55 protein-coding genes and 1 tRNA gene (1 of these 56 cut by a window edge) are annotated in these 56,365 nt (G+C 61.2%); 40 read left to right on the forward strand and 16 right to left on the reverse strand.

Annotated elements, in window-relative coordinates; all coding sequences use genetic code 11:
- The 6 genes from K0F86_RS27330 to K0F86_RS03590 all read left to right on the forward strand — a co-directional run.
- Window positions 1-468: amidohydrolase family protein (locus K0F86_RS27330; protein ID WP_257571969.1), on the forward strand; the 468-nt coding region annotated here is incomplete at its 5' end.
- Window positions 469-483: 15 nt separating this feature from the next.
- On the forward strand, window positions 484-1,719 hold the full coding sequence (locus K0F86_RS03570) for a Zn-dependent hydrolase (protein ID WP_219132997.1): 1,236 nt from the start codon (window positions 484-486) through the stop codon (window positions 1,717-1,719).
- A gap of 435 nt (window positions 1,720-2,154) precedes the next feature.
- Window positions 2,155-2,451, forward strand: coding sequence for a hypothetical protein (locus K0F86_RS03575; protein ID WP_219132998.1), 297 nt, complete (start codon window positions 2,155-2,157; stop codon window positions 2,449-2,451).
- 280 nt (window positions 2,452-2,731) lie between these two features.
- Window positions 2,732-2,935 (forward strand): hypothetical protein, encoded by a 204-nt coding sequence (locus tag K0F86_RS03580; RefSeq protein ID WP_219132999.1) that lies wholly within the window; start codon window positions 2,732-2,734, stop codon window positions 2,933-2,935.
- Window positions 2,935-4,482, forward strand: coding sequence for a sulfatase-like hydrolase/transferase (locus tag K0F86_RS03585; protein ID WP_219133000.1), 1,548 nt, complete (start codon window positions 2,935-2,937; stop codon window positions 4,480-4,482). The genes K0F86_RS03580 and K0F86_RS03585 overlap by 1 nt, the downstream gene beginning before the upstream one ends.
- Entirely contained in the window at window positions 4,466-5,890 is a 1,425-nt protein-coding gene (locus K0F86_RS03590) for a class I SAM-dependent methyltransferase (RefSeq protein ID WP_219133001.1), read from the forward strand. Before K0F86_RS03585 ends, K0F86_RS03590 begins: the two co-directional genes overlap by 17 nt.
- 68 nt (window positions 5,891-5,958) lie before the next feature.
- Here the strand turns inward: K0F86_RS03590 and K0F86_RS03595 are convergent, their stop codons facing one another.
- On the reverse strand, window positions 5,959-7,713 hold the full coding sequence (locus K0F86_RS03595; protein ID WP_219133003.1) for an allantoate amidohydrolase: 1,755 nt from the start codon (window positions 7,711-7,713) through the stop codon (window positions 5,959-5,961).
- A gap of 73 nt (window positions 7,714-7,786) precedes the next feature.
- The gene (locus K0F86_RS03600) at window positions 7,787-8,725 is read right to left on the reverse strand and encodes a LysR substrate-binding domain-containing protein (RefSeq protein WP_100875714.1); all 939 of its coding nucleotides are present in this window, start codon (window positions 8,723-8,725) and stop codon (window positions 7,787-7,789) included.
- Window positions 8,726-8,856: 131 nt separating this feature from the next.
- On the opposite strand from K0F86_RS03600, the gene K0F86_RS03605 reads away from it, so the two are divergent.
- From K0F86_RS03605 to K0F86_RS03650, 10 genes are all read left to right on the forward strand, one after another.
- Window positions 8,857-10,083, forward strand: coding sequence for a urate hydroxylase PuuD (locus K0F86_RS03605; RefSeq protein WP_219133004.1), 1,227 nt, complete (start codon window positions 8,857-8,859; stop codon window positions 10,081-10,083).
- Window positions 10,080-11,312, forward strand: a complete 1,233-nt coding sequence (locus tag K0F86_RS03610; RefSeq protein ID WP_219133006.1) for a M20/M25/M40 family metallo-hydrolase — start codon at window positions 10,080-10,082, stop codon at window positions 11,310-11,312. The genes K0F86_RS03605 and K0F86_RS03610 overlap by 4 nt, the downstream gene beginning before the upstream one ends.
- Before the next feature lie 63 nt (window positions 11,313-11,375).
- Complete coding sequence (locus K0F86_RS03615) at window positions 11,376-12,737, forward strand: amidase (protein WP_219133007.1); 1,362 nt, start codon at window positions 11,376-11,378, stop codon at window positions 12,735-12,737.
- 129 nt (window positions 12,738-12,866) lie between these two features.
- Complete coding sequence (locus K0F86_RS03620; RefSeq protein WP_374197262.1) at window positions 12,867-14,159, forward strand: paraquat-inducible protein A; 1,293 nt, start codon at window positions 12,867-12,869, stop codon at window positions 14,157-14,159.
- Window positions 14,152-15,792 (forward strand): intermembrane transport protein PqiB, encoded by a 1,641-nt coding sequence (locus tag K0F86_RS03625; protein WP_219133009.1) that lies wholly within the window; start codon window positions 14,152-14,154, stop codon window positions 15,790-15,792. Before K0F86_RS03620 ends, K0F86_RS03625 begins: the two co-directional genes overlap by 8 nt.
- On the forward strand, window positions 15,789-16,385 hold the full coding sequence (locus K0F86_RS03630) for a membrane integrity-associated transporter subunit PqiC (RefSeq protein WP_257571971.1): 597 nt from the start codon (window positions 15,789-15,791) through the stop codon (window positions 16,383-16,385). Before K0F86_RS03625 ends, K0F86_RS03630 begins: the two co-directional genes overlap by 4 nt.
- 47 nt (window positions 16,386-16,432) lie before the next feature.
- Complete coding sequence (locus tag K0F86_RS03635; protein ID WP_257571972.1) at window positions 16,433-16,831, forward strand: DUF2946 domain-containing protein; 399 nt, start codon at window positions 16,433-16,435, stop codon at window positions 16,829-16,831.
- Between the two features lie 77 nt (window positions 16,832-16,908).
- Window positions 16,909-19,032, forward strand: a complete 2,124-nt coding sequence (locus K0F86_RS03640; RefSeq protein WP_257571973.1) for a TonB-dependent receptor — start codon at window positions 16,909-16,911, stop codon at window positions 19,030-19,032.
- A gap of 8 nt (window positions 19,033-19,040) precedes the next feature.
- On the forward strand, window positions 19,041-20,390 hold the full coding sequence (locus K0F86_RS03645; protein WP_219133010.1) for a PepSY domain-containing protein: 1,350 nt from the start codon (window positions 19,041-19,043) through the stop codon (window positions 20,388-20,390).
- Window positions 20,391-20,447: 57 nt separating this feature from the next.
- A complete protein-coding gene (locus K0F86_RS03650) occupies window positions 20,448-20,831 on the forward strand; it encodes a hypothetical protein (protein WP_219133011.1) in 384 nt (127 codons plus the stop codon).
- Between the two features lie 6 nt (window positions 20,832-20,837).
- Here the strand turns inward: K0F86_RS03650 and K0F86_RS03655 are convergent, their stop codons facing one another.
- Window positions 20,838-21,752, reverse strand: a complete 915-nt coding sequence (locus tag K0F86_RS03655) for a LysR family transcriptional regulator (protein WP_219133013.1) — start codon at window positions 21,750-21,752, stop codon at window positions 20,838-20,840.
- Window positions 21,753-21,854: 102 nt separating this feature from the next.
- On the opposite strand from K0F86_RS03655, the gene K0F86_RS03660 reads away from it, so the two are divergent.
- From K0F86_RS03660 to K0F86_RS03675, 4 genes are all read left to right on the forward strand, one after another.
- On the forward strand, window positions 21,855-22,964 hold the full coding sequence (locus tag K0F86_RS03660) for a muconate/chloromuconate family cycloisomerase (protein ID WP_219133014.1): 1,110 nt from the start codon (window positions 21,855-21,857) through the stop codon (window positions 22,962-22,964).
- A 9-nt stretch (window positions 22,965-22,973) separates the two neighbouring features.
- On the forward strand, window positions 22,974-23,264 hold the full coding sequence (gene catC, locus K0F86_RS03665; protein WP_219133015.1) for a muconolactone Delta-isomerase: 291 nt from the start codon (window positions 22,974-22,976) through the stop codon (window positions 23,262-23,264).
- A gap of 11 nt (window positions 23,265-23,275) precedes the next feature.
- A complete protein-coding gene (gene pcaD, locus K0F86_RS03670) occupies window positions 23,276-24,082 on the forward strand; it encodes a 3-oxoadipate enol-lactonase (RefSeq protein WP_219133017.1) in 807 nt (268 codons plus the stop codon).
- Between the two features lie 113 nt (window positions 24,083-24,195).
- Complete coding sequence (locus K0F86_RS03675) at window positions 24,196-25,599, forward strand: sodium:solute symporter family protein (RefSeq protein ID WP_219133018.1); 1,404 nt, start codon at window positions 24,196-24,198, stop codon at window positions 25,597-25,599.
- 1 nt (window position 25,600) lies between these two features.
- Here the strand turns inward: K0F86_RS03675 and K0F86_RS03680 are convergent, their stop codons facing one another.
- Window positions 25,601-26,995 (reverse strand): GntP family permease, encoded by a 1,395-nt coding sequence (locus tag K0F86_RS03680; protein ID WP_219133019.1) that lies wholly within the window; start codon window positions 26,993-26,995, stop codon window positions 25,601-25,603.
- Between the two features lie 373 nt (window positions 26,996-27,368).
- Here K0F86_RS03680 and K0F86_RS03685 point away from each other — a divergent pair, with 373 nt between their 5' ends.
- Together K0F86_RS03685 and K0F86_RS03690 are read left to right on the forward strand one after the other, a co-directional pair.
- Complete coding sequence (locus K0F86_RS03685; protein WP_219133020.1) at window positions 27,369-28,640, forward strand: hypothetical protein; 1,272 nt, start codon at window positions 27,369-27,371, stop codon at window positions 28,638-28,640.
- Between the two features lie 284 nt (window positions 28,641-28,924).
- Window positions 28,925-29,761, forward strand: coding sequence for a hypothetical protein (locus K0F86_RS03690; protein WP_219133021.1), 837 nt, complete (start codon window positions 28,925-28,927; stop codon window positions 29,759-29,761).
- A 349-nt stretch (window positions 29,762-30,110) separates the two neighbouring features.
- Here K0F86_RS03690 and K0F86_RS03695 read toward each other — a convergent pair.
- Window positions 30,111-30,187, reverse strand: a tRNA-Pro gene (locus K0F86_RS03695).
- Between the two features lie 54 nt (window positions 30,188-30,241).
- On the reverse strand, window positions 30,242-32,335 hold the full coding sequence (locus K0F86_RS03700) for an AsmA family protein (RefSeq protein ID WP_219133022.1): 2,094 nt from the start codon (window positions 32,333-32,335) through the stop codon (window positions 30,242-30,244).
- Between the two features lie 140 nt (window positions 32,336-32,475).
- On the opposite strand from K0F86_RS03700, the gene K0F86_RS03705 reads away from it, so the two are divergent.
- Genes K0F86_RS03705 through arsH form a run of 3 tightly spaced genes read left to right on the forward strand, consistent with a single transcriptional unit; the run spans window position 32,476 to window position 33,986 of the window.
- Window positions 32,476-32,832: a helix-turn-helix transcriptional regulator gene (locus tag K0F86_RS03705; RefSeq protein WP_257571974.1), complete on the forward strand. Its 357-nt coding sequence runs from the start codon at window positions 32,476-32,478 to the stop codon at window positions 32,830-32,832.
- On the forward strand, window positions 32,829-33,251 hold the full coding sequence (gene arsC, locus K0F86_RS03710) for an arsenate reductase (glutaredoxin) (protein WP_219133024.1): 423 nt from the start codon (window positions 32,829-32,831) through the stop codon (window positions 33,249-33,251). Before K0F86_RS03705 ends, arsC begins: the two co-directional genes overlap by 4 nt.
- Window positions 33,252-33,986 (forward strand): arsenical resistance protein ArsH, encoded by a 735-nt coding sequence (gene arsH / locus K0F86_RS03715; protein WP_219133025.1) that lies wholly within the window; start codon window positions 33,252-33,254, stop codon window positions 33,984-33,986.
- 48 nt (window positions 33,987-34,034) lie between these two features.
- Here the strand turns inward: arsH and ispB are convergent, their stop codons facing one another.
- On the reverse strand, window positions 34,035-35,024 hold the full coding sequence (gene ispB, locus K0F86_RS03720; protein WP_096234007.1) for an octaprenyl diphosphate synthase: 990 nt from the start codon (window positions 35,022-35,024) through the stop codon (window positions 34,035-34,037).
- Window positions 35,025-35,328: 304 nt separating this feature from the next.
- Between ispB and rplU the strand changes: the two genes are divergently transcribed.
- The 5 genes from rplU to proB all read left to right on the forward strand — a co-directional run bounded on the left by rplU (window position 35,329) and on the right by proB (window position 38,745).
- Window positions 35,329-35,640: a 50S ribosomal protein L21 gene (gene rplU / locus K0F86_RS03725; protein ID WP_038500602.1), complete on the forward strand. Its 312-nt coding sequence runs from the start codon at window positions 35,329-35,331 to the stop codon at window positions 35,638-35,640.
- A 40-nt stretch (window positions 35,641-35,680) separates the two neighbouring features.
- Complete coding sequence (gene rpmA, locus K0F86_RS03730) at window positions 35,681-35,953, forward strand: 50S ribosomal protein L27 (protein WP_010395157.1); 273 nt, start codon at window positions 35,681-35,683, stop codon at window positions 35,951-35,953.
- 113 nt (window positions 35,954-36,066) lie between these two features.
- Complete coding sequence (obgE, locus tag K0F86_RS03735; protein ID WP_096234008.1) at window positions 36,067-37,176, forward strand: GTPase ObgE; 1,110 nt, start codon at window positions 36,067-36,069, stop codon at window positions 37,174-37,176.
- A gap of 12 nt (window positions 37,177-37,188) precedes the next feature.
- Window positions 37,189-37,599: a hypothetical protein gene (locus K0F86_RS03740; protein WP_219133026.1), complete on the forward strand. Its 411-nt coding sequence runs from the start codon at window positions 37,189-37,191 to the stop codon at window positions 37,597-37,599.
- A 27-nt stretch (window positions 37,600-37,626) separates the two neighbouring features.
- Window positions 37,627-38,745, forward strand: a complete 1,119-nt coding sequence (gene proB / locus K0F86_RS03745; protein ID WP_219133027.1) for a glutamate 5-kinase — start codon at window positions 37,627-37,629, stop codon at window positions 38,743-38,745.
- 136 nt (window positions 38,746-38,881) lie between these two features.
- Here proB and nth read toward each other — a convergent pair whose 3' ends face one another.
- Genes nth through K0F86_RS03760 form a run of 3 tightly spaced genes read right to left on the reverse strand, consistent with a single transcriptional unit; the run spans window position 38,882 to window position 40,580 of the window.
- Window positions 38,882-39,529, reverse strand: coding sequence for an endonuclease III (gene nth / locus K0F86_RS03750; RefSeq protein ID WP_219133028.1), 648 nt, complete (start codon window positions 39,527-39,529; stop codon window positions 38,882-38,884).
- Window positions 39,526-40,260: an electron transport complex subunit RsxB gene (gene rsxB, locus K0F86_RS03755; RefSeq protein WP_219133029.1), complete on the reverse strand. Its 735-nt coding sequence runs from the start codon at window positions 40,258-40,260 to the stop codon at window positions 39,526-39,528. The genes nth and rsxB overlap by 4 nt, the downstream gene beginning before the upstream one ends.
- The gene (locus tag K0F86_RS03760) at window positions 40,257-40,580 is read right to left on the reverse strand and encodes a hypothetical protein (RefSeq protein WP_219133030.1); all 324 of its coding nucleotides are present in this window, start codon (window positions 40,578-40,580) and stop codon (window positions 40,257-40,259) included. Before K0F86_RS03760 ends, rsxB begins: the two co-directional genes overlap by 4 nt.
- A 43-nt stretch (window positions 40,581-40,623) precedes the next feature.
- Between K0F86_RS03760 and K0F86_RS03765 the strand changes: the two genes are divergently transcribed.
- The 3 genes from K0F86_RS03765 (at window position 40,624) to K0F86_RS03775 (ending at window position 44,778) form a co-directional block, all read left to right on the forward strand.
- Window positions 40,624-41,364 carry an ABC transporter substrate-binding protein gene (locus K0F86_RS03765; protein WP_219133031.1) on the forward strand — a complete coding sequence of 247 codons (741 nt, stop codon included), beginning with the start codon at window positions 40,624-40,626 and terminating at the stop codon, window positions 41,362-41,364.
- Between the two features lie 126 nt (window positions 41,365-41,490).
- Window positions 41,491-44,040 carry a TonB-dependent siderophore receptor gene (locus K0F86_RS03770; protein WP_219133032.1) on the forward strand — a complete coding sequence of 850 codons (2,550 nt, stop codon included), beginning with the start codon at window positions 41,491-41,493 and terminating at the stop codon, window positions 44,038-44,040.
- 42 nt (window positions 44,041-44,082) lie between these two features.
- Window positions 44,083-44,778: a DOPA 4,5-dioxygenase family protein gene (locus K0F86_RS03775; protein ID WP_219133033.1), complete on the forward strand. Its 696-nt coding sequence runs from the start codon at window positions 44,083-44,085 to the stop codon at window positions 44,776-44,778.
- 65 nt (window positions 44,779-44,843) lie between these two features.
- Here the strand turns inward: K0F86_RS03775 and K0F86_RS03780 are convergent, their stop codons facing one another.
- The 4 genes from K0F86_RS03780 to K0F86_RS03795 all read right to left on the reverse strand — a co-directional run bounded on the left by K0F86_RS03780 (window position 44,844) and on the right by K0F86_RS03795 (window position 48,770).
- Window positions 44,844-46,064, reverse strand: a complete 1,221-nt coding sequence (locus K0F86_RS03780) for a polyhydroxyalkanoate depolymerase (RefSeq protein ID WP_035825103.1) — start codon at window positions 46,062-46,064, stop codon at window positions 44,844-44,846.
- 275 nt (window positions 46,065-46,339) lie between these two features.
- On the reverse strand, window positions 46,340-46,663 hold the full coding sequence (gene fdxA / locus K0F86_RS03785) for a ferredoxin FdxA (RefSeq protein WP_010395176.1): 324 nt from the start codon (window positions 46,661-46,663) through the stop codon (window positions 46,340-46,342).
- Window positions 46,664-46,995: 332 nt separating this feature from the next.
- Window positions 46,996-47,283 carry a protealysin inhibitor emfourin gene (locus K0F86_RS03790; RefSeq protein ID WP_219133034.1) on the reverse strand — a complete coding sequence of 96 codons (288 nt, stop codon included), beginning with the start codon at window positions 47,281-47,283 and terminating at the stop codon, window positions 46,996-46,998.
- Window positions 47,284-47,372: 89 nt separating this feature from the next.
- Entirely contained in the window at window positions 47,373-48,770 is a 1,398-nt protein-coding gene (locus tag K0F86_RS03795; protein WP_219133035.1) for a hypothetical protein, read from the reverse strand.
- 201 nt (window positions 48,771-48,971) lie between these two features.
- Between K0F86_RS03795 and K0F86_RS03800 the strand changes: the two genes are divergently transcribed.
- The 4 genes from K0F86_RS03800 (at window position 48,972) to proX (ending at window position 53,238) form a co-directional block, all read left to right on the forward strand.
- Window positions 48,972-49,256, forward strand: coding sequence for a polyhydroxyalkanoic acid system family protein (locus tag K0F86_RS03800; protein ID WP_070219270.1), 285 nt, complete (start codon window positions 48,972-48,974; stop codon window positions 49,254-49,256).
- 581 nt (window positions 49,257-49,837) lie between these two features.
- Entirely contained in the window at window positions 49,838-51,070 is a 1,233-nt protein-coding gene (proV, locus tag K0F86_RS03805; protein WP_219133036.1) for a glycine betaine/L-proline ABC transporter ATP-binding protein ProV, read from the forward strand.
- On the forward strand, window positions 51,067-52,170 hold the full coding sequence (gene proW, locus K0F86_RS03810; RefSeq protein ID WP_219133037.1) for a glycine betaine/L-proline ABC transporter permease ProW: 1,104 nt from the start codon (window positions 51,067-51,069) through the stop codon (window positions 52,168-52,170). Before proV ends, proW begins: the two co-directional genes overlap by 4 nt.
- 9 nt (window positions 52,171-52,179) lie before the next feature.
- Window positions 52,180-53,238 carry a glycine betaine/L-proline ABC transporter substrate-binding protein ProX gene (gene proX / locus K0F86_RS03815; protein WP_219133038.1) on the forward strand — a complete coding sequence of 353 codons (1,059 nt, stop codon included), beginning with the start codon at window positions 52,180-52,182 and terminating at the stop codon, window positions 53,236-53,238.
- 138 nt (window positions 53,239-53,376) lie between these two features.
- Here proX and K0F86_RS03820 read toward each other — a convergent pair whose 3' ends face one another.
- Both K0F86_RS03820 and K0F86_RS03825 read right to left on the reverse strand, forming a co-directional pair.
- Window positions 53,377-53,631 (reverse strand): acyl-CoA-binding protein, encoded by a 255-nt coding sequence (locus tag K0F86_RS03820; RefSeq protein WP_034782468.1) that lies wholly within the window; start codon window positions 53,629-53,631, stop codon window positions 53,377-53,379.
- A gap of 200 nt (window positions 53,632-53,831) precedes the next feature.
- The gene (locus K0F86_RS03825; RefSeq protein ID WP_010395194.1) at window positions 53,832-54,188 is read right to left on the reverse strand and encodes an FKBP-type peptidyl-prolyl cis-trans isomerase; all 357 of its coding nucleotides are present in this window, start codon (window positions 54,186-54,188) and stop codon (window positions 53,832-53,834) included.
- A 196-nt stretch (window positions 54,189-54,384) separates the two neighbouring features.
- On the opposite strand from K0F86_RS03825, the gene K0F86_RS03830 reads away from it, so the two are divergent.
- The 3 genes in view from K0F86_RS03830 to K0F86_RS03840 are tightly spaced (each overlapping or abutting the next) and all read left to right on the forward strand, a layout consistent with a single transcriptional unit that may run on beyond the window.
- The gene (locus K0F86_RS03830; protein WP_219133039.1) at window positions 54,385-55,356 is read left to right on the forward strand and encodes a cytochrome D1 domain-containing protein; all 972 of its coding nucleotides are present in this window, start codon (window positions 54,385-54,387) and stop codon (window positions 55,354-55,356) included.
- A complete protein-coding gene (locus K0F86_RS03835) occupies window positions 55,356-56,192 on the forward strand; it encodes a polysaccharide deacetylase family protein (RefSeq protein ID WP_257571975.1) in 837 nt (278 codons plus the stop codon). Before K0F86_RS03830 ends, K0F86_RS03835 begins: the two co-directional genes overlap by 1 nt.
- A protein-coding gene (locus K0F86_RS03840) for a sterol desaturase family protein (RefSeq protein WP_219133040.1) crosses the window boundary here: on the forward strand, window positions 56,189-56,365 show its beginning. 864 nt of this gene lie beyond the right edge of the window; the window shows 177 of its 1,041 coding nt (coding positions 1-177); its start codon is at window positions 56,189-56,191; its stop codon lies beyond the right edge, outside the window. Before K0F86_RS03835 ends, K0F86_RS03840 begins: the two co-directional genes overlap by 4 nt.

Consider the following 56,365-nt stretch of genomic DNA (forward strand, 5'->3'; position numbering starts at 1 on the left):
AACCTGCACACGACGGCCACCGACCATTGCACTTTCTGCGCCGAGCAGAAGGCGGCCGGCAAGGACGACTTCACGCGCATCCCGAACGGCTGCGGCGGCGTCGAGGAACGCATGGCCGTGGTGTGGGATGCGGGCGTCAATTCCGGCATGCTGACACCGTCCGAATTCGTCAAGGTGTCGTCGACCAATGCGGCGCAGATCTTCAATATGTATCCACGCAAGGGCGTCATCGCCGCGGGCAGCGATGCCGACATCGTGCTGTGGGACCCGCAGGGCACGCGCACCATTTCCGCCGCCACGCAGTTTGCCAAAGGAGGCTTCAACGTCTTCGAAGGGCGCACCGTGCGCGGCATCCCCAGCACCACGATTGCCGCCGGCAAGGTGGTGTTCCACCAGGGCGAGCTGACGGCCGTCGAAGGGGCAGGGCGCTATATCGAGCGCCCGGCGTTTGCCGCCACCACCGCATGAAGTCAGGAGACAATAATGAATGATCTACGCATCAATGGCGAACGGCTGTGGGCAGCCCTGATGGAACTGGCGCAGATCGGCGCGACAGTGAAGGGCGGCGTCAAGCGCCTGGCCCTGACGGACCTCGACAAGCAGGGGCGCGACCTGGTGGTGCGCTGGGGCCGTGAAGCCGGCATGAGCATTACCATCGACCAGATCGGCAATGTCTTCATGCGCCGCGACGGCACCGATAATACCTTGCCGCCCGTGATGACGGGCAGCCACATCGACACCCAGCCCACGGGCGGCAAGTTTGATGGCAATTACGGCGTGCTGGCGGGCCTGGAAGTGGTGCGCACCCTGAACGATTTACAGATCAAGACGCGGGCGCCCATCGAGGTGGCGTTCTGGACCAACGAGGAAGGCTCGCGCTTTGTGCCCGTGATGATGGGTTCCGGCGTATTTTGCGGCGCTTTTTCGCTCGAAACCGCGTATGCGGCGAAAGACACGGAAGGCAAAACGGTGGGCGAGGAGCTGGCGCGCATCGGCTATCGTGGAGACCAGGTGCCGGGCGACCATCCCATCGGCGCCTATTTCGAAACGCATATCGAGCAGGGCCCTGTGCTGGAAGACGCCGATAAAGTCATCGGCGTGGTGCCTGCCGTGATGGGGCTGTCCTGGTACGACTGCGTGGTGACGGGCATGGAGGCGCACGCCGGTCCTACGCCCATGGGCTTGCGCAAGGATGCGCTGCAGGTGGCCACGACCATCATGCAGGAAGTTGTCGCCATCGCCAACCGCTACCCGCCTTACGGGCGTGGCACGGTGGGCATGGTGCAGGTGTTCCCGAACAGCCGCAACGTGATTCCCGGCGAAGTCACATTCAGCATCGACCTGCGCAATGTGAACGACGAACTGCTCAACACCATGCACGGCGAAATCACGGCCTTCATCGACGCCACGCGCGAGACGACGGGCCTGGGCATTTCACTGGAGCGTGTTTCCTATTACCCGCCATGCCCGTTCCACCCAGACTGCGTGGGCGCCGTGCGCAATGCGACTGAAAAACTGGGTTATTCCGTGATGGACGTGGTCTCCGGCGCCGGCCACGACGCCATCTACGCTGCCCGACTGGCGCCGGCCGGCATGATCTTCGTGCCTTGCAAGGATGGCATCAGCCACAATGAAATCGAAGACGCCAAGCCCGAGCACCTGGAAGCGGGCTGCAACGTGCTGCTGCATGCGATGCTGGAGCGGGCTATCGCGGCGTAGCCCGGAGGTGGGTGTTTTTTCCGGATCGCCGATGCCGCACCGTTCCTGTCATGCCGAACTGCTGTTCACCAAAGGCAGCCGCCATCTGCAAGATGGCGACCATGGCGCTGCCGAAGTGTGCTTCATCGAGGCGCGCGCTGGCGCCGGATAGTGCCGAAATCTGGGCCAATATCGCTTTTTTGAAGGAACGCAGCGGCTTGCTGGCCGAAGCCGAAGCTTGTTACCGTCACGCTTTGCTACTGCTGCCCGACAACTAGAAAATCCTGCAAAACCTCGGCGCGCTGTTCGCTGGCACCAAGCGCGAAACGGAGGCCGAGCGCTGCTACCTCGACGCCATCTCTGTTGCCCCCGCCTATGCGAAGGCGCATTTCAACTTGTCTTATTTGCTGTTGCGCCAGGGGCGGATGGAAGAGGGCTGGGCGATGCTCGAATACCGTGATCGACTTTGCCGACATGGCGGCGCTGATCGTGAATCTAGACCTGCTCATCAGCGTCGATATGGCTGCGGCCCATCTGGGTGGCGCACTGGGCAAGCCATGGTGGGTATTGCTGCCCGATTACGGCTGCAACTGGCGCTGGCTGGCCGGGCGCGTCGATACGCCGTGGTATCCGGGAGCCATGCGGCTATTTCGTCAGCATGATGCAACAGAATGGGGGCCTTTGATCGGTGCGGTTGCGGCCTCGCTGCAGAGGAAAAACGGGAATCATATGTCTGGCGATTCCAAATGTTAAATGGCGCGCATACTTGCGAGGCCATGGTCAGGAGACGGCAGCTGATGTCGCGGCAGCATAACCGGAAAATCGCGGTGTTGCATTAACGCCATCCCTTGTGATGCCGAAGGGCATTCAGGGGGAGGCGGAATCAGCTCTGTTGCGTATATAATAGTCAAATCCGCAGGAAGAAGTCGCAGTCTCGCTTGAATCAATCGCCACTCCACATTATTCATATTTGAATTTAATTTCATTGATTGAAATTTTTATTTAATGGGATAACCTCCGACAAGGTAATACCATGTTTGAAAAAAAATCCATTTTCATGGCTACTTTTATTCTCCTGTTCCCTGGCACCGCATTCGCCTATGTCGATCCGGGAACTGGGGCCTATCTGCTGCAGCTGTTGATCACCGTCTTCGGCGCGGTGATGTTTTATATTTCACGGCCTGGCCAATTATTCAAGTTGATCCGGGATTTCTTTTCAAGAAAAAATAAAAAATAATGAAGCGTCTGAATACGGCAACAGGCTTATCCCTGCTTTATGCATCGGCTTATTTTCTGAATTTCTTAAATCCGTTGACGCTTTATTTCGTGCCATCGTTTTTTGATTATATTGTTTATCCGTCGCTGGTCACCGTTTTTTGTCTGGTGCCGGTTATTTTGCTGGCGACCAGTTCCCTGCCAAGTGCCGGTATCAAGCGCAAGTTGATGTTTTTTGGTACTGCGGCGTTGACACTGATGGCGATAAAAAGCGCTTTTAATGCGGCGGATTATCCATGGGGTAATCTCGTACAATTCGTCATGCCATCGTTTTTTGAATCGACGAATCGATTTGGCATCGGAAAAATCATGCTGGTAGGCGCTACGCTGGCGACTATCTTCGGATGTTTATATCTGACCCGAAACAACTTGTCAAAGTGGATACGCGCGCTGTCGACGATGGGGTATGCCTTTGTCTTTCTTGCGCTGTATCGTTGTATCGCTCTTGACTTCTTTTTTCAACCCGCGGCATCTGCGGCGGTCACGCCGGATCACGCGGCGGCCACCGTCGAACGACGCGTGGTATGGGTTATTTTTGATGAAATGGACTATGCACTGAGCTTGAAGCCGGGTTCCGGCATGGCCGCTGCCATGCCGAACTTTTCGGCGTTGACGGCGCGTGCGATCAGTGCAAACCAGGCGTTTTCACCTGGCCAGGACACGTCATATTCCATCCCTGCGTTATTGACGGGCACAGCGCTATCGGGGGTTACGATCAGATCCCAAAACAGACTCGATTTGGTGGATCAGCAGCACAAAATAGTACGTTTTGGCCCGGATAGCGCCATATTTTCGCAATTGCCCGGCGGGCCACAGGCCGCAACGGTGCTGGGTTTTTATCACCCCTATTGCAAGATGTTCCCGTCATTACAATCTTGTAATAGCACCTATGCAGTCAATGCGGGCAGATGGTTTGATAGCCTGACATTTTTCAGCACAGCACTGATTTCAGCGATCAAGAATGTCAAGGGGGCGATCCAAATTTTGCCGGAATTCGTGTTATATCATTTTGATCATATGTACCGTGCGTCCGATAACGTGCTGTCTCACCTCGACGCAACACTTGCCAACCAGCGCAGTGCATTCGATTTCATCCATATGAATTTGCCGCATTTGCCCAATATCTATGTGCAGCGCCTGTTGAAGCAGCCGGTAGAAAATGATACCGATGCCTACAGACAAAATTTGATCGGTGCCGACATGGTACTTGGACGTATCGTCAAAGATCTGCAAGCGCTTGCCGATAAACAAAATATTCTCCTTATCGTTTCTTCCGATCATTGGTTGAGGACACATTCCAAGCAGCCGGCCGCGATTCCCTTTGTCGTCTGGAAGGTGGGCGCCAGTGAGCCCATTGTCTTGCCAGATCGCATCAGCACCGTCCATAGCAAGCAATTGGCGCTGGATTTTTTGTCCGGAAAACTCGATACCCAGCCTGAATTGGCCGATGCGTTGCGGCGTACACCTTATTATGAAACCTGGAGCGCGCCGGATGGCTACAAATTTTGAAATTCTGAAAAAAGTTTCTTGGCGCGACCCGTCCGGTTTTGTCGCAAAAAAAAATGGCCGGATTTTTCGCGCCGTCAGTACGCAAAAAGTCGATGATGTAGAAACGTTGATCAACGCGCCCTGGTATCGGCAAGGAGTCGCCGATGGTTGGTTCCCGCAGTCCGAGTGGGTCGCCGGCCGCGTCGAATCTGTCACTGATACGGCGCATTTACGCTGGCTGGAACACCGCGCTGTCGACTTCCCATGCTATCCGCATGAAATTACCGCTTTGCAGTTGTATGACGCGGCAAAAATGACACTGCAAATCGCCAAGACAGCTTTGGCACACGGCTGGATCATCAAGGATGCATCGGCGTGGAATATCCTGTTCGAACATGGCAAGCCGAGGTTTTGCGATATCCTCTCATTCGAGCGCATGGATGAGTCTGGCGTTTGGATCGCGTATGCACAGTTTTGCCGGCATTTTCTGATCCCCTTGTTGCTTTATCGCCACACCGGCATGCAGACGTCCGCTCTGTTTGTCCAGTACCGCGATGGCGTGCAGCCTGAGCAGGCCAGGCGCATTATCGGTGGCTGGCGCGCCTATGTGCAGCCGGCGTTGGAAGCGGTGACCTTGCCGACGTTTTTCGGCAGAATGGGCCAATCGCGTACCAGCGGCGGCGCCAGCGCGCCGAAAGCCAGGTCAGCCGAACTGGCGATGTTCTTGTTGGCGCGTACCTTGAAGCGGCTGGAGAAACATGTCGATGCGCTCAAGCCCGCCGCGTCGGCCAAACCGACCAAATGGGAAAATTACGAGGCTGACCGGGACCACTACAGCACGCCCGACGTCGTGGTGAAAACTGCTTTCGTGCGCGCTGCCGTGGACCGGCCCGACATCGCCACAGTGCTCGATCTTGGCTGCAACGCTGGCGAGTTCAGCAAGGTTGCGGCCAATGCCGGAAAAACAGTGGTGGCGGCCGATTACGATCATGGTGCGTTGTCGCGGCTGTACCAGCAATTGCGCGGCGTGGCGTTGCCGATTTCGCCGATCCTGCTCGACATCGGACGCCCCACGCCGGCGGTGGGCTGGATGAACCAGGAGGTGGAAAGTTTCATGGCGCGGGCTGCGGGCAAGTTCGATTGCATCATGGCATTGGGTCTGGTGCATCACTTGCTCGTTTCCGAACGCGCCAGTCTGCCGATGATCCTGGAATTTTTCCTGTCGCTGGCGCCGCGCTTCCTGGTATTGGAATGGATAGAACCGCAAGACCGGCGTTTTGCCGAAATCGCCGGCATCAATGAAGAACTGTATGCGGGGATGTCGATCGACAGTTTTGAACGCGTATTTTGCGAAAAATACACCATCGAGAAAAAACAGCCACTCGTCGCCGGCAACCGGACGCTGTACTTTCTTGAAAAGAAGAATTGACGACATGCCGCCCTGAGCGTGACCTGGAGCAAGTTCCAGCTACGCGATAGCGGCGGCCGGCAATTAATTCAGTTTTTTTCCTGAAAATTGTGCAAGAAATCGAGCAGCGCGCGCGCCGCGATGTCGGCGTCGTCGGCCGTCATGGTTTCCAGCGGGTTGTGGCTGATGCCGCCATTGCCGCAGCGCGTAAACAGCATGGCCACGTCGGTGATGGCGGCCATGGCCATGGCGTCGTGGCCGGCGCCCGACAGCAGCGCGTATGGTTCGATGCCGACCGATTCCACGGCTTGCGCCAGTTGCGCCATCAGCCATGGCGCGCACGGCGCAGCACGCGCCGACAGCAGCAGTTCCAGCTGGTAGTCGATCTGGCGCCGCGCGCAGATGGCGGCGATGCCATCGAGGATGTCGTCGACGGCCGCCTGGCGTACCGCGTCGCTGGCCGCGCGGATATCGAGCGACAGGGTGCAGGCGCCGGCGATCACGTTGACGGAGCCGTTGGGTACCTGCAGCTGGCCGACGGTGCCCACCAGCGCTTCGCCCTGGCTGCAGCGCCGTTCCACCAGCAGGATGATTTCGGCCGCCGCGCTGGCCGCGTCCTTGCGCATGTGCATGGGCGTGGTGCCCGCGTGGCTGGCCACGCCGCCAAGATTGACCAGGTAGCGCGAGCTGCCGGCAATCGCCGTGACGATTCCCAGCGGCAGGTCGCGCTCCAGCAGCACGGGGCCCTGTTCGATATGCACTTCCACATAGCCGAGCAAATCGGCAGGGTCACGCGCGATGGCGCCGATGGCGCTCGCCTCGTGGCCGGCGGCGGCCAGCGCGTCGCGCATGCTCACGCCGTCCGCGTCAAGCTGTTCCAGCAGCGACAAATCGAACTTGCCCGTGACGGCCGTGCTGCCCAAAAACGTGCTCTTGAAGCGCACGCCTTCCTCTTCGGCAAAGCCGACGACCTCGACGTGGAAGGGCAGCTTTTCGCCCCGTTCGTGCAGGTGGCGCACGACGGCGATCGGCAGCACGATGCCCAGCCGGCCATCGTACTTGCCGCCGTTGCGCACCGTGTCGTAATGCGATCCCGTCATCAGCGTCTTTGCGTCGGGCGCGTCGGACAGATAGCGGCCGACCACATTGCCGACGGCGTCGATCTGCACCTGCATGCCGGCCTCCCGCATCCAGTCGGCCAGCTGCGCGGCCGTTTTTCGGTGCGCCGGCGTCAGGTAGGCGCAGGTCAGGTTGTAATCGCTGTCGCTCCAGCCGGCCAGCGTTTCAGCGTGCTGCATGATGGCCGGACCGAAGTCCAGGCGCACGTCGAACAGGTCGTTCAGGCGCAGCTCGGCGATGCGCTTGATCTGCCGCAGCGATTCGGCCAGTTCATCGGCGCGCCGGTTCTTCAGGCGCCGGGAAAAGGTGGCGATGATGTCCTGGCGCGTGAGGCCTTCGCCCGTCGGGCCCTTGACGGCCAGGATGAAGGGAAAGCCGAACTTGGCGTTGTACTCGCTGTTGAGGCGCTGCAGGGTGGCAAATTCGTCGGCGCTGCACAGGTTCAGGCCGGACTTGGCCTGTTCGCGCGTCGACTCCATCGTCATTTGCCCGGCGATGGCGGCCTTGCCGGCCAGTTCGGGGTGGGCGCGGATGAGTCCCAGCTGTTCTTCGGGCGAGGCCAGGGCCAGCACGCGCTGCAATTCCGTCTTGAGCGCCGTCAGGCTGGCAAACGGCCGCGCGGCGGCTGCGCGCTGGGCGATCCAGGGCGAATGTTCGAAGATGCCATGCAGCTGCGCGATAAAATCGGCCTGGCTGCCGGCGTTCAGGTCTGAAAGGGTGGTCATGGTTTTCCGATCATGCAAGCGGTGATGATAGCGCCCCGTTCCTGCGTTCATTATATGCGCGTGCTGATAGCGGCTATCGCTGCACCAGCGCCTTGGCCGCCGCGCTGACCTGGTCGCGCAGCCATTTGTGCTCGGGCGCCTGGTGCACGCGCTGGTGCCACAACTGGTAAAAGCGCATCGGCGGGAATTTCAAGGGCACGGTATACGTTTTCAGCGGCAGGGTCTTTTCATAGAAGCGCATGAACTGGCGGCCCGTGGTGAGTACCAGATCCGTCTGCGTCAGCATGTAGGGGATCAGGCCGAAATACGCCGATTCAACCACCACGTTGCGCTGCAGGTTTTGCCGTTCGAGGAAGGAGTCGATCACGCCGTGATAGCCCGGCATCATCTGCGACGGCGCCACGTGCGGCAGGCTCAGATAGTCGTCGAGGGTCATGGCGTCGCTGGCCGTGCGCCGCGCATAGGCGTTTTCCGCATGCATGGCGCAGACGATGGGATCTTCGAACAGCTTCGAGATGTGCAGGTGGGCGGGCGGCTCGTCCCAGTTGGCGATGACCAGATCCAGCCCTCCATCGGACAATTGGCGGATATGGTCGATGCCCGGCCCCAGGCTGTGCAGCACGACGCGGCTTTTCGGCGAACCGCGGCGCAGCAGGGCCACCACATTGGGCAGGAACTGGCTGTCCAGGTAGTCGGGCGCGGCGATATGGAAGGTGCGCGCCTCTTCCTGCGCCACGAACGGCGTCTTCTTGATAAACAGGCTTTCCGTCTGGTCGAGGATGCGCTTGGCCGGATTGAGCAGGCTTTCGCCATGCTGGGTGGGCACCATGCCGCGCGCGCCGCGCACCAGCAACGGGTCGCCCGTCAGTTCGCGCAGCTTGCGCAAGGAGGCGGAGATCGACGGCTGCGGCTGGTTGAGTTTGAGCGCCACGCGCGAGACATTCTTTTCCACCAGCAGCAGGTAGAGGATGCGGATCAGGTGCAGGTCGAGGTGTTGCGGCAGGCTGGACATGGGGCGGCGGCTCTGTTGTATATCGATTTGAATATGTCAAATATACGATATTTTTCATGTGAAGGGCGGTAAATCCGTTTATCTTGTGTAGATTGGCACGAATATGGGTTCGGTCTGACTAGAGGAAATTTATGGACGTATTTGCCTACCTGATTCCGTACGGCCTTGAGTGGCTGAACCTGATCGTCCGCTGGCTGCACGTCATCACGGGCATCGCCTGGATCGGTGCTTCCTTTTATTTCGTGTGGCTCGACAACTCGATCCGTCCGCCCGCGCCCGGCTCCGAGCTGGCGAAGAAGGGCGTCTCGGGAGAATTGTGGGCCGTGCATGGGGGCGGTTTCTATAACCCGCAAAAATATCTGGTGGCGCCCGCTGAACTGCCGCAGGAGCTGCACTGGTTCAAGTGGGAGGCGTATTCCACCTGGTTGTCCGGCTTTGCGCTGCTGACGATTGCCTATTATTTCAATGCGCAGGCCATGATGATCGACAAGGCCGTGGCCGATATCTCCAGCGGGCAGGCCGTCGGCATCGGCATCGCCACCCTCGTCATCGGCTGGACCGTGTATGACCTGCTGTGCCGCTCGAAGCTGGCGCAATATGAACTGTGGTTCGGCGTGACGGTGTTTACGCTGATCGTCGGCGCCGCGTACGTGCTCACGCATTTGCTCAGCGGGCGCGCCGCCTACATCCACGTGGGCGCCATGATCGGCACCATCATGGTGGCCAATGTGCTGATGCTGATCATTCCCGGCCAGCGCAAGATGGTCGAAGCCATGGCCGCCGGCAAGCTGCCCGATCCCAGGCACGGCCTGAAGGCCAAGCAGCGCAGCGTGCATAACAATTATTTTACGTTGCCGGTGCTGTTCATCATGATCAGCAACCACTACGCGATGACTTACCGGAACGATCATGCGTGGCTGGTGCTGGCGCTGATCATGGCGGCCGGCGTCTTCATCCGCCACTTCTTCAACCTGCGCCACAAGGGCAGAGTCGAGTGGCGCTATCCGGCCATCGGCGTGGCCCTGCTGCTGGCCGTAGCTATCGCCATCGCGCCGAAAGCGCCCGTGGCGGCCGCGCCCGTGGCGGACCCCGCCGCCCAGTTCGTGGCCGTGCATGCCATCATCGCCCAGCGCTGCGCCACCTGCCATTCGGCCCAGCCCACGCAAGCGGGTTTCGCCACGGCGCCGGCCGGCATGATGCTGGATAATGAAATGGAAATCCGCCAGCACGCGGCGCAAATCTACAAGCAGGCCATCGAGCTGAAAGCCATGCCGATCGGGAACCTGACCAATATGACGGAGGCCGAACGCAGCGAATTGGGCGCCTGGCTGCAACAGACCATGCAAGGAGCAAAATGACTACGCACGCAGAAAAAATCACGGCCTGGATCGACGCGCACTTCGACGAAGAAGTCGCCTTTTTACAGCAGGTGGTGCAGCAGCCGACGGATACGCCGCCCGGCAATAACGCGCCCCATGCGGAGCTGGTGGCGCAGCTGTTGCAGGCGTATGGCTGGAGCGCCGAAAAGCATGCGGTGCCTGCGGACCAGGTCGAGGCCTATGGCATGCAGAGCATCACCAACCTGATCGTGCGCCGGCCGTATGCGGCAGGCGGGCCGACGGTGGCCCTGAATGCGCATGGCGACGTGGTGCCGCCCGGCGACAACTGGACGTATCCGCCGTATGGCGGCCAGATCGACGGCGGCTATATCTACGGCCGCGCGACGGCCGTCTCGAAGGGCGATTTCGCCACCTATGTGTTTGCCGCGCGCGCGCTCGAAGCGCTGGGTATTCCCTTGAAGGGCCAGCTGGAACTGCATTTTACCTACGATGAGGAATTCGGCGGCTTGCTGGGACCGGGCTGGCTGCTGGAACAGAATCTGACGCAGCCCGATTTCGTCATCGCCGCCGGTTTCAGCTATGGCATCGTCACGGCGCACAACGCCTGCCTGCAGCTGGAAATCACCGTGCACGGCAAGTCGGGCCACGGCTCCATGCCGGAGACGGGCCACGATGCGCTGCAGGCGGCCAACAAGATCCTCAACGCCATCTATGGCCAGCTGCCGGAGCTGAAAAAGATCAAATCCAAGGTGGCCGGCATCGACTCGCCCACCATGCTGGTGGGCCGCATCGACGGTGGCACGAATACCAATGTGGTGCCGGGCAAGGTCGTCATGAAGATGGATCGGCGCATGATCCCGGAGGAAGACCCGGTGGCGGTGGAAGGGCAGGTGCGCGCGCTGATCGAAGACGCCGTGCGGGGCGAACCTGGCATTCGCATCGAGATCCGCTGCCTGCTGCTGTCGCACGCGCTGCGGCCCTTGCCCGGTTCCGAGCAGCTGGTCGGCAGCCTGCAAAAGAATGCGCAAGCCATCCTTGGCGAGACGATTCCCGCCGTCGGCACGCCCCTGTATGCGGATGCGCGCCTGTATGGCGAGCGGGGCATCCCCGCCGTGCTGTATGGCGCCGGCCCGCGCACGGTACCCGAGTCGAACGCGAAGAAGGCCGATGAGCGCCTGGCGCTCGATGATTTGCGCAAGGCCAGCAAGATCGTCGCCCTGACCCTGCTCGACTTCCTGGCCGCCTGACGGGGCGGCGACCATGCCGCTGGCATCCGGTAAGATGCATGCCTGGAAAATCGGGGAGGCAGCATGGATGTGACTGGCAAGAGGACGATAAGGGAACTGGCGGCCGACCTGGCCGCCGGCCGCATCACCAGCGTGGCACTGACACAGCAGATGCTGGCGCGCGCCGAGGCGCACCGGGCGCAGGGCGGCCATGCGTATGTCAGCCTCGATGGCGAACAGGCGCTGATGGAGGCGCGGGCCAGCGATGCGGCGCGCGCCGCGGGCATCGTTGCCTCGCCGCTGGCCGGCGTGCCCATTTCCATCAAGGACCTGTTCGACGTGAGGGGGCAGGTCAGCAGCGCCGCCTCGCTGGCGCTGGCAGACGCGCCGCCCGCCGGTGCCGATGCGCTTGCCGTGGCGCGCCTGCGCGCGGCCGGCGCCGTCCTGCTGGGCCGCACCAATATGAGCGAATTTGCATTCTCCGGCCTGGGCTTGAATCCCCATTACGGCACGCCGCGCAATCCGCACGACCACGCGCGTGTGGCAGGCGGCTCCACCTCGGGCGGCGCCGTCACGGTGGCCTTGGCGATGGCGGCCGGCGCGCTGGGCACGGACACGGGCGGCTCGATCCGCATCCCGTCCGCGTTTTGCGGCCTGACCGGTTTCAAGCCGACGGCGGCTGCCGTATCGCTGGCTGGCACGCTGCCGCTGTCGCGCTCCCTCGACTCGGCCGGCCCCATCGCACACAGTGTCGATTGCTGCGCTATTTTGTACGCAGCGTTTTCGGGCCATGACATCGGCGCGCAGGCACCAGCATTGAAAGGCTTGCGCTTCGGCGTTACCCTTGACTACGTCGGTACGCACGTGGCGCCGCAGGTGCAGCAGGCTTTCGGGCGCGCGCTGGACAAATTGCGCGCGGCCGGCGCACAGGTGGAACAGTTCGATTTCCCGGAATTGCTGGAGCTGCCGACGATTAATGGCGGCGGCGGCCTGGTGGCGGCCGAGGCCTGGCACTGGCACAGGGAGCTACTTGAAGAGAAGGGCGCGCAATACGACCAGCGCGTGGCGGCGCGCATCCGCCGCGGCCAGCAGCAAGGCGCAGCGGACTACATCGATTTGCTCGATGCGCGCGCATGCCTGATCGCCATCGCGAAGCGGCGCCTGGCGCCATTCGACGCCTGGCTGATGCCCAGCGTGGCTATTCTCGCACCGGAAGTTGCCCCGCTGGAAGCGGATGACGCCACCTTCTTTGCCACGAACGGCCTGGCGCTGCGCAACGCCAGCGTGATCAACTTCCTCGATGGCTGCGCGCTGTCGCTGCCGTGCCACGCCGAGGGCGAGCTGCCCGTGGGGCTGGGCATCTGCGGCATGCATGGCAATGATGAGCGCGTGCTGCAAATCGGTCGCGCCGTGGAGGCGTTGCTGCGGGGAAGTGGAAAAGAATAGTGCCGTAGTGCAGGAAAATGCCGGGTTTGTAATATGATAGCTGGCATTGACATGGGATAGTCGCGCTTCGGGCGCCGGCAAACTTCAACTGTGCACCGATACGACCTGATTAGCTGTCATGACTGCGGCGTGCTGTACCGCAAACGTCCGCTGCGTCCGCGCGAAAAGGCGCGCTGCATCCGTTGCCGCTCGGTGCTGTATCGCGGCGCCCACGCGCGCGGCGCCTCGGCCGAATTGACCAAGGTGGTGGCGCTGACCCTGGGCGCCGCCCTGGTCTTCCTGATCGCGCAGTTTTTTCCCATCGTCGAACTCGACGTCAATGGCCTCACTTCCAGCGCCACCTTGCTCGGCTCCATCCGCGTGCTGTGGTCCGAGCAGATGCACATCGTGGCGACGATGGTCTTCCTGTTTACCATCCTCTTTCCCGCCATCGAACTCGGTTCCCTGCTATATGTGGCGCTGGGCCTGCGCGGCGGCGTCAAGGTGCCGGGCTTTAACCGCGTGCTGCGCGCCGTGCAGACGGCGCGCGAATGGGGCATGACGGAGGTGCTGATGATCGGCATCCTGATCACCGTCGTCAAGATGACCAGCCTGGCCACGGTGCTGCCGCAACCGGGGCTGTTCGCGTTTGGCGCGCTGACACTGATGCTGGCCATCGTCGTCTCGTTCGACCCCAAGGCCCTGTGGAACCTGGGCGACGACCTGACCCGGCAGGCGCTGCCCGGCATCCGCTACAAGGCCTTCGCGCCGGGAGCGAAGATCGTGCCCTGCCACGCCTGCGGCCTGGTGGCGCCGCCGCTGGGCAAAGGCAAGCACCTGGCGTGCGTGCGCTGCGGCACGGCCCTGCACGTGCGCAAGCCGGACAGCATCAACCGCACCTGGGCCTTGCTGATCGCCGCCATGATCCTCTACATTCCCGCCAACCTGCTGCCCGTGATGGTGACGCAGTCGCTGTTCGGCGCGCAGGACGACACCATCATGAGCGGCGTGGTGCTGTTCTGGACCAGCGGCTCGAAAGGCCTGGCCATCATCATTTTCATCGCCAGCGTGGTCGTGCCCATGCTCAAGCTGGGCGTGCTGGCGCTGCTGGCGTTCACGGCGCAGCGGCGTTCGCGCTGGCGGCCGCGCCAGCGCACCATTTTGTACCGCATGGTCGAATTCATCGGCCGCTGGTCCATGCTCGATATCTTTGTCGTCACCCTGACGGTGGCGCTGGTGCGCTTCAAGTCGCTGGCCGTGATCACGGCCGGACCCGGCGCGCTGGCCTTCGGCGCCGTGGTGGTGCTGACCATGCTGGCGGCGATGCAGTTCGACCCGCGCCTGATATGGGACCCCGTCGACGGGCAGGTACCTGGCGAGGAAGAACCCGTGGTGGTGGCAAATACCGGAAACAATACAGTGATTGGAGAACAGCATGTCTGACAAAGAAGCGGGCGACCTTGCCGAAACGGGTGGCCAGGGCGTCCCCCCGTTGCCGGAACCCGATGTGGAGCAGGGTAGCCGCTGGCTGCCGTCGCTGGTATGGCTCATTCCGCTGCTGGCCGCGCTGATCGGGGCGGGCCTGGCCGCCAAGTCCATCCTCGACCAGGGCCCCACGGTGACGGTCAGCTTCAAGAGCGCCGAAGGGCTGGAGCCGGGCAAGACCAAGGTCAAGTACAAGGACGTCGACATCGGCCAGGTGCGCGCCATTACCCTGGGCGAGGACTTGAGCAAGGTGCTGGTGACGATCGACATGAGCAAGGAAGCGCGCCGCTTCGCCACCGCCGATTCGCGCTTCTGGGTGGTGCGCCCGCAGATCGGCGCCAGCGGCGTGACGGGCCTGGGCACCTTGCTGTCGGGCGCCTACATCGGCGTCGACACGGGCAAGTCGGAAACCAAAAAGGAGGATTTCGTCGGCATGGAAAATCCGCCCGCCGTGGCCGGCGACCAGAAGGGCAAGCTGTACACCCTGCATGCGGACAGCCTCGGCTCCGTCGACGTGGGCTCGCCCCTGTTCTTCCACCGTCTGCGCGTGGGAAAGGTGGTCAGTTTCGCGCTGGACAAGGATGGCAACGGCATCACCATGTCGGTCTTCGTCAATGCGCCGTACGACCAGTTCGTCGGCAAGAATGCGCGCTGGTGGCATGCCAGCGGCGTCGACGTGCGCCTCGATTCGAACGGCTTCAAATTGAATACGCAGTCGCTGGCCGCCATGCTGGTGGGCGGCATCGCCTTCGAGGCGGAAAACGGCCGCAAGCCCGAGGAGCCCGCGCCTGCCGATACCAATTTCCGTCTGGCGGCCGACGAGGCCAGCGCCATGCGCGAACCCGATGGCGAGGCGATCACCACCGTATTCTATTTCGACCAGTCCCTGCGCGGCTTGCAGCCTGGCGCCACGGTGGACTTCCGTGGCATCGTGCTGGGCGAGGTGCGCTCGGTGGGCATCGAATTCGATCCCGTGAAGAAGAACTTCCGCATGCCCGTCACCGTCAATCTGTATCCGGCGCGCCTGGGCATGCGCTTCAAGGCGGCCGTCGACGATGCGGAAGGCTCGGCCGGGCACCAGCTGCTCGAACGCATGGTCAGCCGCGGTTTGCGCGCCCAGCTACGCACGGGCAACCTGCTCACCAGCCAGTTGTATATCGCGCTCGACTTCTTCCCGAAAGCGCCGAAGGTGGCGCTGGACTTGAACAGGTATCCGCTGGAAGTGCCCACCGTGCCCAATACCCTCGATGAACTGCAGACGCAGATCGCCAGCATCGCCCGCAAGCTCGATCAGGTGCCATACGCGGAGATCGGCAGCAACCTGAACGCCACCATCAAGCAGGCCAATACCCTGTTCAAGCAGCTCGATGGCCAGGTGGTGCCGGAAATGCGCGATACCCTGACGGCGGCGAAACAGACTTTCGGCACGGCCGAACAGGTGCTGCAAAAGGATTCGCCGCTGCAGTCGGACGTGCGCCAGGCCTTGCAGCAACTGACGCAAACCCTGCAATCGCTCAATGCCCTGTCGGATTACCTGGAGCGTCACCCCGAGTCCCTGATCCGCGGTAAAAAAGGAGATGAAAAAAAATGATGAAACCGATGTTTGCCGCGCTGCTGGCTGGCAGCCTGCTGGGCGCCTGCTCCACGCCCCAGCCCGAGCATTTCTATACGCTCAGCGGCGGCGCCGACGCGCAGCCGGCCAAACCCGTCAAATACTATGTCGAGGTGCTGGCCGTCAGCGTGCCGCAGCAGGTGAGCCGCAACCAGTTTGTCGTGACGGCGCCGTCGGGACGCATCGAATTGCTGGAGCAGCAGCGCTGGGCGGGGCCGCTGGCCGGCGAGATCGGCCAGGCCCTGTCGACGGCCGTGACGAACGACCTGGGCGCCATCGATGTGTTCCGTACGCCACATCCTGACAACCTGCCCGTGTACCGCATCAGCACCAATGTGCAGCGTTTCGAGTCCGTGATGGGCCAGTATGCGCTGATCGATGCCGTGTGGAGCGTGCGCCAGCTGGCCAGCAGCAAGGTGGTCACTTGCCGCACGATCGCCAATGAAAAAGTGGGCGCCGGCTACGATGAACTGGTGCTGGGTCACCGCCGCGCCGTGCGCCGCATCGCCGCCGATGCGGCCAGCGTGGTGCGCGCTTTTGACAGCGGCAATGCCGCCTGTCCGGCCGCCTGAGCCGCTTTTCGCTACCCAGTCCCGGCGGCCGCTGGTAAAATGCGGCCATGGGAATGACCTTGTTCACGCGCCGCTTTGCCGCCTGGATCGCCTGTTTCGCGATCCTGCTGGCGGCGCTCGCGCCATCGATTTCCCAGGCCGTCGCCAATGCCAAGCAGGAGTCCGGCTCCGGCTGGGCGGAAATCTGCTCGGTGGCCGGCATCCGTTTTGTCCAGGTTGATGATGGCGCCGCCGATGAAAAATCCGGCGGCAAGGCCATGCAGATGGAGCACTGCGCCTTCTGTTCCACGCATGCGGGTTCCGTCGGCCTGCCGCCCGCCAGCCCCGTGCTGCCGCTGCTTGTGGCCAGCGGCGCGGCCATTTTCCCGGCCCTGTACTACCAATCCCCATCCCCGCTGTTCATCTGGTCCACCGCGCAGTCGCGCGCGCCGCCCGTTTCCGTTTAAGTTTTTGCCTTTTCAATGCTGGCGCTGTCCACCTTGCGGTGTGACGCGCCGCATCCGCACACTTAAACGAGAATCACATGAACAAGAAATTATTGGTGCTGGCCGTCGCCATCACCGTGGCCTACCCCTGCGCGCGGGCGCAGCAACTTGACCAAACCGACCACGCCATCGACACCGTCGTCGTTTCCGGTTCGCGCGCGCAATCATGGCTGTCCGAGACGCCGCAGGCCATCGGCGTCGTCAATGCCAAAACCCTGGAACGCGACAAGCCCAAGACCATGGGCGATATCCTCAACCGCATCGCCGGCGTGTACTGGAATGACCTGGGCAACGAGCAGCACAGCATGAGCATCCGCCAGCCCATCGGCACGAATGCCGTCTACCAGTACCTGGAAGACGGCATCCCCATCCGTCCGTTGGGCGTTTTCAACCACAACTCGCTCAATGAAATGAACATGGCGGGGGCCAGCGGCGTGGAAGTGGTGAAGGGCGCCGCTTCCTCGCTGTATGGCAGCAATGCCGTGGGCGGCGCCGTCAATTTCCTCACGGCCGGCGCCAGCGCCACGCCGACGGCCAAGGTGGGCGTGCGGCGCGACAGCGTGGGCGGCTTCACCCGCTACGACACCTCCGCCAGCGATACCTGGGGGCCGCTCGGACTGCGCTTTTCCCATTACAGCTCGCGCCGTTCGCGCGACAACTGGCAAGAGTACAGCTATGGCGACAAGGATTCGTTCTCGCTGCGCGCCGACTATGCGCTCAGTCCCACCTCGCAGCTGCGCGCTACCCTCGTCCACACGGATCTCGACGCGGCCATGACGGGCAGCCTGTTCGAGAACGACTATCGCAATGCCCCGGGCAAGAGCCTGAACACGTTTACCTACCGCAAGGACAAGACTACGCGCATGAATCTGGCGTGGGAGGGCGCGACGACGGCCAATGGCACCAGCACCGTCACCGTGTTTACGCGCAAGAACGACCATGGGCAGATTCCCGCGTATTCCATCGGCAGTTGCGCAGGCATGCTGTGCAAGGGCGTCATCAACAACAACCACGTCGATTCGCTGGGGCTGGACGTGAAACACCAGCAGGAATTCGCGTGGCTGCGTTCGCGCCTGGTCTTTGGCGTGTACGTGGACAAGAGCGACAATCCCTTTGTCAGCGATAATCTGTCCATCGTGCGCGATGCGGCCACGGGCCGCTACCTGCGCTATACGCTGGCCAATGCGTCCAACCCGCAGGGCGTGCGCGACTACCAGACGGACATTTTGAATACGGCCGTCTTCGCGCAATGGGAATTGACGCCGCTGGCCGGCATGCGCGTGGTGCTGGGCGGCCGCTCGGACGCCATCCGCTACGACTATCATAACAATCTGGCGCCGGGCGGCAGCGTCAATTACGGCGCACCCGACGAGTCGCGCGGCTTTTCGCATGTGAGCCCGAAGCTGGGCGCCACCTACGCCATCGGTCATGCGGGCAGCGCGTATGCGAACGTCAGCCAGGGTTTTACTCCGCCCGAGGTGAGCCAGCTATATGGCAAGACGGGCATCGCCGACCTGCAGCCGTCCGTCTACAACAACTATGAACTGGGCTTGCGCTGGGCCTTTTTGCAGGGCCGGCTGAAACTCGACACGGCCCTGTACCGGCTCGACGGGCGCGACACCATCGTCAGCTACACGCTCTCGCCGGGCAACAGCGAAAACCGCAATGCGGGACGCACGCGCAGCGAAGGCCTGGAGCTGGGCCTGAACTACGACAGCGGCCCGTTCGACGCGCGCTTTGCCACGGCCATCGCGCGCCACCGCTACCTGCGCTACCAGGTCTCCGCCAGCCTCGATTACAGCGGCCGCGCCATGCCGCAGGCGCCGCGCGACATCACCTCGTTCGAGATCGGCTACAAGCCCGTGGCCGGCGCGCGTATCGCGCTCGAAGCCGTGCACCAGGGCCGTTACTGGATGAATAACGCCAATACGGTGGAGTACCAGGGCCACGCCTTGCTGAACCTGCGCGCCAGCTACCAGATCGCGCGCGGGCTGGAAGCGTGGGCGCAGGTGCGCAACCTGGCCGACAAACGCTATGCCGATTCGGCCAGCAGCAGCTATGCGGGCACGGGCAGCTATGCGCCGAACAGCCAGAACCAGTACACGCCCGGTGCGCCGCGCAGCGTGATGCTGGGCCTGGGCTATACCTTCAACGCACTGTGAGGATGGCCATGGACGATCACACCTTTCTCATCGCGCGGCGCAAAAGCCTGTACTGGCGCATCCACTTCTGGGCCGCGCTGATCGCCTCGCCGTTCGCGCTGGTGGCAACCCTGACGGGCATCCTGTATGTGTTCACGCCGCAGATCGAGGCGCGTCTGTATCAGCACCTGGATCACGTGACGCCACAAGCGTCCATGCTGCCGCTGGACGCCGCCGTGGCGGCAGCGGAACGGGCGGCGCCGCGCGGCTGGGCGGTGCAGCACGTGGTGCCGCCGTTTCAACAGGACGACGCGGTGCAAGTGGCGTTCGCGCCGCCCGGCGGCGCGCAGGATGAACATGCAGGCCATGGCGGACATGCCGCGCCGGCCACGCCCCCCAGGCCGAAATTCGGCCTGCCCGCGCAAGCCATCGTCGTGTATGTGAATCCCTATGACGCGCGCGTGCTGGGCAGCCTGGCCAGCAGTGAGCGTTTCGGCAACTGGGCCAAGAAGCTGCATTCGCGCCTGCTGCAAAACGATGGCTGGCGCTGGATGATCGAGCTGGCGGCCAGCTGGCTGATGGTGATGCTGGTGACGGGCGTGGTGCTGTGGTGGCCGCGCGGCGCGCAATCTGGCTTGCCGAAGCGGGGCGTGCGGGGGCGCAATGGCTGGCGCCAGTGGCATGCTTTCCTCGGCGTGGCGCTCGGCATCGTCAGCGTCGTGATCCTGACGACAGGGCTGACGTGGAGCCAGCAGGCGGGCGGGCGCATCCGCGCGCTGCGCGATGCCAGCGGCCAGGCGCCGCCGCCCGTGCCGCGCGGTCTGCATTCGCGCGAGGAGGGCGCTCCGCTCGACTGGCAGGATGCCTGGCAAGTGGCGCGCAGCCATGCACCCGCCATCGCCGTGCAACTGACGGCGCCGGCCAGCCAGGACGATGTATGGCGCGCCACCATGGCCGACCGCAGTCAGCCCACCTTGCGCTTCGACCTGCAATTCGACGCCTATAGCGGCAAGCCTTTGTACTATGCGGGGTGGCAGGCGCAGACGGTGTTCGGCAAGGCCACGGCCATCGGCATCCCGTTCCACCGCGGCGAATTCGGCTGGTGGAACCAGGCCTTGTTGCTGCTGTTTGGCGCCAGCGTGCTGTTCTCGCTGGTATCGGGCTGGGTGATGTTCTTCAAGCGCCGCCCGCCAGGCTCGCTGGGCTTGCCCCGGCTGCTGCCGGGCGCGTGGACCTCGCCGTCCGCGCTGGCCTGGCTGGTGGCGGCCGGCATGTGCGCGCTGATGCCGCTGCTGCTCATTTCCGGCTGCATGCTGATGCTGCTGGAACTGCTGCTGGCGAAATGGGGTGCGCGTATCGGCAGGATGCGACTGCGCTAGAATAAGGGGCGCGGCCAGGCTCGTTGCCATGGGCCGCACCCTTGTACTGGTTGACGCATGTTATTCATCGACTTTCCCGCCTTGTCCGCGCTGGCCGCCACGTCGGCCCTGGTGACAAAAAAATGCAGCTGCTGCGCCGTCCCGCTCGATGCCTGGCAACGCCTGCCCACTTCGCTGGAGCTGGACCGGTTTGAAGAAATCGGCACCCTGCGCGAAGACCCGTACGAGGAACCGACGTTTGCCGAATACCACCCGCACGGCACGCGTTATGACAGCATCGATGCTCCTATCGCGCCCCGTTACTATCCCGCCAACCTGAGTCAGGTGGCGCGCTGCCTGAACTGCGGCCGCCACTACCTGCGCTACAACGAGGCGGGCGGCTATTTCACGGAGCTGCGCATCCGCGCGCTGCGGCCGGAACTGCTGGCCGATGCGGCGTAGTCACTGTTACAGGCTTTCCTTGACGTGCGCGATGCCGTGTTCATCGTAGATCGAATATACGGCAGCGAGGATGTTTTCCAGTTCCGGCGAGCGGTCCATATGCCGCATGCTGAATAAAATGGGCGAGAACGCATGCTTGTCGTCCAGCTTGCGGTACACGACGTTCCGGTGATGCATGGCCTGCACGCTTTCCGGCACGATGGAAATGCCCTGGCCAGCCGCCACCAGTCCCATGGAAATCTGCAATTCGCGCACTTCCGTGACGGGGCCGGGCGTGACATTGCCTTCGCTGAACATGCTCAATACCTGGTCGGCAAAGCTGGGGCGCGGCGCTTTCGGATACACGAGCAGGGTTTCGTGGATCAGGTCAGTCAGGCGCAATCCGCCTTCCCCCTTGGCCAGCCGGTGTCCGGGCGGCAGCGCCACCACCAGCCGCTCCTCGCGCAGCAGGATGCGGCGGATGCTGGGGTCTTCGCTTTTCAAGCGTCCGAAACCCACGTCGATGCGGCCTTCCTTCAGGGCCTTCAACTGCTGCACCGTCGTCATTTCATGCAGGGTCACGTCGACCTCGGGATGGCGTTCGCAATAGCGGTGCACGATGTCGGGCAATTCCCCATACAGGGTCGAGGCGACAAAGCCGATCGACAGGGTGCGTTCCAGCTTGCCCACGCGCTGCGTCATCGCCTTCAGGTCGCGCACCTGGTCGAGCAGGGGCCGCGCATGGGCGAGGAAAAACTCGCCCGCTTCCGTCAGCCGCAAGGGCCGTGACCCCTTTTCGATCAGCGCCACGCCCAGGATTTCTTCCAGTTGCTGCATCTGCCGGCTGAGCGGCGGCTGCGCGATATGCAGGCGCGCGGCGGCCCGCGTGAAGTTCCTTTCCTCTGCGACCGCAACGAAGTAGCGCAAGTGCCGTAATTCCATCTTCATACCTTTCAGGTATAGGTTTGATACCAACTCGGTGTTGGACGTGGCCACATTCGGGGCATATCGTGTCACCACCCTACGGAATTATACGGAATAAATATGATTCAAAATATCGAGACCTACCTGGTCGATGTGCCAACCATCCGCCCGCACCGGATGTCCGTCGCCACCATGAACACGCAGACCCTGGTGCTGGTGCGGCTGCGCTGCGCCGACGGCATCACTGGCTGGGGCGAAGCGACCACCATCGGTGGCTTGAGCTATGGCGGCGAAAGCCCGGAAAGCATCAAGACGAATATCGATACCTATATCGCGCCGCTGCTGCTCGGCATGGAGGCAAGCGCAGTGGCCAAGGCCATGGCCAGGGTGCGCAAGGTCATCCAGGGCAACCGCTTCGCCAAGTGCGCGATCGAGACGGCGCTGCTCGATGCGCAGGCGCGCCGCCTGAACGTGCCACTGTCGGAATTGCTGGGCGGCCGCGTGCGCGATGCGCTGCCCGTGGCCTGGGTGCTGGCCAGCGGCGACACCGCGCGCGATATCGCCGAAGGGGAAAAGATGCTGGACTTGCGCCGCCACCGCATCTTCAAGCTGAAGATCGGCCTGCGCGACGTGATGGACGACGTGGCCCACGTGCTGGAGATCAAGCGGGCGCTGGGCGAACGTGCCAGCGTGCGCGTCGACGTCAACCAGGCCTGGAGCGAGACGGACGCCGTGCGCGGCATCGCCGCGCTGGAAGCGGGCGGCATCGACCTGATCGAGCAGCCCGTCAAAGCGGGCAACCGCGCCGCGCTGGCGCGCCTGAAGCAGCGCTTCGACGTGGCCATCATGGCCGACGAAGCCTTGCACGGCCCAGCCGATGCGCTGGCGCTGGCCCAGGCCGATGCGGCTGACGTATTTGCAGTGAAAATCACCCAGTCGGGCGGCTTGCTGCCCGCGCTGGAAGTGGCCACTGTGGCGCGTCTGGCTGGCGTGGGTCTGTACGGCGGCACCATGCTCGAAGGCGGCGTCGGTACGGCTGCCACGGCCCACGTCTGTTCCACGTTTGCCGAACTGGCCTGGGGCACGGAACTGTTTGGCCCCTTGCTGCTGACGCAGGAAGTCTTGCGCGAGCCGCTCGTGTACCGCGACTTCATGCTGCAGGTGCCGACGGGTCCTGGCCTGGGCGTCGAGATCGATATGGACAAGCTGCATGCGATGCAGCGTCAATAAGGAGAAACCATGTTATTCCATGTACGTATGAACGTGAACCTGCCATTGAACATGCCCGCCGAACAGGCGGCGCAGCTCAAACAAACGGAAAAAGAACTGGCCCAGCGCCTGCAGCACGAGGGCAAGTGGCGCCACCTGTGGCGCATCGCCGGCCAGTACGCCAACATCAGCGTCTTCGACGTCGACAGCGTGGACGAGCTGCATAATTTGCTGACCTCGCTGCCGCTGTTTCCCTACATGCAGGTCGACGTGATGCCGCTGTGCCGCCATCCTTCGTCGATGCGCGACGACGATTCCTGAGGAGACATGCAATGACGCATACAGGTAATGACACTGTGGGTAAAACGTGCGAGGTGGACGGAATCGGTCTGCATTACCGCACCGATGGCGACCGCGCCAAACCCTGCCTGATCCTGTCGAACTCCCTCGGCACGGACCTGTCCATGTGGGATGCGCAGGCGGCCGCGCTGGCGGGCGACTTTTTTGTCGTGCGCTACGACACGCGCGGCCATGGCCAGTCCGCCAGCGGCGCTGAGCCGTTCGGCATCGAGCGGCTGGGGCTGGATGTGGTGGCGCTGCTCGATCACCTCGATGTAGAGCGCGCTGCGTTCTGCGGCATTTCCATGGGCGGCCTGACGGGCCAGTGGCTGGGCATACACCAGGCGCAGTGCCTGACGCAACTCGTGCTGGCGAATACGGCGGCGCGCATCGGTTCTGCTGACGCCTGGCTGGCGCGCGCGGAGCAAGTTCGGCGCGATGGCATGGCTGCGGTAGCCGATGGCGCCCCCGCGCGCTGGTTCACGCCGCAGTTTCTCCAGCACGCGCCGGACACGGTGGCGCGCATGGTCGCCAGCTTGCGCGACCAGGATGCGGGCGGCTATGCAGCCTGCTGCGAGGCGCTGGCGCAAGCCGACTTGCGCGCCTCGGTGGGCATGATTACGGTGCCGACCCTGGTGATCGCCGGCGAGCACGATCCCGTAGCGACGCTGGACGATGCGCGCTGGCTGCAGCAGCAGGTGGCGGGTAGCCGCCTGGCTAGCGTGCCCGCGTCGCATATCTCGAATGTCGAGGCGGCGCAGGCTTTCACGGCGCAGCTGCGCGACTTCCTGGTGTTGTAGGCAGGGCAGAATTTCGCTTTGCCCCTGAGCACCGCCGCCGGCTGGTCCGGCACGCGGCAGGGGGGAGATTTTTTAAAAAATAACAAAAAGAAAAGCAGACTTGGAGTAGACGAATGGAAAACAGATTAATCATCATCGCGGCGGTCACGGTGGGCTATTTCGCCCTCATGTCGTACATTACGTATAGCGTGCGCAAGCATGCCAACAGCGCCGAGGGCATGACGGCGGGCGGGCGCAATTATCCCGCCTACCTGATCGGCGCGCTGCTGCTGTCCGAATTCATCGGCAGTTCGGTGAGCATCGGCACGGCGCAAAAAGGCTATGAATTGGGCATTTCCGCCGCCTGGAATCTGGTGGCGCTGTCGCTGGGTTTCCTGCTGCTGGCCATCGTGCTGGTCAAAAAATACAAGGAAAGCGGGCAGTCGACGATTTCCGGCATCCTGGCGCAGACGTACGGCGAGCCCGTGCGTTATGCCGCATCCATCCTCACCATCGTCGCGCTGGGCATCGTTGCCGTCGCCCTGTACGCGAGCGGCGGCGCCGTGCTGGCGGCCGTGCTGCACATCAATAAAACCGTGGCCATTTTGCTGGTGGGCGTCATCACCGTGATCTATGTCAGCCTGGGCGGCATGCGCTCGGTGGTGTACACCAATTTTGCCCACTCCATCGTCAAATACCTGGGCGTGATCCTGGCGCTGGCGTATGCGCTGGAAGCCTCCGGCGGCATCGGCGCGCTGCAGGCGCAGCTGCCGGCCAAGATGTTCAACTGGGTCGAGATCGGCTGGGGGCAGATCATCGCCTGGATGATCGGCGGCATCGGTTCCATCTTCGCCACGCAATACGTGATCCAGGCTCTGGTCAGCACGGATAACCCGGCCGTGGCCAAGCGCGCCTGCTATTACGTGTCGTCGCTGATGATACCGTTCGGCCTGATGGCGGCCCTGATCGGCATGTGCAGCGCCGTGCTGTATCCGGGCATGAAGTCGATCGACGCCTTCCCGACCCTGATCGCCCATATGCCGGCGTTTTCCGCCAGCATCATGATCGTCGGCCTCGCCGGCGCCTTGTTCGGCGGCATTTCCGCCACCACCTTGGCGTCGGCCACGCTGGCGATGAAGGATTTTTATGATCCCTGGTACAACAAGGCGAAGAACGACGCGAAATCGCTGATGTTCCTGCGCATCGCCATCGTCGTGGCCGGCCTGCTGCCGCTGGTGCTGGCGCTGTATGCGGAAAAACTGCTGATGATCGCCTTCCTCGGCAAGGCCCTGCGCGCCACCTTGGCCGTGCTGGTACTGATGGCCTTCTATGCGCCGAAGTTCGGCACGCCGCGCGGCGCCTTTGTCGGCGTGATCGTCTCGGTGATCGCCACCATCGGCTGGTTCCTCGCGGGTAATCCGTACGGTGTGGACAGTTCCTACCTGGCGCTGGCCGGCCCGCTGCTGACCATGGGCATCAGCCACCTGTTCAAGCCGGCGCAGGCTGTGGCGAAGCCAGCATCGTCGTCGCGGCTGTAGGTTACACCAGCCCCGTGATGTAATAGATGGCAATGACGAGGAACACGGCCACCGTCTTGATGGCGGTGATGCCGAAAATGTCGCGGTAGGACTGGCGGTGCGTGAGGCCCGTGACGGCCAGCAGGGTGATCACGGCGCCATTGTGCGGCAAGGTATCCATGCCGCCGCTGGCCATGGCCACCACGCGGTGCATGACTTCGAGCGGAATGTGCGCCTGCTGCGCGGCCTGGATAAAACTGTCCGACATGGCAGCCAGCGCGATGCTCATGCCGCCCGACGCTGAACCAGTGATACCCGCCAGGGTCGTCACGGACACGGCCGCGTTGACGAGGGGATCTGGCACGCTGCGCAAGGTATTGCTGACGGCAAGAAAACCGGGCAGTGCCGCGATGACGCCGCCGAAGCCATATTCGGACGCCGTATTCATGGCTGCCAGCAGCGCACCGCCCACGGCCACCTTGGTGCCTTCGGCAAAGGCGGCACGGATGCGCCCGAAGGCCGTCACGCAGACGAGCAAGATTCCCAGCAGCAAGGCGCCTTCCACGGCCCAGATGCCGGTGACAGAGCCAATCGACGTCGATACGGGCGCGTGCAAGCCCGGCAGGGCGTCGGCGGTGAGCACGTAGCTGGCGCCATACCAGTGGGGAATCAGCTTGGTCAGCGCAAAGTTGGCCACGCCCACCAGCACCAAAGGCGCCACCGACAGCAGCGGATGGGGCAGGTCGCCACCACCGGTCTTGGCCTGCTCCGCTTCCACTCCATACCCTTCCCCCGTCGCCATGACGGAACGGCGGCGCCATTCCAGGAAAGCCAGTCCCATGATCACCGTCAGCACGGCGCCTATCGTGCCCAGCCATGGCGCGGCCCAGCCGGTCGTGTTGAAAAAAGTGGTTGGAATGATGTTCTGGATTTGCGGCGTGCCGGGCAGGGTATCCATGGTGAAGGAAAACGCGCCCAGGGCGATGGCGCCCGGCATCAGCCGCTTGGGGATATTGCTTTGGCGATACAGTTCGGCCGCGAACGGATACACGGCGAACACCACCACGAACAGTGACACGCCGCCGTAAGTCAGGGCCGCGCACACGGCAACGATGACGGCATTCGCGCGCGAACTGCCGATGTAGCGGATGGCCGCCACGACGATGGACTGGGAAAAACCGGACAGCTCGATCAGCTTGCCGAACACGGCGCCGAGCAAAAAGACGGGGAAATACAGCTTGATAAAGCCCACCATCTTTTCCATGAAGATGCCGCTGAAGACGGCCGGCACGGCGGACGGATCGGTGAGCAGTACGGCACCGAGCGCGGCGACGGGCGCAAACAGGATCACGCTATAGCCGCGGTAGGCGGCCAGCATCAGGAAGGCCAGAGCGGCCAGAACTATCAGGAAAGACATCGGTCAGGCCCTTGCGTGATGAAAGTGTTTAATTAATCAATTGTTCAATTAATATCATACTTCTCGGCAACATGCCAACACGCAGGTCAAGGCGTGAGCAGTTATGGCGGCGTATAGGGCAGACGGGACTGGTCGGGGTGAGAGGATTCGAAAATCACCTAGCCCTTATAAATCAATGAGTTAAATGCACTGGGGGGTGAGGTTGTAAGGGTTTAGTGTAACAGTCCATCAGTCCCACAACAAGTGAGCGCAGTCTATGTCGTTCCCCGACGGCAGCTGCCTTCTTCTGCTAGGTGTTGCTAATTGGAGAACATTATGGGTTATCTATTTAGTGCAGTGGTATCCTGTATCTTTGATTTTCACGTGTGCTTAGATGAAACAGACCACCGACGTTTTTGGCATGTCAAATGACGTGCTGCCTGATTCCTACGTTGATCGCGGCGAACTGGATAGCGAGCTAAAGCGACTCATGGGGCGTAAAGTTCACGTAGCGATACGTGGCCCATCTAAATGTGGCAAGTCTTGGCTTCGGCAGCGAGTTGTGCCGAACGCGCTTACCGTCCAATGCCGCCTTGGTCATACTAACGTGGATGTGTACACAGCAGCGTTGGCCGAGCTAGGTATCCGCCTAGAAGTTGAGAGCACTTCCAAATTTGGATTAAAAGGAAGCGTCGAGGGGCAGTTGTCCATTGGCACTGATCTTATCGGCAAGGTGGCGGCTAAGGTAGCGGGCGAAGCTAGCAGCGAAGACACTTCAAAATCAGCGCCAGTAGGAAAGAATGCCAGCGATTTAAAATTTATCGCCGAGCTAATCATTACGTCTGGTCGCCGCCTTATAGTCGAAGACGTTCATTACCTCTCGATTGAGCAGCGAACCATCCTTGCATACGACCTGAAAGCACTTTGGGACTATGGTTGTTTTATTACGGTCGTTGGTGTGTGGGGCGATTCAAACATGTTCGTGCGCCTAAATACAGAATTGAGTGGGAGGATCGAGGAACTATCAATTGAGTGGCAAGTTGAAGACCTGCGCGCCGTCATCGTTAAGGGGAGCGCCGCGCTGAATCTTGAGTTCTCGCGTGAAATTCAGAACCGTAGCATTCTGGACGCCTTCGGGAATGCTGGCCTGCTCCAACGCCTGATCCTGAAGACCCTGGACGAAGCCAAAATTTACGAGCAGCAGCAGGCGAAGTGTAAAGTCAATGATATGCGGTATTACGAGTCAGCCGCAATGGATGTTGCCGACCAATTAAACGGGGTTTATCAAACCTTTGGTGAACGTGTGGCGGCCGGCATCCGTAAACGTAGCGATGCAACCGGCATTTATCCCCACGCGATGGCCGTGATCGTGAGTGCCAGTGATGCAATGCACATGAATGGGATACCAGTCGACCACATCTTTGAGGTTTCGTCAAAGCGTCAAAGCCGCATCCAAAAGTCGAATCTCAAGGCGATTCTTGCGAAGATCGACGGGCTACAAGTGGACGATGCTGGGCGCGGCTTGGTGGTTACATACGATCCCGACAAAGAGCAAGTGCTTAATGTTGACCGTCAGCTACTGTTCTATAGGAAGTATCTGACCATTTCTTGGCCTTGGGAGGCCTTGATCGCGGAAGCAGCCGAACTTCCCGACTCGCCATCATAGTCTAAGTAGCTACGATTTCGGACCAGTGTGTGAGGGTCGGTGTGCGTCCCTCCGCTCCGAGCAACACCATCCGACCTAAAACTGACAGAATTTTTCGCGCCCATTACTGCCGCCCCGCCACCGTCCGCAGCCCCCCCCCCGTAAACCAGACTGAAGTTTTTGTCTGAGCCAGCAGTTGAGCTTTTGCCGAAATTAATATCAACTAGGCATGATTATTTTGTTGGCGTACATTGGCATCCTGCGCAATTTGGCGTAAAAGTTGTACTTCTCCGAGGTGGATTTAAATGGCACGTCAAAATTCAAGTCTGGTCACTATTCCAGTGTTAGTGATTTGCGGGCTGATAGCAATTCCTGTTGCTTTAGTGATCGGCGTCATTATCGGTGCACTGATTCCTGGGAGCGCTACAGCCGCGCAAGATTCGTTATCGGGCTGGGTGACGACGATTGCAACCGTCGTGATTTGCGTCTTAACGATTGTCCTCGCTGTCGAAACATGGAGACTCCGCGCAATCCAAACTCGCCAAATTAGAGAGCTCATGCTGGAGAACATTCGACCCAATGTCAGCGTTGAATTGAACGCAAGTCATGTAGGCAAGAATTTCATGAATGTAAAAGTTGCGAACTCCGGGAAGGGCATTGCGAGGAAGGTCAGATTTGAGTTTCTTGACCGCCAAGACCAGCAAGTGACCGCCGAAGGAGAACCGATTATAAAGGTGTTTAACAAGCTAGCCATGTTCAGGCTAGGGGTTCAGTCCCTCGGCATCAACCAAGAGTTAACGAGTTTTCTCTTCAGCTTCCACGACTTGCCACGGGACATAGGCGCAGGCGTATTCACTCCTTATGTGAACATCCGAATTACATTTGAGGATACCGAAGGCCATGAGTACGTCAACGTCTTCGTCGTCGATTTTGCCCAGTACGAAGGATTCAGCGAAATAGGCGGCGACTCCCTCAATCAACTCGCCACAGAGGTGAAGTCTATACGAGAGCAGTTAGGGAAGCTCGGCTCAGGCTTTAATCGCTTACCGGTTGACATTTTCAGTGCAGAGGACAGGGCGGATGAAGCCGAAGAGCAAGACCGGCGCAGGGAGGAATTTAGGCAATGGCATGGGGGCAGCTAACTCTTTGTGCTATAGCGCGTCAATCACTCTTCGCCGCTGTCGTCGGCGTCATCTAAGCCCGCCGTAGCACCTTGCCACATGGCCACTGCTATAGCCCGTTATGGCGTCCGATACGTCCTCAGCAATGCCCACGGCCCGCGCCGCGTCCTTGAACTTGTGGCGGAAGCTGTGGAAGACCCCATCCGCTCGTCGGCGATGCCCAGCTTGCTGCGTAAGTGGATGTTGAACCAGTTAGACCATTTTCGCATCTCAGTCCCTGATTCCTTGGTCAGTTTAACACCCCGGTGTAGCAGTTCCACTCGTAAGTCATTGATCCGTATGTAGTTCCTTATTGTACAAGGACATACGATGGTCGGGGTGAGAGGATTCGAACCTCCGCCCTCTGCGTCCCGAACGCAGCGCTCTACCAGGCTGAGCCACACCCCGCTTTCCTTTATTACAGCAGATGGCGGGGTGGCTTTCAAGCGGTTGCGTCAAGGTCTATTTCTTTTCCTGCTGGGCCTTTTTGATGTCCGCTTCGCTGACTTTTTTTGCTGGTGCATTCGTCGCTGGTGAAGTCGGGGCCTTGCGCGTGGCGTTCGCTTGCGCCATGACGGTGGCGCAGTCCGTGTCGGGGGCCTTGTCGACGTTGACCAAGGGCAGCAGGGCGGCCAGCGGCGTGACGATGGTGGCCAGCGCCACGGCGGCGCCCGCTTTCAGGGCCAGCGGGCCTTTTTGCGGGCCCACGTCCGGGTTCTTGAACGTGCCTTTCGCGTACAGCGGCGTGCGCAGGGTGATGATGCGGGCGCCCTTGGTACGCGGGCGCACGTCGAGGTCCAGGGTTTCGCTTGCCAGGTTGACGTTGCCCGTGACATTCACAACGGCCGTGTCCGTGTCGAGCACGAAGCGGCGCACGTCGGCCTGGCCATTCGTGACGGCGAAATCGCTGGCCAGGCAGTTCAGGTGGACCTGCTTGTCGCCGAAGATTTTCACGAAGACGGCATTGGCCAGGTTCAGGCCGGCCAGTTCCAGCATGAACTGGCTGACGGAGCCTTCGCTGACGGTGGCCGCCATCTCGCCATTCGCGCTGGCCAGCATGGCGGAAATGGAATTGCCGTGGCCCGTGAGTGCCGCGTCGCCATACACTTCGCCGAAACTCGCTTGCATCGATTGCAGCTTGGGAAACAGTTCGCGTATCTTGAGGTGGCGTGCCGTCACCTTGGCTTGCGCGGCGATGGTCTTTTGACGGCCATCGAGCGTGATGTTCGCGGTGATGTCGCCGCCAGCCATGCCGAAGTTGAGCGGCGTCAGACTCAGCACCTTGTCTTTCATGTGGATATTGGCGACGACGTCGTTGAGCGGGATATCGTGCGTGCGCACCAGTTTCTTGCCCGTAAATTTCACGTCGGCGTCGAGTGCATTCCATTTGGCCGTGTTGAACTGTTCCACGGGCAAGGCTTTGTTGTTTGGCTGCACGGGCGCCTTGCCGCGCGCCTGTTTCTGCGCATTGCTGTCCGCGCCGATGGTGGGGCCCAAGTCTTCCAGGCGCAGCTGCTGCGACGTCACTTCGCCGCGCAGCAAGGGACGGGGCTGGCGCGGCAAATACTGCAGGGTGCCGGCCAGGTCGCTCTGGCCCACCGTGCCCTTGAAGTTTTGATAGGTCCAGGTCCAGTTGGCGCCGTCCTTCTTGCCCAGCAAGCGACCCTTGGTGGCGTAGTCCGGCGTTTCCGGCAGCAGCACGCCCGTCAGCGGGTACAGGTCGGCCATGCTGGCGCCGGCCAGGCTCAGCTGCAAATCGATGCCCGACAATGCGCGCGGGTCCGTCAGGGTGCCGGCGATGCTGGCCTTGTTCTTGCCCAGCACGGCGTGCGCCTGCACGGGATAGACCGTATCGTTGTCGGTCAAGGACAGCACGGCTCCCGCCCTGCCGCCGCCCGTCACGGGCGCCTTGCGGTAGCTGCCGCCCAGGGTAAATTCGATGCCGTATTTTTCCACGGGCGCGCTGCCTGGCGCATCGCCCGGCGTGGCGTCGGGCGCCGTCGAGCTGACCTTGGCGCGCATGTCCAGGTCCAGCCCCTCGTCGAGGTAACGGATGGCGCCGTCGGCGAAGGCCATGCGCTGGATTTCCACCTCCCATGCCGAGGGACCATTGTCCTTCAGGGTCCAGCTATTGCTGCCATCGGCGCGCCGCTGCAGGGCAATATTGGGAGAGTCGAGAGCCAGGTCCGTCAGCACCAGCCTGTGCAGCAGCAGGGGTAGCGGATGGATGGCCACGTCGAGGCGTCTGGCGCTGGCCAGTTGCGGGCCGGCCGTGGCCCAGTCCGGGTTGCTCATGCGTACGTCCTGGGCGCTGATGACAGGGCGCGGCACATAGCGACGCCAGCCCGTCTCCGTTTTGAGGCCTTGCTTCCATTTCACTTGCAAATCGCCGCCGATGACGAAGCTGCGGCCCGTGCTTTCCGACACCTTCTCGTTGATGTAGGGACGGGCGCGGTTCCAGTCGAAGGTCAGCACGAAGATGACGAGGAGGGCGATCAGGGCCAGCAGGGCGGCCAGGCTCCAGCCGAGGATTTTCAGGGGTGTCGAGCGTGTCATGGGATGCCAATCGCAGTGATTTTTCATCAAGGTAGACCAATCGTCCATTACGGTCGGTGCGCTGGGTTACGTAGACATCGCGATTGCTGGCATTGATTCCATAATTCGATTATTATTGAAGTATGGAAAATGAAAACGTAATGACGCTGCAAGCCGGGCCGCTGACGAGCACGGCCGCCATCGCGGCGCTGGCGGCGCTGGCGCAAGAATCGCGGCTGGCCGTGTTCCGCCTGCTGGTGCAGACGGGGCCGGAGGGCATGGCCGCGACGAAAATTGCCGAGGCGCTGGCCATTGCCCCATCGTCGCTGTCGTTTCACCTGAAGGAACTGGCGCACGCCGATCTGGTGACGGCGAGCAAGGCGGGCCGCTCCATCATCTATGCCGCCAACTATGCGGGCATGAACGGCTTGCTGGCCTTTTTGACCGAGAACTGCTGTGCGGGCGTGCCTTGCTGCGTGCCGGGCATCACTACTACACCGAAGGAAACCACGACATGACGATCACCATTTATCACAACACGGCGTGCGGCACCTCGCGCAATACCCTGGCCCTGATCCGCAACACGGGCGTCGAGCCCGTCATCATCGATTACGTCAAGCACCCGCCATCGCGCGAGGAACTGGTCGACCTGATCCAGCGTGCGGGCTTGTCCGTGCGCGCCGCCATGCGCGACAAGGGCGCCCTGTACGAGGAGCTGGGGCTGGCCAATCCCGAGCTGAGCGATGCCGTCCTGCTCGACGCCATGCAAGCCCATCCTATTTTGATCAACCGCCCCATCGTCGTCACGGAACTGGGCGTGCGCCTGTGCCGGCCGTCGGAAAAAGTGCTGGAGATCCTGCCGCTGCCGCAGCAAGGTGCCTTTGCCAAGGAAGATGGTCAGGCCGTGGTGGGCGCCGACGGCAAGCCGGTGGCTTGAATGAACGACTTACCGAATATCAATGTCGCGCATCTGGATGTGCCGGATCTGGACAAGCTGGCGCCGGCGCAACCGTCCACCCATGCGCCGCGCATCCTGCTGCTGTACGGCTCCTTGCGCGAGCGCTCGTACAGCAAGCTGCTGACACTGGAAGCGGAGCGCATCCTGCGCCACTTTGGCGCCGAGACGCGCGTGTTTGACCCGCATGGCTTGCCCATGGTCGACAGTGTCTCGCCCGAGCATCCGAAGGTGCGGGAGTTGCGTGAACTGTCGCTTTGGTCGGAAGGGCAAGTGTGGTGCAGTCCCGAGCGGCATGGCGCCGTCACGGGCGTGTTCAAATCGCAGATCGACTGGTTGCCGCTGGAAACGGGCAGCGTGCGGCCCACGCAGGGTCGCACCCTTGCCGTGATGCAAGTGTCGGGCGGTTCGCAATCGTTCAATGCCGTCAACGGCTTGCGTGTGCTGGGGCGCTGGATGCGCATGGTGACTATCCCGAACCAGTCTTCGGTCGCCAAGGCGTATCAGGAATTCGACGATGTGGGCCGCATGAAGCCGTCGCCGTATTACGAGCGTCTGGTCGATGTGATGGAAGAGCTGTATAAATTCACCCTGCTGGTGCGCGACCGCCGCGATTACCTGGGCAGCCGCTACAGCGAACGGCTGGAGGCGGCGCCGGCCACCGTGCAGGCATTGGCGGGCGCGGCGATGGAGCACGAACGCAGCAGCGACTCATGAAAAACGGCGCCAGTGGCGCCGTTTTTGATTGCTGATAGTGAAACGCGATCAGTGATTGCGGTCCACGGCAAACGAGCACAGTTGCAGCATGGATTGCTTGTAGACGCTGTCCGGCCAGCCGGCGATGGCATCGGCGGCGCGTTGGCCGGCGATTTCCGCCTGTTTGCGCGTGTAGTCGAGGGCACCGCTGCTGGTGATGGCGGCGAGGATGGCGTCGAAATGCTGTTCGTCGCCTTGCTCGATGCAGCTGCGCACCAGTTCGCGTTGCTCTGGCGTGCCGTTTTCCATCAGCCAGATCAGCGGCATGGTCGGTTTGCCTTCGCGCAAGTCGTCGCCCACGTTCTTGCCGATTTCGGTGGCGTCGCCTGCATAGTCGAGCACGTCGTCGATCAGCTGGAAGGCCGTGCCCAGCGAGCGGCCGTATTCTGCAGCCGCTTCGATATCGTCTTCGCTGGCGCCGGCGATCAGGGCGCCCAGTTGCGCCGACGCTTCGAACAGCTTGGCCGTTTTCGAGCGGATGACGTTCAGGTAGCTTTCTTGCGTCACGTCCGGATCGTGCATGTTCAGCAACTGCAGCACTTCGCCTTCGGCGATCACGTTGGTGGCGTCGGAGAGGATCTGCATGACGCGCATATTGTTCAGTGACACCATCAGCTGGAACGAGCGCGAGTGCAGGAAGTCGCCCACCAGCACCGAGGCCGCATTGCCGAACAGGGCGTTGGCCGTCTGGCGTCCGCGGCGCATCGACGATTCATCGACGACATCGTCGTGCAGCAGGGTGGCGGTATGGATGAATTCGACCACGGCAGCCAGTTCATGGTGCGCCGTGCCGCGATAGGCGTGGGCATTGGCCACCAGCAAAATCAGCACGGGACGGATGCGTTTGCCGCCTGCACTGATGATGTATTCAGCGATCTGGTTAATCAGAATCACGTCGGAGTGCAGTTTTTGGCGGATCACCGTATTGACTGCGTCCATATCGGCGGCAATCGTTTGCACGATGGTGTTTTGGTTAACGTGTTTGTTAGCGTCAGACAAGGCGAACCTGCATTAGATTGTGGGTGCGGCGATTATACGACATGGCTTGCGCGAGCGTGATGTTTGCCTATGACTGTAGAGCAATTGTTTGACCTTGTTGGCTCTGGCGCGCGCTTTTCTGTCCGCCTGGCGCAAGCCTGACATGATGGTCAGGTTGTCGACATACCACGATCGTCAAGCTTTGTGAATAGTTTTTGACGCAATTTCTCAGTCCGTGTATAATCGCTGGTTCCCCCTGTTGTGTACGGCTTGCTTTGCGTGGCAGTGGGACAAATTCTTTCAACATTTGATGAGGTTTCAAATCATGTACGCGGTCATAAAAACCGGTGGCAAACAATACAAAGTTGTCGCTGGCGAAAAACTTAAAGTAGAACAGATACCGGCAGACATTGGTTCCGAAATCACCATCGATCAAGTTCTCGCAGTAGGCGCGGGCGACACCATTAAATTTGGTGCGCCATTGGTCGAAGGTGCAACGGTACTGGTTACGGTTGTGGCGCATGGTCGCCATGATAAGGTCAAAATTTTCAAGATGCGTCGTCGTAAGCACTACCAAAAGCATCAAGGCCATCGCCAGAATTTTACCGAAATCCAAATCGTTTCGATCAACGGCTAATCGCCGCTGTTTGAATTAATCAGCTATCAAGGAGTCTTAAATGGCACATAAAAAAGGCGGCGGCACAACGCGAAACGGCCGTGATTCAGAATCAAAACGTCTGGGCGTTAAAGTCTACGGCGGCCAAGCTATCAATGCTGGCGGCATCATCATTCGTCAACGCGGCACCCCAGTGCGCGCTGGCGAAGGCGTAGGCATGGGCAAAGACCACACCTTGTTCGCGTTGATCGCGGGCAAAGTGAAGTTCGTTGTCAAAGGTGCTGGCTCGAAGCAATTCGTGACCGTTGTACCTAACGCAGCAGTACCAGCGTAATTCATCGCGGGGCGCCAGTTCGCTCCGCCGTGATCGCATGATGTAAGGCGCAAGCCTTCAATCGAAAGGCTCTGCCCAAGGTAGAGCCTTTTTAGTTTTATGGCGGCAAAATTATGAAGTTTATCGACGAAGCAAAAATCGAAGTCATCGCGGGCGATGGCGGCAACGGCTGCGCCTCTTTCTGCCGTGAAAAATTCCGGCCTTTCGGCGGTCCCGATGGCGGCGATGGCGGCAAGGGCGGCACCATTTGGGCAGTCGCCGACCGCAATATCAACACGCTCGTCGATTTCCGCTTCTCCAAAATGCACAAGGCTCGCAATGGCGAGCCTGGCCGTGGCGCAGATTGCTATGGCAAGGGCGCCGATGACATCCATCTGCGCATGCCGGTCGGCACCTTGATCATCGACAACGCGAGCGGCGAAATCCTGGCTGATTTGACCGAACACGGCCAGACCGAAATGCTGGCCAAGGGCGGCGAAGGCGGCTGGGGCAATATCCACTTCAAGTCCTCGACCAACCGCGCGCCACGCCAAAAAGGCGAGGGCAAGGAAGGCGAACGCCGCGAACTGCGCCTGGAACTGAAAGTACTGGCCGATGTGGGCCTGCTGGGCATGCCGAACGCCGGCAAGTCGACGTTCATTTCGGCCGTCTCGAACGCGCGTCCGAAAATTGCCGATTACCCATTTACCACCCTGCACCCGAACTTGGGCGTGGTGCGCGTGTCGCACGAGAAGAGTTTTGTGATCGCCGATATTCCCGGCTTGATCGAAGGCGCTTCCGAAGGCGCGGGCCTGGGCCATCAATTCCTGCGCCACTTGCAGCGCACGGGTCTGCTGTTGCACATCGTCGACCTGGCGCCGTTTGAAACCAACGTCGATCCTGTCAAGGAAGCCAAGGCGCTGGTCAAGGAACTGAAGAAATACGACGAGTCGCTGGTCGACAAGCCGCGCTGGCTGGTGTTGAACAAGCTCGACATGGTGCCGGAAGAAGACCGCAAGAAGCTGGTGAAGGACTTCCTCAAGCGTTTTGCCTGGAAAGGTCCCGTCTTTGAGATCTCCGCGCTGAACCATCAGGGTTGCCCGGAACTGGTGAATGCGATTTACCAGCATCTGGAAGCGAAGAAACACAGCGAAAGCCGAGCCGAAGAAACGCAGATGACCGAAGAAGCACGCGGTATCTCGTCGATCGACCCGGATGACCCGCGTTTCAAGATCCTCGACTAAGGCTTTACCCCGATGTCGGTACAGACGGTCGCTGTCGCGTCCTCGCACAAGCAAGCGTGGCAGCGCCGTGTATTGCATCTGATCGCGTATGCTTATGGGCTGAGCGCGGTCGCCTGCCTGCTGTTCGCCGATGAAATGGCGGCCGGCATGGGCATCTTCCTCAATGGCGTCAATGGCTACAGCCAGTTCTACGCCTCCCATGTCGGTGTCTGGGGCGCTACCGCGCTCCTGGCGCTGTTCGCAGCACGGCAGGGCGAACCGCCCATCCTCGGCGATATCACTGCAATGTTGGTCCTGGCGCAGCCCGCCGGCCGTTTGTACGCGGCCATCAGTTTCGGCTTGCCCCAGGGTTTTGTGTTGTTCATGTGCGCAATGGAGCTGACGGCGGGGCTGGCCTTGCTGCTGCTGCGTCCTGCGCGCTGACGTCTATTAAGTGAAGAGCGCCGCCCCATGGATTCCGTGATTCAAAAAGCTACCCGCATCATCATCAAAGTCGGCTCCTCGCTGGTCACCAACGATGGCCGCGGACTCGACCATGCCGCCATTGCCCGTTGGGCCGCGCAGATTTCCGGCTTGCGCGCCTTGGGCAAGGAAGTCGTGCTGGTCAGTTCCGGCGCCATCGCCGAAGGCATGCTGCGCCTCGGTTTCGAGCAGCGCCCCACCGATATCCACGAATTGCAGGCCTGCGCCGCCGTCGGCCAGATGGGCCTGGCGCAGATCTATGAAAGCAGCTTCCGCGCCCACAGCCTCGGCACGGCGCAAGTGCTGCTGACGCACGCCGACCTGGCCGACCGCGAACGCTACCTGAATGCCCGCTCCACCCTGACGACCCTGCTGCGCCTGGGCGTGGTGCCGATCATCAATGAAAACGACACCGTCGTCACCGATGAAATCAAGTTCGGCGACAACGATACCTTGGGCGCCCTGGTGGCCAACCTGATCGAGGCCGACGCACTGGTCATCCTGACGGACCAGCACGGCCTGTTCTCGGCCGACCCGCGCAAGGACCCGCACGCCTACCTGATCACGCAAGGCGTGGCGGGCGATCCGGCCCTGGAAGCGATGGCCGGCGGCGCCGGCAGCAGCCTGGGGCGTGGCGGCATGCTGACGAAAATCCTCGCCGCCAAGCGCGCCGCCAAGTCCGGCGCCCATACGATCATCGCCTGGGGCCGCGACAGCGATGTGCTCAGCCGCCTGGCGCAGGGCGAAGCGATTGGTACGCAGTTACTGGCACAAACGGGACAGTTGACAGCGCGCAAGCAGTGGATGGCCGATCATCTGCACACGGCCGGCGCCGTCGTGCTGGACGCGGGCGCCGTGCAAAAGCTGCGCCAGGAAGGCAAGTCCTTGCTGCCGATCGGTGTGACGGGCGTGAACGGCGAATTTGGCCGCGGCGCCGTCATCACCTGCGTCGATGCCGATGGCGTGCCCGTGGCGCGCGGCCTGTCCAACTACACGAGCGGCGAAGCGCGCCGCATCATGCGCAAGCCCTCCACCGAGATCGAGTCGATTCTCGGCTACATGGAAGGCCATGAGCTGATTCACCGCGATAATATGGTGTTGGTGTAGGTCGGATTAGGTGGGGCCGCCGAGGCCCGAAGGGCCGTAATCCGACACCTCCACCGCCAACAATGTTGTCGGATTACGGCGCCTTGCGCCTAATCCGAGCTACGCAGCGACCACATCGGCCCATTCGGGCCGTTGCCTACACCACGGCCGGCATCGGCGACTTGTCCTTGTAATCGCACAGGTCGGCAATCATGCAGTTCCAGCATTGCGGCTTGCGCGCCGTGCAGGTGTAGCGGCCGTGCAAGATGAGCCAGTGGTGGGCGTCGTGCAGGAATTCCTTGGGTATGAATTTCAACAGTTTTTGCTCGACGATATCGACATTCTTGCCCGGCGCAATGCCGGTGCGGTTCGAGACGCGGAAGATATGCGTGTCGACCGCCATGGTCGGTTCGCCAAACGCCGTGTTCATGACCACATTCGCCGTCTTGCGGCCCACGCCGGGCAAGGCTTCCAGCGAGGCGCGGTCGCGCGGTACTTCGCCGCCGTGCTGCTCCAGCAGGATCTGGCAGGTGGCGATGACGTTCTTCGCCTTGGTGCGGAACAGGCCGATGGTGCGGATGTAGCTGGCCAGCTCGTCGACGCCCAGCGCCAGTATCTTGGCCGGGGTATTGGCGACCGGATACAGCAAACGGGTCGCCTTGTTGACGGACACGTCCGTCGCCTGCGCCGACAGCAGCACGGCGATCAGCAGTTCGAACGGCGTCGTGTATTCGAGTTCCGTTTTCGGGGAGGGATTGGCGGCGCGAAAGCGCGTAAAGATTTCCAGGCGTTTGGCAGCGTTCATGCGTCTTTTTTCGGCGTGTTGGGGGCGGGCGGTTCGGTCTGGGTGGCGGCGCTGGCGGCGGCCTTGGCGCGCGCGCGTTCCATGGCGGCGGCGATGATGGCGCGCTTGCGTTCCTTTTCCGCCTGTTCGTCGGGCGTGACGGGCACTTCCTGCGTCACTTCCTGCATCTTGGCGACGGCCTTGGCGGCCAGGCGCGCGTCGTTGGCCTCGGCTTCGCGGCGCAGCCGCTGTGTGCGGAAATCGTGGCGCGCGCGCGCGTCGTCCGCTTCCGCCTGGCTCCACGCATCCCAGCCCGTGGCGTCGCCGCTGACCGGGTACATGACGATGCAGTCGACGGGGCACGGTGCCACGCACAGGTCGCAACCCGTGCACAGATCGGTCACCACCGTATGCATCTGCTTGGCGGCGCCGACGATGGCGTCGACGGGACAGGCCTGGATGCACAGGGTACAGCCGATACACAGCGATTCGTCGATATAGGCGACAGATCGCGGACGTTCGAGGCCGTTCACGGGATTGAGCGGAATGACTTTTTTGCCCAGCAAGCCGGCCAGGCGCACGATACCCTGCGCGCCGCCGGGTGGGCACTGGTTGATGTCGGCGCTGCCGGCGGCAATCGCTTCCGCATACGGGCGGCAGCCGTTGTAGCCGCATTTGGTGCATTGCGTTTGCGGCAGCAAGTCTTCGATCTGGTCGGCAAGTAAGGGAGGGGCAGGGTGCGGCACGGTCATCTTCCACGATAAAACGCCATTATCGGCCATCCGGCGCGCGCACAAGTAAAAACCTGTGTCGTGAAAGGGGATAGCACGCCCATGGCAGGCCTGTTGCAGGTGCGCCGCAATCGTATTTTATTTCCAGCAGGAATGTCAAAGTGAAAATAAACAACTTTGAAAATTCTTTTTTTTATGGGAGCATGGTTTTTATCAAGCCAGTGATCAAAAAAAGCCGACCGCCAGTCCTGTTGCCGCGCCTGCATTGCAAGGCGCGCCAGGCCATAGGAGCAAAACATGCGTTTCCTCCGGACAGTTGGTTTGCCCTTCTGTTTATTCATGCACTCTGCGCTTGCCCTTGCGCACGGGCAGGCAGGATCTCCCATGGCGGCGCCGGGCGCTGCCAGTTCGCGCATCGTCCGTTTCGCGGCGGAAGACTGGCCGCCCTTCATTTCCCATAGTTTGCCTGCCGATGGCATGTCGGGCGCCATGGTCAGCGCCGTCTTCGAGCGTCTCGGCTATACAGTCAGGTATGAATATTTTCCCTGGAAGCGCGCCATGCAGTTCGGCCTGGCCAGTCCCCGCTACGCCGGGTTTCTGGCCGTCTGGCGCACGCCCGAACGGGAAAAACTCTGCCACTTTTCTGTTCCAGTTGGCAATACGCAAGGCGTGCTCGCGTATCTGAAAGAAGATGGCGTGCCCGGTACCACCCTGGCCGAACTGGGCCAGCTGCGCATCGGCACCGTGGCCGGCTACTCGAATGGCGAGCAGTTCGATGGCATGGTGGCGCGTGGCGAACTGAAGACGGAAGAGGGCTTGAACGACGCGACGAATCTGAAGAAACTGTTCATCAAGCGCTACCGCGTGATCGTCATCGAGCGCCACGTGCTGCAGCACTTGCTGATGGGGCGCAACTTCAGCAAGGCCGAACGTGAGCGCATCGCCATCATCGATACCGTCTTCAAGGAGCGCCCCGTGCACGTGTGCTTTCAGCGCACCGCAGACGGCGCGGTGCAGCAAAAGCGCTTCAACGAGGCGGCGCGCGATATCGACACGGCCAGGCTGGAACGCGATTACTGGAAGCGGCTCGACCAGAGCCTGGCGACGGCTCCAGCGAATCCCTGAGCTGTCGCGCCACTGTTGTTCGTTGCCAAAACGAAATATCTAAATACGAAACCATTCGTTCTTGTTTGTTTGTCCATCCTTTAGTCTGCAACCACTGTGTTGACGACTTTGAAAGGATGTTTTCGTATGCTGGAACTGATGCACAAGCACTACCCCGCACCACGCCTGCGGCAACTGGCGCACGCCGTCTCGGTGGCCGTGCTGGCGCTGGCAGCGCCCGGCGTGGCGCATGCGCAAGCCGCCCTGGATGGCGCTGGCGCGCTCGACGCTGTCATCGTCACGGGCGCGCGCGGCACGGGCCGCACCGTGGCCAACAGCGCCGCGCCGATCGACGTGATCAGCGCGCAGCAATTGCAAGCCACGGGCAAGTTGAACCTGCTCGATGCGCTAGACACGGCCTTGCCATCGTTTAACTTGCCGGCCCGCGTGCAGCCCGATCTGGGCAGCATCGTGCGCGCGGGCCAGCTGCGCAACCTCGACCCGTCGCATACACTGGTGCTGGTGAATGGCAAGCGCCGCCATACGACGGCCATCGTCAATGAGGATGGCTTTCCCGGTTCCGTCGCCACCGACCTGGCCCTGATCCCCACGGGGGCCATTGCCCGCGTGGAAATCCTGCGCGATGGCGCCTCGGCCATCTACGGCTCGGACGCCATCGCCGGCGTCATCAACATCATCCTGAAATCCGATGACAAGGGCAGCTTCAGCTCGCAGCTCGGTTCCACCTACGAAGGCGACGGCACGAACGGCTCCGCGCGCATCGATGGCGGCACGCGCCTGGGCGAACACGGCTTTGCCCACTTCGGCGCCGAAGTCCAGCGCCAGGGCATCGCCGTGCGCAATTTCGGCCTGAATCCCGGCTATTTGTCGTATCCGGCCGTGCGCAACAGCGATGGCCAGCTGGTCAAATTGGGACCGAACAACAGCTTGCCGGCCGGTGCCTCGCCGAACCCGGCCGAAGCGAAGCGCAACAGCAATCCCTGGCGCAATACGGGCGTGCCGCAAAGCACGACCGCCTCGCTCAGCGCCAACCTCGGCTATGACGTGTCGAACGAGGTGCAACTGTACGGCTTCGGCACGTATGCCCACCGCAATGCCCGCTCGGCGCAGAATTTCCGCCTGCCCAATACCATTTTCAATAACAACAAGGGCTTGCTGTCCGTGTATCCCGACGGCTTCACGCCGTATGAAACGACGAGCGAAAACGACTTTTCCTTGACGGGCGGCATCAAGGGCGAGACGGCGGGCTGGAGCTGGGATGTCAGCAGCACCTACGGCCGCGACGATATCGACGTGGGCGTGGAGCACTCGGCCAACTACTCGCTGGCTTATCCGGGTGGCAAGACCGATTTTGATATTGGCAACCAGCGCTACAGCCGTTCGACGACAAATGCGGACGCGCGTCGCTCCGTGCCACTGGGATTGAGCGAACTGGCCGACCTCAGCGTCGGCCTCGAGTATTCGCATGAAACGCAGCAGCGCAGCCCGGGCGAACCCGCTTCCTGGCAGGGCAGCGGTTCGTCGGCGCTGGCCGGTTATTTACCCGTCGATGCGTCCGACACGGCGCGCCACAGCTATGCGGCGTATATCGGCCTGGGTGCCAAACTGACGCCGGAATGGCTGCTCGACACGGCCTTACGTGCCGAGAAATATTCCGATTTCGGCAGCAAGACGACGGGCCGTTTGTCCGCCCGCTATGACGTCACGCCCGCCGTGGCCGTGCGTGGCACCGTCAGCAACGGTTTTCACGCCCCCAGCCTGGTGACGCAATCGTATTCGAACACGTCTGATCATGCGGGCGTGCCCTACACCCTGGCGCAGCCCAATTCCGTTGCCGCGCGGGCGCTGGGCGCGCAAGCGTTGAAACCGGAAAAATCGACGAACCTGTCGGCCGGGCTGACCTTCAATCCTACGTCCACCCTGCGCCTGGCCGTTGATGCGTATCAAATCAAGGTCAGCGACCGCCTGGGCGTGTCGTCGAACATCGGCATCGACCGCAGCTCGGGCGTGGCGTTCGACGGCAGCGGCCGGCCGTTGACGGCGGCGCAAGCGACCATCATTGAAAACCTGCTGCGTTCGGCGGGCTTGACGGTGGGCAATGGCCTCGTCGCGCATTACTTTGCCAACGTGGGCGACACGCGCACGCGCGGCATCGATTTCACGGCGGAAGATGTGCTGCGCGTGGCCGACGGCAAGCTGCGCTGGACGGCGGCGGCGAATTTCAACCATACGAGCCTGGCGGGCAAGGCAGAACTTCCCACCGTGCTGCAAGGCTTGCCGAATATCGGCACCCTGAGCAAATCGGCCGAGTACGACTTGCTGTACCGGGCACCGCGCGACAAGGAAATCGTCACGCTGGCGTATGAAAGGGCGGGTTGGACTTTCAACGTGCGTGAGACGCGCTACGGCAAGCTCAAGCGCCTGAACGCCATCACGGGCGGTGATTACCAGCTGAAAGCCGCCTTCGTCACGGACCTGAGCATCGGCTATGACGTCAGCAAGCGCATCAACGTGACGGTGGGCGCCAACAATGTCTTCGACCAGAAACCGAACCAGGTGCCGCGCGAAGCGCGCAGCGCGTCGAATCTGGCCCAATACACGGGCGCGTACGACAACTCGGGACCATTGGGCGTTCTGGGTGGCTATTACTACGCCCGTGCCACAGTTCAATTTTGAGCCGCCTTCTCTTCATACTTATCATCAAGAACAGGAAATCCTATGTCTGACCACAATCAACACGCGGCCATCGATCTGGAATGGGCCAATCTCCTCTCTCCGCAACGCCGCACGGTCTTGCGCGGCGGCGGCCTGGTGGCGGCGCTGGCCGCTTCGGGCCTGGCTGCTTCGGCGCTGGCGCAGGATGGCGCCGTCAAACGCGCGAAACAAGTAAAACCAGCTGCGCCCGGCAAAAGTCCGTGGGGCGAGCATACGGATACGGCGCCCACGCCGCGCCCCGTCAGCGTGCGGCCCGGCGAGGAAACCTTGCCGGGCAAGCCGCGCGCCTACACGGATATCGAGAGTTATCACGCGCATATCTATTTTGATGAAGACAGTTACCAGAAGGCGGCGCTGATACGCAAGTGGGCGGCCGAGCGCTTCCAGATCGAGCTGGGCGACTGGAACCTGGAGCCGCGCGGCCCGCACGTGACGCCGTCGTTCTATTTCGGCTTTACCAATGATTTATTGCCTGTGATCGTGCCATGGCTGCAGCTCAACAGCCTGGGCCTGACGATATTGATCCACCCGAATACGGAAGATCCCCGTGCCGACCATCTGTATTACGCGCTGTGGGTGAACCGTTCGCAGCCCGTGAACGGCTACGCGATGAAGAAGCCGGGGCCGGGCGAGCCGCGAGTCGAGCAGATCTTTGTCAATACGCGCCCGACAGTGAAAATCGAAACGTCGCGCGCATGAGCTGGGCATAAAAAAACGCCACGCCAGTGTGAACTGGCGTGGCGTTTCGATGGATATGCCGTGTATCAGCCGTGTTTTTGGATGAATTCACCGATTTTCGGGCAAATGATCTCGCGCCAGCGGCGGCCCGAGAAGATGCCGTAATGGCCGCATTTCGGCGCCACGAAGTCTTGCTGCATCTCGGCAGGGATGCCGGAACACAAATCATGCGCCGCCTGCGTCTGGCCGGCGCCGGAAATGTCGTCCAGTTCGCCTTCTACGGTAAACAGCGCCACGTTCGTGATGTCTTGCGGACGCACCAGCTGGCCGCCCACTTTCCAGGTGCCCATCGGCAGGCTGAATTCCTGGAAGACCGTTTTGATGGTTTCCAGGTAGTACTCGGCCGGCATGTCCAGCACGGCGTTGTACTCGTTGTAGAACTGGCGATGGCCTTCCGCCGGCTCGTCATCGCCTGTCACCAGGTGCATGTAGAACTCGCGGTGGCTTTGTGCGTGGCGGCCCGGGTTCATGGCGATGAAACCGGCGTGCTGCAGGAAGCCCGGATACACCTTGCGGCCAAAGCCAGGGTAGTTCGGCGGCACCGCGTAGATCACGGTGTTTTCAAACCACGAGAACTTCTTTTCCGTCGCCAGATTGTTCACTTGCGTGGGCGAGCGGCGCGGGTCGATGGGGCCGCCCATCATGGTCATGGTTTTCGGCATGTGCGGATCTTTGGCCGTCGCCATCAGCGAGATGGCGGCCAGCACAGGCACGGTCGGTTGACAGACGGAAATCACGTGCAGGTCGGGCGCCAGCAGGCGGATGAACTCTTGCACATAATAAATGTAGTCGTCCAGGTGGAACGGGCCTTCCGTCAGCGGTACCATGCGCGCGTCCGTCCAGTCGGTGATGTAGACATCGTGCTCGGCCAGCAAGCCGCGCACGGTATCGCGCAGCAGGGTCGAGTGGTGACCGGACAGGGGGGCAACCAGCAAAACTTTAGGCTGTTGCAAGCCAGTGGCTTCTTTTTTGAAGTGAATCAGGCGGCAAAACGGTTTTGTCACGACAACGTGTTCGCGGATGTCGACGCTCTCGCCCTGGACGAGCACGGATTTGATGTCGAATTGCGGTTTTTCGTAGTCTTTGCCAAGGCGGTACATCAGCTCGTAGCCGGCTGCGATGCGTTGCGAAAACGGAGTGTGGGCCAGTGGGGAAACCGGGTTGGTAAATAACTTGGAGGACATGTCTGCCCATTGCATCACCGGGGTGAGGAAAGAGCGTTGCAGTTCGTGCAGTTGGTAAAGCATATAGAGTCCTTGTTTAATTCCAAGCGCCAATATCGGCTCAAATATCATAATCCAATTTTACGATATTTGTTGAGGACAAAATGTGCTTTACCACGCATAGGTCCACAGTTTGCGCAATGATGTGACAACGCGCCACACTTGCGTGGATAGACCTGCAACGATGTTTTAAAAGTAAAAAAAGCAGCGTTTCCGCTGCTTTTTGTACATTTATTTGCCGCTACGCCCCTGCGGGAAGGAATATTTCCGCAGGAATGTCCGCCGCAACTGCCGTGCGCTTAGCGCACCAGCATGTCGAGCTTGTCCTTGACGTCCTTGTATTGCTCGGCTTCCGGCAAGGCAGCCTTCGTCTTGGTGATCGAAGGCCAGTTGCGGGCCAGATCGACGTTGATCTTGATGAAGGCTTGCTGGTCGCCCGGCACGTCTTCTTCCGCGAAAATCGCGTTCACCGGGCACTCTGCCACGCAGACGGCGCAGTCAATACATTCGTCCGGATCGATCGCCAGGAAGTTCGGGCCTTCCCGGAAACAATCTACCGGGCAGACATCGACGCAGTCGGTGTAGCGACAGGCGATGCAGGATTCGGTGACAACGTGGGTCATAACAGTCCTATCAATTTTGGGGGAGGTGCTGTAGCGCCTGCAGGAACCTCGGCGGCGCATACTAAAGCAAAGCATTGTATTTTAAGGCAATTCGCTATTTCTCACAAATCCCGCTTATATACAATACATATAAGCAAATTCATTTTTTCGCGTTGCCGTTGCCGCGCAGAGAGTGCAATTCAGCGACTATCCGGGACGTTGCCATGACGAACGCGGCAAGAAAGCGACAGTCGCCCGATGCGGCAGAGTGCAGTGCGGGCGGCGTGCTGACTTGCCGTGTGGTGTTTTTGTTTTACTCAAATCAAGATCGACCAAAATACATGCCAGAAAAATCAGGCGCTGGCACGTATTTGCGTCAGCAACTGTTGCCAACGTACATTTTCAGCACTGCCATCCTCGGCAAACGTGATGGTGCGGCGCGCGGTGGGCGCGTCGACGGTGATCTGCCAGCGGGGGATGTCGGCGCCCAGCTGTTCCCCCGTGGCTTGCTGATGCGTGAAAAAGCCGCTGCTGGCCAGTGCCGCTTCCAGCCCGGGGCCGGCCGGATGGGCTTGCGTATCGATCTCATACTGTTCGCTCAGGCCGGCAAAGCCGCCGCTGCTGCGGGCTGAAATTTTCATGCTGCTCCTTGCTGTGAATGGTGGTGGGGAACGCGCCATGGTCTGCCGCTGGCGCGGCTGGCCTGAAGCGGGCATGCTGGTGCTGCTTGTTACCGCGAGCCGTAGTTGCGGCACCAGGCGGCCAGCGCTTCGCGCTCCGCTTCGAGCAACTGGTCCGATTCGCTGTATTCCGCATGGTTCATGGTACCGCAGCAGGCGCGCCTGTCTTGCACGGCGTTGTCGTCGTCGACAACATCTGGGGCAAAGCCCATCTGGCCATCTTCTGTCATGGCATTGGCCTTGAGCACTTCGCGCACGGTAAAGCTGTTGCGGATGAAGTCCAGGTAGGCGCCGTTGCCATCGGCCTCGGCGATCGTCAGCATGTGGCCGGCCACGTCGGCATACGTGGCGGCTTGCTCGGGCGATGCCACCAGGGCGCGCAGAACCAGGCTGCGCAGGTAGTCGCCGCAGCGGTGCAGCACGGCCGCGTCGTCTTCCAGCTGGGGCTGGCGTTCGTGGGCAAAGATGTCGGCCAGGATGTCGTAGATGGCGCCCGTAAACACTTGCGAGATGGCGTGTACCTCCGTGCCCGCTTCCGATAATTTGATGTCGTTGTCGGCATTGCGCAAGCCGTTTGGCCGGCCCAGGGCCAGGCCGAACTGTTCCGCCAGGTCGGCCAGGAAGGTTTTGTCGTGCAGGTCGGATTTCGTCTGGGCGATCACCGCTTCCACCTGGTCCAGCTGCGACAGGGCCAGGAAGATGGCGGTCAGGTCGCCGAACGATTCGTGCAAGCCGCCCGTTTGCGGTGGATTGTTGCTGAGCAGCCAATTCGGTTTCAGACCATCGAGCACGGCGTGCCCCGTTTCATGCGAGACGATGTCGAGCGAGCGGCAGGTGTAGACGCGCTCGGTGGCGCCGCTGGGGATGAAGTCGCCGAACTTGAGTGCCTTGTCGCTGCGGCTGTAGTACGCGTTCATGACATTGGGCAAACCGTGCGGAAACACGCGCAGGGGCGCCGTATTGCTGGCGCTATTCCATTGCCAGGGCAGGGGCGGCGCCGTGTCGTTGCTGGAAAGCGCGCGCTGGTACATGGTGAGCGTCATGCGCACGATGGCAAAGGTGTGCACGGCATCGAACTGGTCTGTGTTGGGCGAGACGATGAAGTCGCCGAAGGCGTTCGGGCTGACCTGCGCGATGCCCGGTTCGCCAAACGTGATGCGCGCGTCGCGCGGGCCTTGCAGGATCAGGCCGGGCAAAAAGGCTTTGCGCGTGCCCAGGTCGCTGACGGACGGGTCTTGCTTCCAGATCAGCACGCGCGAACCGACGGGCACGGCGGCCAGGTTGCGGGTCGTTGCCTCGCTCAGGCGGGGCGGGCCTGGCTGCAAGGTCAGTTGCGCATTCTTGCGGTGCTGGCGGTACGGCGCCGAGGGGGTAGGGACATAGCCGACGGGCAGGGACACGCATTTGGTCAGCACGGCTTCGACCGGCACGATGACTTTCTGGTCCATGGTAGCTCTCCAAGATACGCGCAGCTGGAACTGGAATAGTCGTCCCGCTTCGGCGTGTCCGGTTTGATCCCGCGCAAACGAGATGCGGGACGGCGGGCGTTTTTTTGCCAGGCCAGTGCCCGCTGCGGCTGCGCCTGCCGCATGGCGGCTGGTATGATGCTGGCCGTATGGCCCCCGTTTTTATAATAAAAGGATCGTTTGATGGCGGATATAAATATAGTTCAGCAACATAAGCTGACAGCAGCAAAGGCGCGCGAAGCGGCGCAGCAAGTGGCCGACAAGCTGGCCCAGGAATATGACCTGGCGTGCGCCTGGGATGGCGATGTACTGCGCTTCGAGCGCAGCGGCGTCGATGGTTCGCTGACCCTGGAAAAAGAGCAGGCGCAACTGCAAATCAAGCTGGGCTTCATGCTCAGCGCCTTTGCTTCCACCATCGAAGGCAAGATTGCCGAGAAGATGCGCAAGGTGTTTACCGAAGCAGTTTGATGGCGTTTCACCCGCTTGTCTGGCGCCCTGTTTGGTGCTAGGAAGCGTGTCGCAGCGATGGGCGAAAAGACGATGCCAACACGTCTCTTTTCGCCTTTTTTACGTCTGACTGTACGCTGGCGAACATTGCTATCACATTTCTATTTGGAAAGCCATTGGACTTTGGTGTCTTTTTGCGTTATACTTGAGTCATATTTACAACAGCTACACCGCGTTTCACCTTCTGCTTCGCAGTACTCTCCGCTCGCTGAGTGGTGAATAATTCTTCGGGTTTTACACCCGCATCCAGTTAAAAGTAGCTTGGTCGATTTTTTCGGTCAAATACATTTGGTGCCATGTATTTGCATGGCGCTAGCGTTGTTAAAAGTCCTGAACCACAGCCTCTTTTAGCACGCACACGGCACCCCGGCATCGGCTTTGGCCATCCGCTGGTCACACGCGTGTCACCCCCTGTTTACTGTCGCTCCCGTGCGCTTTTTGCGCCGTGGCGTAGCCGACGCAACAGGGTTTGTTGATTCCCGCCGCAAGCTAGCAGCTTGCTGGGTTTCATTCCATTCGTCAAATCGAGGGAGAACCACATCGTGGCAAAACAAATCATTATCGACCATGTGTTCAAAGTGTTCGGCGACAAGCCAGAAGAAGCACTTGAACTCGTCCGCAAGGGCGCCAGCAAGCAGGATATCCTGGCCAAGACCGACTGCACCATCGGCGTCTTCGACGCCACCTTTACCATCGAAGCGGGCGAGATCTTCGTCATCATGGGCCTGTCCGGTTCGGGCAAGTCGACCCTGGTGCGCATGCTGAACCGCCTGATCGAGCCGACCGCCGGCCGCATCCTGATCGACGGCAACGACATCAACACCTTGCCGGACGCCCAACTGCGTGCCCTGCGCCGCAAGGACATCAGCATGGTGTTCCAGTCGTTCGCGCTGCTGCCGCAAATTACCGTGCTCGACAACACTGCCTTCGGCATGGAACTGGCCGGCATGCCCAAGGCCGAGCGCCATGCGCTGGCCCAGCAAGCTTTGGAGCAAGTGGGCCTGGACGGCTACGGCGCCAGCTATCCCGACGAATTGTCGGGCGGCATGCAGCAGCGCGTGGGCCTGGCCCGTGCGCTGGCTTGCGATCCATCGATTTTGCTGATGGATGAAGCGTTTTCCGCGCTCGATCCGATTATCCGTACGGAAATGCAATCGGAACTGCTGCGCTTGCAGCAAATCAAGCGCCGCACCATCGTCTTCATTTCGCATGACCTCGACGAAGCCATGCGTATCGGCGACCGCGTTGCCATCATGAAAGACGGCCATGTGGTGCAAGTGGGCACGCCGGAAGAAATCTTGCGTAAACCTGCCAACGATTATGTGCGCAACTTCGTGCGCGGCGTCGATGCGGCGGCCGTCTTCAAGGCCAGCGATATTGCCCGCAAGAGCCAGATCGTGGTGTCGGAATCGCCGAGCCGCGGCTCGCGCGCCGCGCTGTCGATGCTGGAAGAGCAGGATCGCGCGTTTGCGTACATTGTCAATCCGCAGCGCAAGTTCCTCGGCGTCGTCTCGGTCGATTCGCTGCGCAGTGCGCTCGACGGCCATGTGGGCCCGCTGGGCCTGGCGCATGCCTATCTGCCTGACGTGCAGACCATCAACGCAGATGAGCCAGTCGCCGGCCTGTTCGGCCAGGTGGCGCAACTGCCTTACGCCGTCCCTGTGGTGGCCAATGACGGCAGCTTCCGCGGCGCCATCAGCAAGACAACCTTGCTGAAGTTCCTCGACCGCGATACGCCAGCCATAGCCGAACAACCACAGAAAGGACAAGCATGAACCCAAGCACCGTTTCCACCGTAGAACCTGTTGTTGAGCAGGCCGCCCACATCAATCCCTGGGCGCTGACGCCGCCCACCGACGCCAGCACCGCGTGGCTCGATGCCGCCGCGCCTGCCGTGCAGCCGGAACATGCGTCCGGCTTTCACATGACACAGATTTTCGACGGTTCGCTGCCGCTGGAAAGCTGGATCAACCAGGGCCTGGGCTGGGTCGTGGCGCATTTCCGCCCCTTCTTCCAGGCCGTGCGCGCGCCGATCGACAGCGTATTGTCCGGCGTGGAAGGCGTGCTGCTGGCCGCTCCGTCGCTGACGGTGATCGCCATCATCGGTTTGCTGGCATGGCAATTTACCAGCCGCACGCTGGCCATCGGTACCGTGCTGGCGCTGCTGCTCGTGTCGATGCTGGGCATCTGGCCAGAAGCCATGACGACCTTGTCGCTGGTGTTGACGTCGCTGGCGTTCTGTCTGGCCATCGGCTTGCCGCTGGGCATTTTCCTTGCCAGCAGCGACCGCGCACAGAATATCCTGCGCCCCTTGCTGGACGCCATGCAGACCACGCCCGCCTTTGTTTACCTGGTGCCGGTGGTGATGCTGTTTGGTATCGGTAATGCGCCAGGCGTGATCGTGACGATCATCTTTGCCTTGCCGCCGCTGGTGCGTTTGACCAACCTGGGTATTCGCCAGGTGCGTCCGGACCTGATCGAAGCGGCCCGTGCATATGGCGCTTCGCCGTGGCAGTTGCTGACCCGCGTGCAGTTTCCGCTGGCCATGCCGTCCATCATGGCCGGTATCAACCAGTCGCTGATGCTGTCGCTGTCGATGGTCGTGATCGCCTCGATGATCGCCGTTGGTGGCCTGGGTCAGATGGTGCTGCGCGGTATTGGCCGCCTGGACATGGGTCTGGCAACCGTGGGTGGCCTGGGCATCGTGCTGCTGGCCATCACCCTCGACCGTTTGACGCAAGCGATGGGTCAGCCGCGCCGTGGCGTGCGCCACTGGTATCAGACGGGTCCAGCCGGTTTCGTGCTGCGCCTGGTGCGCGGCAATGCGAAGAAAAATAATGTTGAACAGCAAGCAACGCTGGCCAACGCACAATAAAGGAACCACATGCATCAAATTGACAATTTTAAAGTGACGCAAAAATCGCAACGCAAGTTCCAGCTGTTTTCCGCCCTGGCGATCGCCGCCCTGGCCCTGACCACCAGCCTGGCCATGGCGCAAACGCCGGCCGTGGCAGCCGATGCGCTGCCCGGCAAGGGCGTCAAGGTACAGCCGCTGCAAAGCTCGATCGCGGAAGAAACTTTCCAGACCATGCTGGTGGACAAGGCCCTGGAAAAGCTCGGCTACGAAGTGCAGCCGATCAAGGAAGTGGAGTACCCGACCGCGCATATCGCCATCGCCAACGGCGACGCCACCTTCATGGCCGTGCACTGGGACCCGATGCACAAGGATTTCTATAACAATGCGGGCGGCGACGCCAAGCTGTTGCGCACGGGCCACTACGCCGGCCCGGCCGCGCAAGGTTATCTGATCGACAAGGCAACTGCGGAAAAGTACAACATCACGAATATCGACCAGTTGCGCGACCCGACGCTGGCCAAGCTGTTCGACCACGATGGCGATGGCAAGGCTGACTTGACGGGTTGCAATCCGGGCTGGGGCTGCGAAGCGCTGATCGAGACGCACATGGATGCGTACAAATTGCGCAAGACGGTGACGCACGTGCAGGGCAGCTATGCGGCCCTGATCGCCGACACCCTGGGCCGCTACAAGCGTGGCGAACCGATCCTGTACTACACGTGGACGCCGTACTGGGTCAGTGGCGTGCTGGTGCCGGGCAAGGATGTAGTCTGGCTGAAAGTGCCGTTCTCGGCCAATCCCGACAAGGTGAATACCCGCCTCGACGATGGCAGCGATTACGGTTTTGCCGTCAACACAGCGCGCATCGTGTCCAACAAGGCGTGGGCGGAGAAAAATCCGGCCGCGGCCAAGCTGTTCGAGGTGATGCAACTGCCCGTGGCCGATATCAATGCGCAGAACGAGCGCATGCGCCGCGGCGAAAGCACGCAAGCCGATATCGCGCGTCATACGGCCGGCTGGATCAAGTACCACCAGCAAACGTTTGACGGCTGGATCGCGCAAGCGCTGGCGGCAGCGAAAAAGTAATTTACGGCTGATACCGGCGTAAAAAAAGTGGCTACCGATTTGGTAGCCACTTTTGCGTTTTCAGCCTGTTTTGGTGGTTTTTTGTGAGTTTTCAGCCGTTTTCGGCCTGTTTCTCTGTCAAGCAGGCGTTGGTCGCGTTTAATCCTTCAAGTCTTCGATCAGGTCGATGTACTGCTGTTGCGCCTCTTCCTTCGAGGTGCCGGCCAGGGCAGCCCAGGCGTCGAACTTGGCGCGGTTGACGAAGTCGGTCATGCCAGGACGCTCGCCCGTGGCGTCGCCGCTCGAGGCTTGCTTGAACAAGGCGTAGATTTTCAACAAGGTCATATTGTCCGGACGCTCGGACAGGGTCTTGGAATCGAGCTGCGCTTGTTCGAATTGCTCTTGTAAACTCATGATGGCTCCTGTGTGCTGATGGAATCGCTGGAAAAGTGCGGCAGGCGCGGCGGAGTGGCCACCGTGCGTGCTGCAGTGCCTGACATCATAGTGAAAAAAGCGCGCCGTGCATTAGAGGACACACTCAAAACAAAAGCGCCGCCGCTGAGTGAACAGGGGCGGCGCCAGAGACAGTCGCTTGAGCGCTGCGAAGTCCGTTCTTATACGCCCAGCAGTTCGACGTCGAAAATCAGGGTGGCGTTCGGGGGAATCGCGCCGCCGGCGCCGCGTGCGCCATAGCCCAGTGCTGCCGGGATGATCAGTTGGCGCTTGCCGCCCACTTTCATGCCTTGCACGCCTTCGTCCCAGCCTTGAATGACGCGGCCTGCGCCCAGCGGGAATTCGAATGGGTCGTTGCGGTCCTTGCTCGAATCAAATTTCGAACCGGCGCTGCCGTCGTCGTTTTGCAGCCAGCCCGTGTAATGCACGACAACATTGTTGCCGGCTTGCGCTTCAGCGCCTTCGCCGACGACGGTATCGATGTATTGCAGGCCGGAAGCGGTAGTGGTGGTGGTCATGATAATCCTTGTGTAGGCGATGAAAGCTTCAGATTGTAGAGCAATGAGTTGCAAAGCGCCATTCCAGGCGCGGGACAGGGAAAAAGGGGAAATTACGACGATGTGTGGCTGCCGGTCGCATTTAAGGGGGATTTCATACAAAAAATACAGTGTTCCACGTAAAATGCCTGTTTTGTATTTAACAGTGATTTCTTCCATGTTCCGCAGTCTACGCCGCCTTGTTTTTTCCTCGCTGTGCCTGGTTTCCGCAATATCGACGGCGCAAGCCGAAGTGGTGGTGGTGCTCAATTCCCGTGATGCTACGGTGCAACTGTTGGACCAGAAAACCTATGCTCCCCTGTCCACCTTTGCCGTCGGCAAGGAACCGCATCACCTGATGGAAACGCCGGACGGCAAGTCGCTGATCGTCGCCAGTTCCGTGGGCAATGAGCTGATCTTCCTCGACCCCGTGTCGGGCCAGATCCAGCGCCGCATCAGCAATATCCTCGATCCGTACCAGATCGGCTTTTCGCCGGACCAGAAATGGTTCATCTCGAACTCGCTGCGCCTGGACCGTATCGACCTGTACCGCTACGACGGCAAGACCCTGACCCTGGCCAAGCGCATCCCGCTGCCGAAGCTGCCCAGCCATATGGCCTTCACGGCCGACAGCACCATGGCTTTCATTACCCAACAGGGCAGCAACCAGGTCAGCGCCATCGACCTGGCCACGCAGACGGTGAAATGGACCATGCCTGTCGGCCCGGCGCCGGCCGGCATCACGATGACGCCCGATGGCAAGCATTTGCTGGTCGGCATCATGGGCAGCGATTACGTGGAAGTGATCGACTGGCGCACACAAAAGACCGTCAAGCGCATCAAGGCGGGCGCCGGCACGCATAATTTCCGCGCGCTCGGTGACAAGCGCATGACGTTTGTCTCGAACCGCGTGTCGAACACGATCAACATCATCGACCAGCAAACCCTGGAAAACGTGGGCACCATCAATGTGCCCGGTGGACCGGACTGCATGGAAATCACGCCCGATGGCAAGACCATGTGGGTAACCTTGCGCTGGATCAAGAAAGTGGCCGTGATCGATCTGACCACGCGCAAGGTGATCAAGACGATACCGGTGGGCCGCTCGCCCCACGGCGTGTATTTTGCCACCCACTCGCCGCGCATGTGATGATGCAGCGTCTTATTCTGAGCGGCGGCGTGCCCGCCATGCTGCTGTGCGCCAGCACGATGCTGTCGCCCGCGCAAGCGGCCGCACCTACCGCACCTGTACCCGCCGCATCTTCAGCCCCGGCCGCCTGCAAGGGCACGATCTACATGACCTTCGACACGGGTAGCCAGTCGCAAGCGCAACTGATCGCCGACGTGCTGAACAAGCGCCATGTGAAGGCGACCTTCTTCCTGGCCAATGAAAAGACCACGCGCGGCGACTATTCGCTCGATCCGTCATGGGCGCCGTACTGGAAAGCCAGGGTCGCCGAAGGCCATGCGTTCGGCACGCATACGTTTGACCATGTGTACTGGAAGAAGGATCTGGCCAATGGCTTGATCCAGGTCAAGCCCCAGTTCGGCAAGGATGGCGGCAAGCTGGCGTCGTTTACCGATCAACAGTTCTGCGAAGAATTGCGCCGCGTTGATACGCGCTTCCAGGAGCTGACCGGGCACAAGCTCGACCCATTCTGGCGCGCGCCGGGTGGCTACACCTCGCCGCGCACCCTGGCGGCCGGTAGCGCCTGCGGCTACCAACATGCGGGCTGGGCGCCAGCGGGGTACTCGGGCGATGAGCTGCCCAGCGACAAGTATCCGAATGCCATGCTGCTGAAAAAGGCGCTGGCGAACTTGCGCAGCGGCGACATTTTCATTTCGCACATGGGCATCTGGTCGCGCAAGGATGCGTGGGCGCCCGCCAACCTCGATGCCTTGATTTCTGGCTTGCAAGACAAGGGATTCTGTTTTGCCACCCTGCGCGAGCATCCCGCCTACGCGCAAAAGAAGGGCCAGCCATGACCGTCGCCGACATCGTCAGCCTCGTCACACCCGTCATCGACGCCGTGGTCGACGCCTTTGGCGTGGCGCAGGGCTGGCTGTTCCAGACTGTGGTGAACCCCCTCGTGTATCACCTGGGCTTTGGCGAATTCACGGAAGAGGCGTTCGAGGGCACGGAGTGGCTGCTGATCGGC

The organism is Janthinobacterium sp. UMAB-60, from assembly GCF_900095235.1.
In the GTDB taxonomy this organism is placed as follows: Bacteria; Pseudomonadota; Gammaproteobacteria; order Burkholderiales; family Burkholderiaceae_D; genus Janthinobacterium.

Coding starts and splice junctions, on each gene's coding strand:
- K0F86_RS03580 (WP_219132999.1), top strand. CDS start 2,732: ATGTTTGAAAAAAAATCCATTTTCATGGCTACTTTTATTCTCCTGTTC.
- K0F86_RS03650 (WP_219133011.1), top strand. CDS start 20,448: ATGTTATTCATCGACTTTCCCGCCTTGTCCGCGCTGGCCGCCACGTCG.
- K0F86_RS03780 (WP_035825103.1), bottom strand. CDS start 46,064: ATGCTTTACCAACTGCACGAACTGCAACGCTCTTTCCTCACCCCGGTG.
- proB (WP_219133027.1), top strand. CDS start 37,627: ATGGATTCCGTGATTCAAAAAGCTACCCGCATCATCATCAAAGTCGGC.
- K0F86_RS03680 (WP_219133019.1), bottom strand. CDS start 26,995: ATGTCTTTCCTGATAGTTCTGGCCGCTCTGGCCTTCCTGATGCTGGCC.
- K0F86_RS03655 (WP_219133013.1), bottom strand. CDS start 21,752: ATGGAATTACGGCACTTGCGCTACTTCGTTGCGGTCGCAGAGGAAAGG.
- K0F86_RS03610 (WP_219133006.1), top strand. CDS start 10,080: ATGACTACGCACGCAGAAAAAATCACGGCCTGGATCGACGCGCACTTC.
- K0F86_RS03605 (WP_219133004.1), top strand. CDS start 8,857: ATGGACGTATTTGCCTACCTGATTCCGTACGGCCTTGAGTGGCTGAAC.
- K0F86_RS03700 (WP_219133022.1), bottom strand. CDS start 32,335: ATGACACGCTCGACACCCCTGAAAATCCTCGGCTGGAGCCTGGCCGCC.
- K0F86_RS03645 (WP_219133010.1), top strand. CDS start 19,041: ATGGACGATCACACCTTTCTCATCGCGCGGCGCAAAAGCCTGTACTGG.
- K0F86_RS03640 (WP_257571973.1), top strand. CDS start 16,909: ATGAACAAGAAATTATTGGTGCTGGCCGTCGCCATCACCGTGGCCTAC.
- K0F86_RS03830 (WP_219133039.1), top strand. CDS start 54,385: ATGTTCCGCAGTCTACGCCGCCTTGTTTTTTCCTCGCTGTGCCTGGTT.
- fdxA (WP_010395176.1), bottom strand. CDS start 46,663: ATGACCCACGTTGTCACCGAATCCTGCATCGCCTGTCGCTACACCGAC.
- proX (WP_219133038.1), top strand. CDS start 52,180: ATGCATCAAATTGACAATTTTAAAGTGACGCAAAAATCGCAACGCAAG.
- K0F86_RS03600 (WP_100875714.1), bottom strand. CDS start 8,725: ATGTCCAGCCTGCCGCAACACCTCGACCTGCACCTGATCCGCATCCTC.
- K0F86_RS03760 (WP_219133030.1), bottom strand. CDS start 40,580: ATGAATAAACAGAAGGGCAAACCAACTGTCCGGAGGAAACGCATGTTT.
- K0F86_RS03770 (WP_219133032.1), top strand. CDS start 41,491: ATGCTGGAACTGATGCACAAGCACTACCCCGCACCACGCCTGCGGCAA.
- proW (WP_219133037.1), top strand. CDS start 51,067: ATGAACCCAAGCACCGTTTCCACCGTAGAACCTGTTGTTGAGCAGGCC.
- catC (WP_219133015.1), top strand. CDS start 22,974: ATGTTATTCCATGTACGTATGAACGTGAACCTGCCATTGAACATGCCC.
- K0F86_RS03685 (WP_219133020.1), top strand. CDS start 27,369: ATGAAACAGACCACCGACGTTTTTGGCATGTCAAATGACGTGCTGCCT.
- K0F86_RS03590 (WP_219133001.1), top strand. CDS start 4,466: ATGGCTACAAATTTTGAAATTCTGAAAAAAGTTTCTTGGCGCGACCCG.
- K0F86_RS03740 (WP_219133026.1), top strand. CDS start 37,189: ATGTCGGTACAGACGGTCGCTGTCGCGTCCTCGCACAAGCAAGCGTGG.
- K0F86_RS03660 (WP_219133014.1), top strand. CDS start 21,855: ATGATTCAAAATATCGAGACCTACCTGGTCGATGTGCCAACCATCCGC.
- rplU (WP_038500602.1), top strand. CDS start 35,329: ATGTACGCGGTCATAAAAACCGGTGGCAAACAATACAAAGTTGTCGCT.
- rsxB (WP_219133029.1), bottom strand. CDS start 40,260: ATGACCGTGCCGCACCCTGCCCCTCCCTTACTTGCCGACCAGATCGAA.
- K0F86_RS03585 (WP_219133000.1), top strand. CDS start 2,935: ATGAAGCGTCTGAATACGGCAACAGGCTTATCCCTGCTTTATGCATCG.
- pcaD (WP_219133017.1), top strand. CDS start 23,276: ATGACGCATACAGGTAATGACACTGTGGGTAAAACGTGCGAGGTGGAC.
- K0F86_RS03630 (WP_257571971.1), top strand. CDS start 15,789: ATGATGAAACCGATGTTTGCCGCGCTGCTGGCTGGCAGCCTGCTGGGC.
- K0F86_RS03675 (WP_219133018.1), top strand. CDS start 24,196: ATGGAAAACAGATTAATCATCATCGCGGCGGTCACGGTGGGCTATTTC.
- K0F86_RS03790 (WP_219133034.1), bottom strand. CDS start 47,283: ATGAAAATTTCAGCCCGCAGCAGCGGCGGCTTTGCCGGCCTGAGCGAA.
- K0F86_RS03825 (WP_010395194.1), bottom strand. CDS start 54,188: ATGACCACCACCACTACCGCTTCCGGCCTGCAATACATCGATACCGTC.
- K0F86_RS03800 (WP_070219270.1), top strand. CDS start 48,972: ATGGCGGATATAAATATAGTTCAGCAACATAAGCTGACAGCAGCAAAG.
- K0F86_RS03765 (WP_219133031.1), top strand. CDS start 40,624: ATGGCGGCGCCGGGCGCTGCCAGTTCGCGCATCGTCCGTTTCGCGGCG.
- K0F86_RS03625 (WP_219133009.1), top strand. CDS start 14,152: ATGTCTGACAAAGAAGCGGGCGACCTTGCCGAAACGGGTGGCCAGGGC.
- rpmA (WP_010395157.1), top strand. CDS start 35,681: ATGGCACATAAAAAAGGCGGCGGCACAACGCGAAACGGCCGTGATTCA.
- K0F86_RS03690 (WP_219133021.1), top strand. CDS start 28,925: ATGGCACGTCAAAATTCAAGTCTGGTCACTATTCCAGTGTTAGTGATT.
- K0F86_RS03595 (WP_219133003.1), bottom strand. CDS start 7,713: ATGACCACCCTTTCAGACCTGAACGCCGGCAGCCAGGCCGATTTTATC.
- arsH (WP_219133025.1), top strand. CDS start 33,252: ATGAACGACTTACCGAATATCAATGTCGCGCATCTGGATGTGCCGGAT.
- K0F86_RS03705 (WP_257571974.1), top strand. CDS start 32,476: ATGACGCTGCAAGCCGGGCCGCTGACGAGCACGGCCGCCATCGCGGCG.
- K0F86_RS03775 (WP_219133033.1), top strand. CDS start 44,083: ATGTCTGACCACAATCAACACGCGGCCATCGATCTGGAATGGGCCAAT.
- arsC (WP_219133024.1), top strand. CDS start 32,829: ATGACGATCACCATTTATCACAACACGGCGTGCGGCACCTCGCGCAAT.
- K0F86_RS03820 (WP_034782468.1), bottom strand. CDS start 53,631: ATGAGTTTACAAGAGCAATTCGAACAAGCGCAGCTCGATTCCAAGACC.
- K0F86_RS03795 (WP_219133035.1), bottom strand. CDS start 48,770: ATGGACCAGAAAGTCATCGTGCCGGTCGAAGCCGTGCTGACCAAATGC.
- K0F86_RS03835 (WP_257571975.1), top strand. CDS start 55,356: ATGATGCAGCGTCTTATTCTGAGCGGCGGCGTGCCCGCCATGCTGCTG.
- obgE (WP_096234008.1), top strand. CDS start 36,067: ATGAAGTTTATCGACGAAGCAAAAATCGAAGTCATCGCGGGCGATGGC.
- nth (WP_219133028.1), bottom strand. CDS start 39,529: ATGAACGCTGCCAAACGCCTGGAAATCTTTACGCGCTTTCGCGCCGCC.
- K0F86_RS03570 (WP_219132997.1), top strand. CDS start 484: ATGAATGATCTACGCATCAATGGCGAACGGCTGTGGGCAGCCCTGATG.
- K0F86_RS03615 (WP_219133007.1), top strand. CDS start 11,376: ATGGATGTGACTGGCAAGAGGACGATAAGGGAACTGGCGGCCGACCTG.
- K0F86_RS03635 (WP_257571972.1), top strand. CDS start 16,433: ATGGGAATGACCTTGTTCACGCGCCGCTTTGCCGCCTGGATCGCCTGT.